Genomic DNA, 50,014 nt, shown 5'->3' on the forward strand with positions numbered 1-50,014 from the left:
ACAGCGGCCAGCCGGAACTGATGTGCCGCCGCGCGCAGGACGTGGATTTCTCGGGCCTGCACTTTGCCGCGCTGGTGGCGGGGCCAGGCCTGGGCGACGACGGCGATACGGTGGAGCTGCTGCAGCGCACGTTCGAGAGCGACAGCCCGCTGCTGCTCGACGCGGACGCGCTGAACCTGATGGCGGCCGAGCCGGAACTGCAATCGGCGCTGGCCGTGCGCACGGGCGCGGGCGCGACAATCTTGACGCCGCATCCGCTGGAAGCGGCACGCCTGCTCGACCTGACGGTGGCAGAGGTGCAGGCCGACCGCCTGGGCGCGGCGCGCCAGCTGGCGGCGCAGCTGGGCGTCATCGTCGTATTGAAAGGGTCGGGCACGGTGATCGCCGCGCAGGATGGCAGCGTGGTGGTCAACAACACGGGCGGCCCCGCGCTGGCGACGGCAGGCACGGGCGACGTGTTGTCAGGCCTGTGCGGCAGCCTGCTGGCGCAGGGCTGGCCCGAGTGGGAAGCGGCGCTCGGTGCCGTCTGGCTGCATGGCGCGGCAGCCGATGCGCTGGTGGCCGCTGGCAGCGGCCCGATCGGCTTGACGGCGGGGGAATTGATCCCGGCGATACGCAGGTTGATCAATGCCTTGTCGGCATAGGCATGCGGTGCGGTGGTGTTGGATTACGCTGCGCTAATCCAACCTACGGCCCGGAGGTCGGGTAGGTCGGATTAGCGCGCAGCGCGTAATCCGACAATTACCACCAGCAATCACACCAGCCTGCCTGCCGCAATCGTGATGGTCCGCCCGCAGCGGGCCGCGATCGAGCTGTCGTGCGTGACCAGCACCAGGGTCGAACCCCGCTCACGGTTCAACTCGAACATCAGCTGGATCACGGCTTCGCCTGTAGCGGCGTCCAGGCTGCCCGTCGGCTCGTCGGCGAACAGCAGCGGCGGTTCCGTCACGAAGGCGCGCGCCAGCGCCACGCGCTGCTGCTCGCCGCCGGACAGGTATTTCGGATAGTGTTTCAGGCGGCTGCCCAGGTTGACCCTGCCCAGCATGGCTTGCGCCTTTTCCTTCGCGTCCGGGTCACCGCGTAATTCCAGCGGCAGCATGACGTTTTCCAGCGCCGTCAGGTGGGCCAGCAGCTGGAACGATTGGAACACGAAACCGAGCTTTTCCTTGCGGAAACCGGCGCGCCCGTCTTCATCGAGGGCGAAGATATCCGTGCCGTCAAGGATGACCTTGCCCCCGCTGGGGGTATCCAGACCGGCCAGCAAGCCCAGCAAGGTGGACTTGCCGGAACCGGAGGCGCCGACGATGGCCAGCGTCTCCGCCGTTTGCACGGTAAAATCGACTTGATGCAGGATGGTCAGCTCACCATCGGCATCGGGTACGCGCTTGGCCAGCTGGACCACTTCGATGGCCGGCCGGGCATTTTGTCTGTTTTGACTATTGAGTGCGGCGGGCCGCTGGGCCGCCGCGTCTGATGGAAGAAAACTGGTGGAAGTCGCTTTAGGGAATTCGGGCATGCTGATCTATCTTAAAAAATTTCGTGAACAAATAAGTATCCAGGGCGACAATCCGTTGCGGCGGCGCACTCTGTCCTTGCTTCCTGCGGCAGCCCTGCTCCTGGTGTCAGGCATGACGAACGCCTATTCTGCACCAAAAACGCTGCTGGTGCTTGGCGATAGTCTGTCGGCCGAGTATGGCCTGGCACGCGGTACTGGCTGGGTGGCGCTGCTGGAACAGCGGCTGGCCGCGCAAAAGAATGACACGCGCATCGTCAACGCCAGCATCAGCGGCGAGACCACCAGCGGCGGCCGCGCGCGCCTGCCCGCCCTGCTGGCCAAACACCAGCCCGATGTCGTGCTGATCGAACTGGGCGCCAACGACGGCTTGCGTGGCTTGCCCGTGGCCGCCGCCGAAGCGAATCTGCGCGCCATGGGGGAAGCGGCCAAAAAAACGGGCGCGCAGGTGGTGCTGGTGGGCATGCGCATGCCGCCCAACTATGGCCGCGCCTATGGCGAGCAGTTTTATGGCTTGTACGGCAAGCTGGCGAAGGAATGGAAGGCGCCGCTGGTGCCCTTCATGTTCGAAGGCATCGCCGACCAGCCGCAGCTATTCCAGGCCGACCGCATGCACCCGAATGCCAAGGCGCATCCGACCATCCTGAAAAACATCTGGCCGCAACTGGCGCCGTTGCTGAAAGCCAAGTAAGACCCCAAATTCTGCAGACAAAAAAATAGCCGCTCGAAAGCGGCTATTTTTATGCATGGAAACTAAATCTTACGGTGCTGGCGCTGGGGCCGCTGGCGCGGTCACCGGCTTGACGATCTTCACCTTGGCCTTGGCTTTCAGGTACTCGACGTAATCGTACATTTCCTGTTGTGCCAGGATGCCGCTGATCTGGTCTTTCTCTTGCTGGCGGCGTGCCGCGTCCACTTGTGCCGGTTGCTGCACCTTGCCGATGCGGTAGATGCCGTAGCCCAGGGCTGGCAGGTCCACGCCCACGTACGCTGGCAGCTTGCTCGTGTCGGCTTTCATGACTTGCGCGATGGCAGCGCGGTTGATGCCGTCGAGCTTGCTGCGCGACACCCATTGCGCGGCGCCGAAACCGGTCGCATCACCCGAAGCCTTCAAGGCGGCCAGCTTGGCTTCGCCCGCTTTCTTGGCCAGCTTTTCCGCTTCTTCCATCGTCACGCGCTGACGGATCATCGCTTCGACTTCGGCCAGCGGACGCTTGCTTGCTGGCTTGAATTCCACCACGCGGCCGGCGATCAGCACGTTCGGTGCGACGGTGACGGCTTCCGTATTGCGCTTGTCTTTCAAGGAATCGTTCGAGAAGATGGCGGTCAGAAACTTGGCGTTGTTGAACGGCGCCTTGCCCAGTGCCGGCGACGGCGTGCGCGACAGGTTGGCGACGCTTTCCACTTTCAGTTTCAGCTTGTCGGCCACCGGTTTCAGGCTGTCCGATTGCTCGTAGACCGTGTTGGTGAACGTTTCCGCCATTTCCGAGTATTTCTTGGCAGCAAATTGCTTGCGCAAGTCGGCCGTGATTTCGCCGCGCACTTCATCGAGTGCCTTGACGTGCTGTGGCTTGAGCGAGGTGACGGTCAGGATGTGGTAACCGAAATCGGAAGCGACGACATCGCTGATTTCGCCTTGCTTGAGCTTGCTTACCGCGCTCAGCAGTGGTGCCGGCAAGCCATCCTTGCCAATCACGCCCAGGTCGCCGCCCTGTTCGGCGGAGGCCGGGTCTTCCGACTTGGCTTTGGCCACGGCGGCAAAGCTGGCAGGCGTTTTGCGCACGTCAGCCAGGATGGCTTCAGCCTTGGCCTTGGCGGCTGCCTTGTCGGCGGCCGAGGCGTCTTTCTTGACGGCGACGAGGATGTGGCTGGCCTGGCGCGCTTCTGGCGTCGTGTAGGCTTTCTGGTTCTTCGCGTAGTAGCCGGTGACGTCGGCTTCGGTGACGTCGACTTGCTCGCCGGCGGCGCTGTCGTCCAGCACGACGTATTCGATCTTCGCTTGTTCCGGGATTTCGAAGAACTTGCTGTTCTTGTCATAGAAAGCCTTGATCATGGCGTCCGTCACTTTGACTTCCGACACGTACTGGGCGATCGGCAGCAGCAGTTCCTGCACTTCACGCTCTTCCGAGGTGATGTCGGACAGGCGCTTGGAGACGGTGCTCGGCGCGAAGGCGGTACCTTGCACGGCGCCGGCCAGTTGCTGCAGGGCCATATCGCTGCGGCGGCGCGCATCGTACATCTGCGGCGTCATGCCTTGCGCGGCCAGCATGGCCTTGTAGCGTTCCAGGTCGAATTTACCGTCCGGCAAGGTCAGGCCTGGGATTTCCAGCACTTCCTTTTGCAGCACGGCATCGCTGATGACCAGGTGGCTACGGCCCACTTCGGCGGCCACGGCGCGCTCGGCGATCAGGTTGTCGAGGATGCTCTGGCGCGCTTCCGGCGTGTCAAACATTTTCTGGTCGAACTGCTCGCCCATCATCTGGCGGTAGCGGTCGATCTGCTGGCGTTGCGCTTCTTCATATTGCTGCTGCGTAACGACCTGGTCGCCGACCTTGGCGATGGTGTTCGCGCCGTCGCCGAAGCTTTGGTAGCCGCTGATACCGACCAGTGCAAAAGACGGGACGATGACCAGCATCAAGAGAAACTGCATCAAGCGTCGATGGGTACGAATAAATTCAAACATGGTCAGCCAATTCGGGATGAGTGGATCACTATAAAAAAAGGCGAACATGCGTTCGCCTTGATTTCTTCGGCGGAATGGACGGGACAGATGTCCACTTCCCCTTTAGATTCAACAACTTGGCGCTGGAACTAAAGCAGGATTCTGACGCCCAAGCCATTATCTCCTGATTCTACAATGCCCATAGCGCTATAGCAAGAGTAAATCAGGGCGCGCGCCCTGCCCTGGCGCCGCGTGGACGGCAAGGCGCCGGGCTCACGCATTTAACCGGACGCAGCTTAAAGCCGATTTAAACGCAGGCTTTTTTATTCAACATGGCAGGACGGGATTTTAAAAACAGGCGCGCCGAGATAATCTGGCGCTGGAAAAGAAAAACCCGCGCTACTTATTCAGCAGCGCGGGCTTCTATATTCTGGCGGAGCGGACGGGACTCGAACCCGCGACCCCCGACGTGACAGGCCGGTATTCTAACCAACTGAACTACCACTCCTTAAGAGCGTATTTTTTTGGCGGAGCGGACGGGACTCGAACCCGCGACCTCCGACGTGACAGGCCGGCATTCTAACCAACTGAACTACCACTCCGAAAAATACACAGTACTGCTTGCATTTGTATTCAAGGTTGCGATTCGCAGAACTTCAACCCTGAAATCGCGGCACCCGAAAGCGCCGCCAAATGTTTCCGGTGATTGTCACCTCACCGAAGTCCGTTAGTTTACAGCATCCTTCAAAGCTTTACCAGCTTTAAATTTTGGAACTTTTGCTGCTTCGATCGTGATCGCTTCTTTGGTACGCGGATTGCGGCCGGTACGCTCAGCGCGTTCGCTGACCGAGAAAGTGCCAAAACCAACCAGCGTCACGCTGTCGTTGTTTTTCAAAGTTTCCGTCACGCCGCCGATAACAGCGTCGAGTGCGCGCGCAGCGGCGGCTTTGGAAATGTCAGCTTTTTCAGCAATGTGGTCGATCAATTCAGTCTTGTTCACTAGCATCCCCAATTACAAAGGTATAAAACGATTACCGTATCGTTGCGGCACTTTTGGCACCACAGCTGTCCGGCGAAAAAATGTGCAGGCGTATTAAACAAGCCACACTGTATATGTGTCAAGCGCTTTGGGGGCGCAATTCACGTTTCAATATAAAACAAGCGCTCTAAAAGCGCTTGTTTGGGGAAAACAGGGGTAAAACGTTAGTGTTTTACCACCTCGCCAGCCGCATCAGGCTTGGCCGCGGCGGCCGTGACAGCCTCCACCGCAGCGACTTCCACCAATGGCTCAGGCATGCGTTCAAGCGCGATTTCCAGCACTTTGTCGATCCAGCGCACGGGCACGATCTCCAGCTTGTTCTTGACGTTGTCCGGAATTTCGGCCAGGTCTTTCACATTCTGCTCTGGAATCAGGACCGTCTTGATGCCGCCGCGATGGGCCGCCAGCAGCTTCTCTTTCAGGCCGCCGATCGGCAACACTTCGCCGCGCAAGGTGATCTCGCCCGTCATCGCCACGTCGGCGCGCACGGGGATGCCCGTGAAGACCGACACCATCGCCACCGTCATGGCCGCGCCAGCCGAAGGACCGTCCTTCGGTGTCGCGCCTTCCGGCACGTGGATGTGGATGTCGCTCTTCTCGAACACGTCCGCCTTGATGCCCAGGCGCTGCGCCCGGCTGCGCACCACCGTGCGGGCGGCCTCGATCGACTCTTTCATGACGTCGCCCAGGGTACCCGTGCGGATGATGCCGCCCTTGCCCGGCATCGACACGGCTTCGATGGTCAGCAGATCGCCGCCCACTTCCGTCCATGCCAGACCGACCACCTGGCCCACCTGGTTTTCTTTCTCTGCGACACCGAAATCATAGCGGCGCACGCCGAGGAATTTATCCAGGTTCTTCGAGTTGACAATGACTTTCTTGTCGGATTTCTTCAGCAGCAGCATCTTCACCACCTTGCGGCAGATCTTCGACACTTCACGCTCGAGCGAACGCACACCGGCTTCCCGCGTGTAGTAGCGGATGATGTCGCGCAAGGCCGACTCGGCCACCGAGATTTCCTCTTCCTTCAAGCCATTGTTCTTGATCTGCTTCGGCAGCAGATAACGCTGCGCGATGCTGGTCTTTTCATCTTCCGTGTAACCGGACAGACGGATCACTTCCATGCGGTCAAGCAAGGCTGGCGGAATATTGTACGAGTTCGACGTGGCCACGAACATCACGTCCGAGAGGTCGAAATCGACTTCGATGTAATGGTCGGAGAACGTGTGGTTCTGTTCCGGGTCTAACACTTCCAGCAGGGCCGACGACGGATCGCCACGGAAATCGGCGCCCATCTTGTCGACTTCATCGAGCAGGAACAGAGGATTGCGCACGCCGACCTTCGACAGCGATTGCAAGATCTTGCCCGGCATCGAGCCGATGTAGGTGCGGCGGTGGCCGCGGATCTCGGCTTCGTCGCGCACGCCGCCCAGGGCCATGCGCACGAACTTGCGGTTCGTGGCGCGGGCGATGGACTGGCCCAGCGAGGTCTTGCCCACGCCCGGAGGACCGACGAAGCACAGGATAGGCGCTTTCAGCTTGTCGACGCGCTGTTGCACCGCGAGGTATTCCAGGATGCGTTCCTTGACCTTGTCGAGGCCGTAGTGGTCGCCCTCGAGCACTTTTTCCGCATTCGCCAGGTCGTTATTGACCTTGGATTTCTTTTTCCAAGGCAAGTTGACCAGCGTATCGATGTAGTTGCGCACGACGGTGGCTTCGGCCGACATCGGCGACATCAGCTTGAGCTTTTTCAGTTCGTTGGTCGCCTTGTCGAGCGCTTCCTTCGGCATTTTTGCCGAAGCGACCTTTTTCTCCAGCTCGTCGAGGTCGGCACCATCTTCGCCCTCGCCCAGTTCTTTCTGGATCGCCTTGACTTGCTCGTTCAGGTAATACTCGCGCTGCGATTTTTCCATCTGGCGCTTGACGCGACCGCGGATGCGCTTTTCCACCTGCAAGATGTCGAGCTCGCCTTCGAGCTGGCCCAGCAGGTGTTCGAGGCGCTTGGCCACGCTGAAAATTTCCAGGATGACTTGTTTTTGCTCCAGCTTCAGCGGCAGATGCGCGGCCACCGTGTCGGCCAGGCGGCCGGCATCGTCGATGCCCGACAGGGATGCCAGGATTTCCGGTGGAATCTTTTTGTTCAGTTTGACGTACTGGTCGAACTGCTGCACGATCGCGCGGCGCATGGCTTCGACTTCCGACTCGTCGCCCGGCTCGGACTCGAGCGGCGTCAGGTCGGCGATGAAGTGCGTCGGCGCATCGCTGATGTGGTTGATACGGGCACGCTGCGCGCCTTCGACCAGCACCTTGACGGTGCCATCGGGCAGCTTCAGCATTTGCAGAATATTGGCGACACAGCCAATTTCATAGATATCCGAAGGGGACGGCTCGTCCTTCGCGGCTGCTTTTTGAGCGGCAAGCATGATGCTCTTGCCCTGCTCCATCGCAGCTTCCAGCGCCTTGATCGACTTTGGACGGCCAACGAACAGCGGTATCACCATATGCGGGAAAACGACGACATCCCGCAACGGCAATAACGGCAGTTGAGTTTGCTCAGTTAATTTGGAAGTTGTCATGGCGTACCTTATAGAAAGCGTGTTTACGATGTTGGCGCTCGCTGCCAAAACACAAGACCGGCGAGAATAAATAATTCTGTGAAACAAACATTTTTTTGTCTATTTCGCAAAACACACCCGCATGACTGTAACAAATGCAGTTTTCACAGTAAAAAAGCCACACGCAGCTAAGCGCCGCGAGTGGCTTTCCGATTGAAGCCTGCACTCATTGATTTAAATTGTACTGCCATGCATTAAGGAATCAAAACCCTTTTTATGCATTTGTCTCGGCAGTAATCAATTTTCTCCGGAGGCCTTGGCAGTCTCTTGATAAATCAACAAAGGTTTGGCGCCACTGGTGATGGTATTTTCGTCGATGACGACCTTCACCACATTTTGTTCGCTCGGCAGTTCGTACATGACGTCCAGCAAAGCATGTTCCAGGATGGAACGCAGGCCACGGGCACCGGTCTTGCGCGCCAACGCCTTCTTGGCGATCGCATGCAGGGCGGCCGGACGAATCTCCAGTTCCGCGCCTTCCATCTCGAGCAGCTTCGAATACTGCTTGATCAGCGCATTCTTCGGCTCGACCAGGATCTGGATCAGCGCCTCTTCCGTCAATTCCGCCAGGGTGGCGATGACGGGCAGACGACCGACCAGTTCCGGGATCAGGCCGAACTTGACCAGATCTTCCGGTTCCGCTTGCAACATCAGTTCGCTGGCCGAGCTTTGCGACTTGCTGCGCACGGTAGCCGAGAAGCCGATGCCGCTCTTTTCGGAACGGTTGGCGATCACTTTCGACAGGCCGTCGAAGGCACCGCCGCAGATGAACATGATGTTGGTCGTGTCGATCTGCACGAAATCCTGGTTCGGGTGCTTGCGGCCGCCTTGTGGCGGCACGGAAGCCATCGTGCCTTCGATGAGTTTCAACAAGGCTTGCTGCACGCCCTCGCCCGACACGTCGCGCGTGATGGACGGATTGTCGGACTTGCGCGAAATCTTGTCGATCTCATCGATGTAGACGATGCCGCGCTGGGCTTTCTCGACGTCATAGTTGCAGCTTTGCAGCAGCTTCTGGATGATGTTTTCCACGTCTTCACCCACGTAACCGGCTTCGGTCAGGGTGGTGGCGTCGGCGATCACGAACGGCACGTTGAGCATGCGCGCCAGGGTCTGTGCCAGCAGGGTCTTGCCCGAGCCGGTAGGACCGACCAGCAAGATGTTGCTCTTGGCCAGTTCGATGTCGTCTTTCTTGCCCAGGTGCTTGAGGCGCTTGTAATGGTTGTACACCGCCACCGACAGGATGCGCTTGGCAGTCTGCTGGCCGATCACGTACTGATCGAGCAAGGCGGCAATTTCTTGCGGCGTCGGCAGGTCGGATTTGGTACCGGTCACCGTCTCGATGCTCGACGTTTCATCACGGATGATGTCGTTGCACAGGTCGATGCACTCGTCGCAAATGAACACGGACGGGCCGGCGATGAGTTTCTTCACCTCGTGCTGGCTTTTGCCGCAGAACGAGCAATACAGTAATTTTTCGCCGCTAGAGGATTTTTTGTCTGACATAAGGCATTTTGGTTGGAACTGCATTAACAATATTGCAAAATCGCAAGCCGGAGTGCGGTAGTTGCCCGCAAAGGCAGCCACCCATGGCGCAAGTCAACAACGTGCACAAGCTCCATGCTACCCGAAATAAAAGCGAAACGCCCGAACGTTTGATCGCCCGGGCGTTTACTTACGTACTTAGCAATACCGGTAGGGGCTCATCAAGCGCGGCTGGTCAACACTTTGTCGATCAAACCATACTCAACGGCCTCGTCGGCGGACATGAAACGGTCGCGGTCGGTATCCTTGGCGATCTGTTCGATCGTCTGGCCCGTGCGCTCGGCCATGATGCCGTTCAAGCGGGTGCGCAGGTAAAGGATTTCCTTCGCCTGGATCTCGATGTCGGACGCCATGCCTTGCGAACCACCGGACGGCTGGTGAATCATGATGCGCGAGTTCGGCAGCGAGAAACGCTTGCCCTTGGCGCCAGCGGCCAGCAGGAAAGCGCCCATCGAGGCAGCCATGCCCGTGCACAGGGTCGAGACGTCCGGCTTGATGAACTGCATGGTGTCGTAGATGGCCATGCCGGCCGAGACCGAACCACCTGGCGAGTTGATGTAGAGCGAGATTTCCTTTTCCGGATTTTCGCTTTCCAGGAACAGCAGCTGGGCGACAACCAGGTTGGCCATCTGGTCATTGACCGGGCCGACCATGAAAATCAAGCGTTCCTTCAGCAGGCGCGAGTAAATATCATACGAGCGCTCGCCGCGACCGCTTTGTTCCACCACCATCGGCACCAGGCCGAGCATCTCTGTGTCCAGCGCCGGATTACGGTTCATACCTGTCATTTCATTTCCTTGTGAAGCAGTTAGAGGGCGCCGCCTCGGCCTTGCGGCCGGGAGCGGCGTCCGGATACCAACTGGTTTACGCTTGTGCGTTGCTTCCCATCAGTTCGTCGAAAGCAACTGCTTTCGTCGTGACTTTCGACAGGCCCAACACGTAAGTGACGACGTTTTCTTCCAATACAAGGGCTTCGATCTCACCCAGACGACGACGGTCGCTGTAGTAGTACTTCAGCACCTCGCGTGGATCTTCGTAGCTTTGGGCGAAATCTTCGATTTGCGCCTTGACTTGCTCAGGCGTAGCCTGCAGGTTGTTGTCGCCCACCAGTTGCGACAGGATCAGGCCCAGGCGTACGCGACGCTCGGCTTTTTCCGCGAACAGTTCTGCTGGGAAAGGCACGTCCTTGACGTTCATGCCGCGCTGCGCCATGTCTTGACGGGTCATTTCGGCCAGACGCTCGGAATCCTGAGCGATCAGGGTTTTTGGCACTTCCAGCTCAGCAACTTTGATCAGCGCGTCCATGACGGCTTCCTTGTTGCGTGCTTTCACGCGGCCAGCGACTTCGCGCTGCAGGTTGACTTTGATGTCTTCGCGCATTTTGGCCAGGTCGCCATCGGCAACGCCCAGCGATTTGGCGAATTCAGCATCGACTTCCGGCAGGTGCGCCCATTCCAGCTTTTGCAGGGTGATGGTGAACGAAGCGGTTTTGCCGGCCACGTCCTTGCCATGGTAGTCCTCAGGGAACGACAATGGGAAAGTCTTGGACTCGCCCACTTTCAGGCCCAGCGTCGCTGCTTCGAATTCTGGCAGCATGCGGCCTTCGCCCAGCACGAAAGCGTAGCCTTCAGCTTTGCCGCCTGGGAATTCAACGCCGTCGATCGAGCCGACGAAGTCGACGGTCACGCGGTCGCCGTTGGCAGCGATCGGCTCACCGCCGTCGCCGTGTTCGCCAGCTTCGCCCTTGGTGTGGAAGTGCACGCGCTGCTTGCGCAGGATATCGATGGTCTTGTCGATTTCGGCTTCCGACACTTCGGCTTGCACGGTTTCGATTTCAACGGCCGTCAGGTCGCCGATGACGACTTCCGGATACACTTCGAACGTTGCATCGAAAGCCAGCTGGCCTTCGGCTGCTTCTTCTTTCGGCACGATGTTCGGGAAACCGGCCACGCGCAGATTGTTTTCGTTGGCGGCGTCGTTGAACGCGCGGCCGACTTTGTCGTTCAGCACTTCGGATTCAATTTGGTAGCCGTATTGTGCTGCGACCATTTTCAACGGCACTTTGCCCGGACGGAAGCCCGGTGCCTTAGCCGTACGGGCTTGCACTTTCAGGCGCTTCTCAACTTCCGTGCGGACGTCCGTCAGCGGGAAGGAGATCGTGATACGACGTTCGAGTTTGCCCAAGGTTTCGACTGCAGTTGCCATGTAAAAAATCGTCCAAAAAATAAACACTGTTGGTGCGAGAAAAGAAGACCCGACCCCTTGCGCCATCGCTGACGGCAAGACATGGGTCCAGCTTCACTCGCTCGCATATTCATCTGTAAAAGTACTGAAAACAGGACGATGGACCTGGTCTACCCGGCTGAGGGAAAAACCCGCACCAGGCACCAAACAATCCGCCGCTTCCAGTACTGCGACAGGGCTCCGAGCGTCCAGCCTTGCTTCCAAGTAAATGCAAGGCAGGCCATCATTCGGTAAAGCGTGGCATTATAACAAAGGACTTCGGGAAAGTGGCTGGCCTTACAGCCCGGCCACAGAGGATGCCAGCGGTGGCGAATGAATCGCCACAGCCTGGGTTGCCCTGTCTTTACTCTTGCCCCGGCATTCCTTATTTCGCCAGAGACAGGCTTTCCAGCCTGCTTCGTTCATTAGTATATGCGAACTGTCGCTCCGTCCGAAACAAAGAAATGCGCTCCTGACGAAGATTTCAGTCAAAAAACCTTTGATTTAGCTCAATTTGGCCATTTTTCAGGCAAACCTAAGCCGCCGCGCGCCTCTCCAAGTGAATTTAATGGAGAAAATATCATGAGCGATAGCGCACCCGGCGGTTCCAGCAACGCCAAAGCCAAGCTGCAAATGGTCCTCAGCCGCCTGCTCGACGGCGTAAGCGATGACGACCTGCAAAAAATCCAGACGGAAGTCGATGAAATGGAATTGCGCATGCAGGGAGACGGTCATCACGACCACGACCACCCCACCGCCGCCTGATCCGGCAATGGCTGCGCTTACTGCGCTTGCCGTGCGTGCCGCGCCACCGGATGCGGACGTGCTGGCCGCCGTGGAAACGGCACTGGTGACCCACCGTGCCTTTGGTGACAGCAACTATATCCGCGACCAGCTGGCCGTCGCCTACCGGCGGCGGCTGCACAAGCTCGGTGGCGCCCTGCCCGAGGCGGAAAGCCTGGCCACGCTGCTGGATGCGGCACCACCCGCGCGCCAGCGCCAGTTGCTGGGCGACACGGTGCTGCGCTGCGCCGTCCAGCACGCCATGCGCCAGTTGCAGCTGGGCGACGAATACGGCTTGCCTTTGCCGCAATGCGCGGCACTGTTCCGGGCGGCGGGCGAGCACTTGCGCGCGGACTTGCCCGGCGGCCCGCTGGCGGCCCATTTGCCGCCCATGGCGCGGCTGCACGACGAAGGCAGCCTGCAGGACCAGGACACGTATATCTGGCATGCCTGGCAGGAAGGCACGCCGTATGCGCGCGCTTTTCTTGCCGTGATGGAAGATAACTACGGCGCGCCGCTGGCCACCCCTACGCCGCAGGAACGAGCCCTGCTGCGCCGGGGCCTTCGGCTGCTGGAAACCCTGCTGCCCCGCCTGACGGCCAGCGCGCTTTCTCATGTACAACTAATCGCCCTGTTTCCCAAGCTGGGCACGTGGCGCGGCAAGGCGTCGAGTTCGCAATTTCGCGTCAATGGCAGCGTGTTCCTGAACCAGGAACTGATCGGCAACCCCTGGTGGCTGGCCGAGCACTTGTTGCACGAGTCGCTGCACCAGAAACTGTACGACTTCCGCCATGGCCACAGCCTGCTGGCGCCCGACTATGCGCGCGACGATGGCGCCAGGGTCTGCTCGCTGTGGAATGCGCCCGATGATGACGGCAATCACTACTGGGATGCCCACCGCACCCTGGCCGCCTTCCACGTGTACGTCCACCTGGCCTTGCTGTGCCTGCTGGCCGAGCAGCAGGAAGCGGCGCTGGCGCCCCAATACGGCCCCATCGGCCAGCACATGAGCGGCAGCGGGCGCGCCATCGACCGCGCCCGCTACCTGGGCGAGCAATTGCACAGCACTACCTGGCCGGAGCTGGGATTGGCGGGGCGGCAGATGACGCACTGGCTGCTCGATGTGCTCGACGCGCTCGACACGCAACGGCGGCCCAGCGGCGCCACCCTGCACCTGCTGCTCGACCTGTACGAGCGCCAGAGCCGCAAGCTCGACACGTATCTGACGCAGCAGCCGCCACCGCGCAGCGACACGCTGGGCTTGCAGGCGCAGCAAGAGTTGGCGATGACGCGGCAGGCACTGCACATGCTGGACAGGGAACTGCCGCCTTCGCCTCCAGCGCAGGAGCACGACTGGCCGCAGGCGCGGCAACGCGTGTTGCAGGCACTCTGGCCGCTGAGCGAGGATGAAACACTGATGGGTAACTCTGGCTACCCGCAGGCGCAGGCGCTGGTTGTGCAGATGGTGCAACTATCGAGCCGGCAACTGGCCGCACTGGGGGCTTTGGGTTGAAAAATACGAATTCAGGGAAAATCTTGATGGTGCTGCACGTCCGGGCTGGAGCAACCCGGATTGGTGCGGATGGGGAGACTCGAACTCCCAAGCCGAAGCACTGGCTTCTAAGACCAGCGTGTCTACCAATTCCACCACATCCGCATTTTGTACTACTTTGTACTACTTGCTCCCCTGATTTTAACAACTCGGGAGCGATCTGGCTACCGTGGACTGATCAAGCAAGCCCTCGGTAAAGCAAAGGCGGCATTCTACTGGATTTCCCAGAGGAATGCCGCCTTTTTTATGCCGACACCTTGATGCCGATTTCTAGCCCTCTTTTGCCGTCGCCGGCTCCGGCTTCTTGACCCGGAACCAAGCCGCATACAGCGCCGGCAGGAACAGTAAAGTTAAAGCCGTCGCCAGGATCAGGCCGCCCATGATGGCCACCGCCATCGGACCCCAGAAAACGGAGCGCGACAGGGGAATCATGGCCAGCGCGGCGGCGGCGGCCGTCAGCACGATGGGGCGGCAGCGGCGCACGGCCGAGTCGATGATGGCGTCCCATGGCGCCGAGCCATCGTTGATGTCTTGCTCGATCTGATCGACCAGGATCACCGAGTTGCGGATGATCATGCCGAACAGCGCGATGATGCCCAGGTTGGCCACAAAACCAAGTGGCCGGCCCAGCGCCAGCAAGGCAAACGCGGCGCCCGCCACGCCCAGCGGCCCCGTCAGGAATACCAGCAAGGAACGCGAGAAACTGTGCAGCTGCAGCATCAGCAAGGTGAAGATGATGAAGATGGCCAGCGGCAAGTTGGTCGCAATCGATGCTTCCGCCTCGCCGCTGTCGGCCGCCACGCCCTTCACGGTGATGCGGTAGCCGTCCGGCATTTTGGCCCGTAAAGCGTCGAGCTGCGGCGCCAGCTGCGTCGAGACCGTCGCGCCCTGGATACCGTCGACCACGTCCGATTGCACGGTAATCGCCCATTCGCGCTTGTCGCGCCAGACCACGCCCGGCTCCCACACGAAATGCACGCGGGCCAGCTGCGAGATGGGCACGGACTTGCCCGTTGCTGTCGGAATATTCGTGTCATTCAGCACGGAAATCGTCGCCCGCTCCTCCAGCGGCTGGCGCACCTGGATATCGATCAGCTTGTTGTCTTCGCGGAACTGGCCGATGACGGTGCCCGACAGTATCGTATTGGCCGCCTGCATCACGGTTTTCGAGGTGACGCCCAGCGCACGCATCTTGTCCTGGTCCAGGTCCAGGCGCAGCACCTTCACCGACTCATTCCAGTTATCGTTGACGCCCAGGGTGTTCGGATTGGCGCGCATGATGTCCTTGACCTGGTCGGCGATGGCGCGCACACCCGCCACTTCCGGCCCCGTGACACGGAATTGCACGGGATACGGCACCGGTGGTCCGTTCGGCAACAGTTTGACCCTGCCCCGCACTTCCGGGAAATCCTTCTTGAAGACATCGATGATCTTCTGGCGCAGGCGCTCGCGGTCCGCCAGGCTCTTCGGCAGGATCACCACTTGCGACACATTGGTCTGCGGGAAGATCTGGTCCAGCGGCAGGTAGAAACGGGGACTGCCCGTGCCCACATAGCTGGTGATGCTGTCCACTCCGTCGAGCTTGCCCACAAAAGCCTCGAATTTCTTCACCTGCTTTTCATTCGCGGCAAAGGTCGTGCCCTCAGGCGACCACAGCTCCACCATCAGTTCCGGGCGACTGGAATCGGGGAAGAATTGCTTTTCGATAAAATTGAAACCATAGATGCCCAGCGCAAAGATGGCCAGGGTGGCGGCGATCGTCGTCTTGCGCCATTCCACGCACCAGGTGACGGCGCGGCGGAAGCGGCGGAAGTTCGGCGTATCGAACAATTCATGGTCGTTGTGCGCGTGCGGTTTCACTTTCAGCAAAACATAGCCGATGTAAGGCGTGAAGACGACGGCCACCACCCACGAAATGATCAGGGCCAGCGCATTGACGGAGAACAGGGAGAACGTGTATTCGCCGGCGGCCGACTTGGCCAGGCCGATGGGCAAAAAGCCCGCCACCGTGATCAATGTCCCCGTCAGCATGGGCATGGCCGTCGACGTGTAGGCGAAGGTGGCCGCGTCAAAGCGCGACATGCCCTCTTCCATCTTGCGCACCATCATTTCGACGGCAATGATGGCGTCATCGACCAGCAAGCCCAGCGCGATGATCAGGGCGCCCAGCGAGATCTTGTGCAAGTCGATGTCGAGCAGACGCATGAACAGGAACGTAACGGCCAGCACCAGCGGGATGGTCAGCGCCACCACCAGGCCGGGCCGCACGTCGATGCGCAGCGGTTTCGTGTGCAAGCCCAGCGCGACAAAGCTGACGGCCAGCACGATCAGAATGGCTTCGATCAGGGTATGCACGAACTCGCCCACGGAGGCGGACACGGCTTCCGGCTGGTTCGACACGCGCTGCAGCTCTATGCCGACCGGCAATTCACTCTTCATGCGCGTCACCGTCGCTTGCAAGGCCTTGCCCATGTCAATGATGTTGCCACCCTTTTCCATCGACACGCCCAGGCCAATCACTTCCTTGCCATTGAAACGCATCTTGTCCTTCGGTGGATCGACGAATTCGCGCTTCACCGTGGCAAAGTCGCCGAGGCGGAAGGTGGTGCCGTTGGCGCGCAGTTCCAGGTTTTCCAGGTCCTTGACGGTGACCATGGCGCCCGTCACGCGCACTTGCAGGTTGTCCGTGGGCGTCACCAGCACGCCCGTGGCGTTGATGCTGTTTTGCTCGGACAATTGCTGCACGATGGCGTCAAAAGGAATGCCCAGCTGGGCAAATTTCTTGTGCGAAAAGATGATATTGATCTTTTCATCTTGCACGCCGAACAGTTCCACCTTCGACACCTGCCCCACGGCCAGCAGTTCCTGGCGCACCTTGTCCGCGTAATCCTTCATTTCCGCGTAGGTAAAACCGTCGCCGGACAGGGCGAAGATGGAACCATACGTGTCGCCGAACTCGTCATTGAAGAACGGGCCCACCACGCCGGCCGGCAAGGTGCCCTTGATGTCGCCGATCTTCTTGCGTACCTGGTACCAGGCGGCCGCCGTTTCCTTGGGCGGCGCCGATTCGCGCAGCTCCAGCAAGATCAGGGTTTCACCGGGTTTCGAATAACTGGTGATTTCATTGATGTACGGTGTTTCCTGCAGCTTCTTTTCCAGCTTGTCCGTCACCTGCTCGGCCATCTGCAGCGCCGTGGCGCCGGGCCAGTATGCCTGCAAGACCATGGCGCGGAAAGTAAACGGGGGATCTTCATCCTGGCCCAGGCTGGCATAGCTGAGCATGCCGCCGATCAGCAGCACGGCCATCAGGTAGCGCGTCAGCGGAATGTGTTCGAGGGCCCAGCGCGACAGATTGAAGCCGCCCTTCATTTGACGGCCCCTACGCTGACGGCGGCCGCGGCGACATCGGGTTTGCTGGCCAGTTCGGCGCCCAGGATCGAGACTTTCTGCCCAGGCTTGAGCAGGTTGACGCCGGCCGTGACCACCGTCTGCCCCGCTTTCACGCCCGAGGTCAGCAGCAATTCATTGCCCGCCACGCCGCCCACCGTCACCGGCACCAGCTTCACGACGCCGTTTTCCACCACCCACACGGAGCTTTGCGACTTTTCATTGAACAGGGCCGTCAGCGGCACCTTGATCTGCGGCGTGGCCGTTTTCGAGGCGAACTGCACCACCGCCGTCATGCCCAGGCGCGCCTGCGGCGCGTCCGGGATGCTGACCTTGGCGATATAGGTGCGCGTGGCGGGATCGGCCACGGGCGACACTTCGCGTATCTTGCCCGACAGCGCCTGCTTCGGGTCGGCCCACAGGCGCACCACCACATCCTTGACGCCGCGCAAGGTCTCGACCTTGTCTTCGGGAATGCCGATCACGACTTCCTTCTCGCCGCTTTTCGCCACTTGCACCACGGGCGCGCCGGGCGCCACCACCTGCCCCACTTCCGCCTCGATGCGCGTGACGACGCCATCGACGTCGGCCAGCAAGCTGGCATAGCCGGACTGATTCGCCTGGCCACGGTACAGGGCTTGCGCCGCTTCCACGTTCGCCTGCGCCGCCTTGTAGGTGGCATTTTTACCATCGAGCACGGCCTGGCTGACGAAATTTTTCTCGCGCAAATCCTGGTAGCGCTTCAATTCGGCGCGCGCCAGGTCGCGGCTCGTTTCCGCGCTGACCAGCGAAGCCTTGGCCTGGGCCTGCGACAGCTGCAAGTCGACGGGGTCGAGCTGCATCAGCACTTGCCCCTTTTTCACGCTGGCGCCCACATCGACCTTGCGCGCGACGATCTTGCCGCCCACGCGGAAACCCAGCTGCGACACGACGCGGGGCACGACCTCGCCCGCCAGCTCGGCACTCACGTCAACATTGCTGCTAGACAACACGATCGCGCGCACGGGGCGCACGTCTTCCACTTTGACGGCGGGCTTGGAACAGGCCGCCAGGGTCAGCGCCAGGGCGGCGGCGGCAATCAGCCGCAGGGCGGGCAGCGCGGGTGCGCCGGTCTCGCGGCGCAGGGTTTTCAGGGCAAACAAGGTATTTTCCTTTACTATGCGGGCTGTTGGATTTTTGCATGAGGAAACTTTTAGCTGGCTAGCCAAACTTTTTCGCACGCGATATCCTTAAATTTGTGACAATATCAGCTGGATCATGACAGGGAGTGACTTCCCCTAATGACTTTCTGGTTATTAATTATAATCGTGCGTAAAAGTTTTTAGTGACTTTTGCGTCATTAATCTTGAGCCGTACAACGTCCGCCACATTCCAGCGTTTCAGGGGTGCCGGACAAACGCAAGACTAGAGAAGCGTGTTCAATGCCTGTAGACCATTACGAAAATTTTCCTGTTGCATCATTTTTACTGCCGCGCCGCCTGGTGCCTGCCGTCGAAGCCATCTATGCCTTCGCCCGCAGCGCCGACGACCTGGCCGATGAAGGCGACGCCACGCCGGCCGAACGCCTGGCCTCGCTGCACGCCTACGAAGAGGCGTTGGGCCGCATCGCCCGCGAAGAAGGCCATGCTGGCGAGCATGCCGCCATGTTCGAACGCCTGGCCGCCGTCATCGCCAAACACCAGCTGCCGCTGAAGCCGTTTTACGATCTGTTGTCGGCCTTCAAGCAGGATGTGCAGACGACGCGCTACGCCAGCTACGACGACGTGCTCGACTACTGCGCCCGCTCCGCCAACCCCGTGGGGCTGCTGATGCTGCACCTGTACGGTGCGGCCGATGAACAGAATGTACGCGATTCCGATGCCATATGTTCAGCTTTGCAACTAATTAATTTCCTGCAAGACGTCGCCATCGACCAGCAAAAGGAACGCATCTACCTGCCGATGGAAGACTTGACCCGCTTTGCCGTCTCCGCCGCCGCCTTCGAGCGGCCCGAGGCGCACGGCAAGTGGAGCGCCCTGATGCGCTTCGAAGTGGCCCGCACGCGCGCCCTGATGCTGTCCGGCGCGCCGCTGGCCCTGCGTTTGCGCGGGCGCATCGGCTGGGAGCTGCGTCTCGTGGTGCAAGGGGGCTTGCGCATCCTCGAAGCCATCGAAGCCGTCAATTACGACGTGTTCCGGCGCCGCCCCAAGCTGGAGAAACGCGACTGGCTGATCATTTTCTGGCGCGCGCTGCGCATGTCGCGCAAAAGCCTGCATCAAGAGACGCAAGTAAAAACGGCTTTTCCCCCGTCGCCCACTCTGTAAGACGATAGAATAGCGGCTTCGATCTGCAACCCTTGCTCTTTTGACTATGTCTCCCGACGAATACTGCCAACAAAAGGCCGCCCAGAGCGGCTCCAGCTTCTACTACAGCTTCCTGTTCCTGCCGGCCGAACGCCGCAAGGCCATCACGGCCCTGTACGCGTTCTGCCGCGAAGTCGATGACACGGTCGATGACTGCACGGACGAAGCCGTGGCACGCACCAAGCTGGTCTGGTGGCGCAAGGAAGTCAAGGCCATGTACGAGGGTCTCCCCACGCATCCCGTGATGCGCGCGCTGGAGCCGCACCTGGCCGTGTATCAACTGGAAGAAAAGCATTTGCAGGCCATCATCGACGGCATGGAAATGGACTTGAACCAGACCCGCTACCTCGATTACCAGGCCATGAGCCGCTATTGCTGGCATGTGGCCAGCGTGGTGGGCATCTTGTCGGCCAGCATCTTCGGCGCGACCCGCCCGGAAACGCTGCTGTACGCGGAAAAACTGGGTCATGCCTTCCAGCTGACCAATATCATCCGCGACGTGGGCGAAGATGCGCGCAAGGGGCGCATCTATTTGCCGATCAGCGAATTGCAGCAGTTCAATGTGACGGCGGCCGACCTGCTGAACGCGCGCCACAGCGAAGCCTTTGAAAACCTCATGCGTTTCCAGGTGGCGCGCGCGCAAAAGGCGTATGACGAAGCGTTCGCCCTGCTGCCGGCCGAAGACCGCCGCGCCCAGCGCCCGGGCCTGATCATGGCCGCCATCTACCGCACGGTGCTCAATGAAGTCGAGCGCGACGGTTATCACGTGTTGAAACAGCGCATCTCGCTCACGCCGATCCGCAAACTGTGGCTGGCCTGGAAGACCTGGATTCGTGGCTGAGAGTAGCGTGAAGCAACGCTACGCCATCATCGGCGCCGGCTGGGCCGGCTGCGCGGCGGCCATGGAACTGGCGCGCGCCGGCCATGGCGTCACCGTCTACGAGGCGGCGCGCACCCTGGGCGGCCGCGCGCGCCGGGTCGAACGGGAAAACACGGTACTCGACAACGGCCAGCACATCTTGCTGGGCGCCTACACGGAAACCTTGCGCCTGATCAAGCTCGCGGGCCAGGACCCTGCCGAACTGATCCTCACCCTGCCCCTGCAGATGCGTTATCCGGCGAACTCCGGTGGCATGGATTTTCTCGCGCCGCGCCTGCCTGCGCCGCTGCACCTGGCCTGGGCCCTGCTGCGCGCCAAGGGTTTATTGCGCGCCGACAAGCTGGCCCTGATGCGCTTTTCCACCGCCATGCGGACGATGGGCTGGCAGTTGTACAACGATTGCTCGCTGACCGAGTTGCTGCAGCGCTTCGACCAGACGGACCGCTTGAACCGGCTGATGTGGCACCCGCTGTGCCTGGCCGCGCTGAACACGCCGCCCGAGCGGGCCTCGGCGCGCGTCTTCCTCAACGTGCTGCGCGACAGCCTGGGGGCGAGCCGCCGACGCGCCTCCGACATGCTGATCCCGAAAGCGAACCTGAGTGCCCTGTTGCCCGAGGCGGCCGCCCGCTACCTGGCGCAGCATGGCGGCGCAGTACGCACGGGCGCCAAGGTGGCTGCCTTGCACGCCTTGCCCGATGGCCGTTGGCAGCTCGATGACGGCGAGCACTATGCTGGCGTGATCGTCGCCACCTCGTCCGTGCAGGCCGCCAGCCTGCTGCAAGACTTGAACGACGCACGCCTGGACGACGTCATCAATCGCATGCAGGCGTTCACGCCGGAAGCCATCAGCACCTGCTACCTGCAATACGACGCCAGCGTGCGCCTGGACTTGCCGTTTTACGCGCTCGTCGATGCGCCAGAACAACAGCACTGGGGTCAGTTCGTCTTCGACCGGGGCCAGCTCGACAGCAAGCAGGCGGGCTTGCTGGCCGTCGTCATCAGCGCCTCCGGTCCTGCCGCCGAGCAAGGCCACGCGCCGCTGGCGCAAGCCATCGCGGCGCAACTGGCGCAAGTATTGCAGCGTCCGGAACTGGCGCAACCGGCCTGGACCCAGTTGATCACGGAAAAGCGCGCCACGTTTGCCTGCACACCGGATTTATTGCGTCCCGGCAACGCCAGCGGCGTGCCGGGCTTGCTGCTGGCCGGCGACTACACGGCCAATGATGACCGGACGCAAGACTATCCGGCCACCATCGAGGCGGCCGTGCGCAGCGGCGTGGCGGCGGCCAGGGCCTTCACCACGGGCAAGGCGGCAAAGTAGACGACGGTGCATCCTCCCCTGGTGTCGCTCGCCCCCGCGAAATTGCATTCTGTCGCACCGCACTGGTGCGCTAGGCCGCGCTTGGGTACAGTCTGATCATCGACAACGGCCATGCCACGGGGAATACCATGCACACCACCTTGCACTTGAAAAACAGCTTGAAAGCCGTGGCGCTGCTCGCTTGTGTGGCGCTGGCCACCGTGATCGTCATTAACGTACAGCAAGTACCGCCGACCCAGCATGCGCCATTAGTGCTGAGCCAGGCAAGCATGCTGCTGCCGGCACTGGGCTAAGCGGCGCGCAGGAACAGGAAGAATATGATGAACAAGCAAGATTATCTCGACTCTCTGCGGCGCGCGCTGGCAGGCTTGCCGCCGGACCTGGTGGCCAAGACCCTCGATTATTACGAACAGACCTTCATCGAAGGCGCGGCGGCCGGCCGCAGCGAGCACGAAATCGCCGAGGACCTGGGCGATCCCAAAAAAATCGCCCTCACCTTGCGCAGCAGCACCCACCGCCAGGCTTTCGAACAAAAGAAAACCCCCGTCAACCTGCTGCGCCTGCTTGTCTCGCTGGTGGGCCTGGCCATCTTCAACCTGTTCATGGTCGTGCCTGCCGCCGTGTACGCGGCCCTGCTGGCCACCCTGTATGCCGTCGGCCTGAGCTTTTACCTGGCCGGCATCGCCATCACGGCCAGCGGCCTGTCCGGCGCCAACGAACTGGTGCTCGATGGCCCGCTGCGCCACGTCTTCATGCATGACGATGACGGCGGCGAAGGGGGCGAGCGGCGCGAAACACGCATCACCATCGGCGACACGGGCATCGAAATCGACCACGTGCCCGGCCCCTTGCAGCGTGAACCGGCCGAACCCCAGGGGCCGGGCGTATCGTCGCGCATGATGGAGCGGGCCGAAGCGCTGGCCGGCGGCGGCATCCGCATCTCCACCGACATGGACCGCGATGCGCGCACCACGCAAACCGTCTTCGGCGTGGGCATGCTGCTCGGCGGTATCGTCATATTCCTGCTCAGTCTGGTGGTCACGCGCTATACCTTGATCGGCATCAAGCGCTACATCGCCATGAATGTCTCCCTGCTCAAAGGTCACTAGAAAGGCTGCCATGAAACGTTTACTCAAAGTCGGCCTGTCCATGCTCTTGTTGGCCATGGTCCTGATCGCCATGTCGTATGCGGCGCTGCGCGCCAAGGGGATCAGCAATCCCAGCAGCGCTGCCGGCCGCGCCGTGCGCAGCGAAACGCGCCCGATTGCCGCCAATATCACCAGCATCGACCTGGCCGGCCCCATCGACCTGGTGCTGCGCCGCGGCGCCACGCCGTCGATGAAGGTGAGCGGCGAACAGCGTTTGCTGTCGAACGTGGACACGACTGCCGATGGCACGACCCTGCATATCGGCCCGAAAGGCATGCTGTTCCACCATCGCCAGCCGCTGCAGGTGGAACTGGTGCTGCCCGCCCTCGTGCGCGTGGAAGTGCACGGCAATGGCGACAGCAAGATCACGGGCTTTTCCGGCGACAGTTTTATACTGGAATTGACGGGATCGGGCGACGTCAGCTTCACGGGACGCTACAAGCAGGTGCAAGCCACCGTCAACGGCAGTGGCGACCTCGACATCAATGGCGGCAACAGCGACAGCGTGGTGCTGGAAATGGTGGGTTCCGGACGCATCGCCGCCAGCGGCAACACGAAGTTCCTGCGCGCCGACCTGAGCGGCTCAGGCGACATCGATGCCGAACACCTGGCGGCCGACAAGGCCAGCGTCAGCCTGCAAGGCTCGGGCCAGAGCACCGTCTTCGTGCGCGACGCCGCCAACCTGACCTTGCGCGGCAGCGGCGATATCCACGTGCACGGCAACCCGCGCCAGCGCGAGACCCAGAAAAGCGGGTCAGGCGACATCATCTGGCATTGATGATGACGCTAACGATCAAATGCTGTTGTAATTTCAAAAATTCCCTTCCAGCCAACTGACCGCCTGCTCACCGGCCGCCTTGCCTTGCGCCAGGCAGGCCGTCAGCAGGTAGCCACCGGTCGGCGCTTCCCAGTCCAGCATTTCACCGGCGACAAACACGCCCGGCATGGCGCGCAGCATGCTGCCGTCGATGCCGTCGAATTGAACGCCGCCGGCGCTGCTGATGGCTTCGTCGATGGGGCGCGCACGCTTGAGCGTGACGGGCAGCAGCTTGATGGCGGCAGCCAGCCTGGCTTCGTCGGCAAAGTCGGCCGCGCTCAGGCATTCGCGCAGCAAGCCCGATTTCACGCCTTTGATGCCCAGCCGGCTTTGCAAATGGCTGGACATGGAACGGGCGCCACGCGGACGCGTCACTTCCTCGAACACGCGCTCATGGCTGTGGTCAGGCGCCAGGTCCAGCCAGATGGTGGTGCTGCCGTCACGCGCGATCTGCTCGCGCAGCGCGGCCGACAGCGCATAAATCAGGCCCCCTTCCACGCCGCCCGCCGTGATGACGCACTGCCCCTGGCGCTTGATCGTCAAGCCATCGATGTCATGCGCCGTGATGGCCAGCGTGGCCAGGTGTTCGCCCGCGTAACGGCTGCTGAAATGCTCGCTCCAGTCCACGTCGAAGCCACAATTGGCCGGCGCCAGTGCCGCCACAGCCACGCCCTGGCCTTGCAGCAGCGGCACCCAGGCGCCGTCCGATCCCAGGCGCGCCCAGCTGCCGCCACCGAGCGCCAGGATCACGGCGTCGAAGGTGAAACGGCGTTCGCCATCCGGCGTGGCAAAGGCCAGCTGGCCATCCTCACCCTGCCAGCCCGTCCAGCGGTGGCGCATGTGAAATTGCACGCCCGCTTCGCGCAAGCGGTGCAGCCAGGCGCGCAGCAGGGGCGCGGCCTTCATATCGGTCGGAAAGACGCGGTTCGAGGAACCGACAAAGGTGTCGACGCCCAGGCCGTGCACCCAGTCGCGCACCTTTTGCGGGCCGAACTGGTCCAGCGCCGGTTTCACGCGGTGCGCCTGTCTGGCGTAGCGCGAGACGAAGGCCTGGTAGCCTTCCGCGTGCGTGATATTCATGCCGCCGCGCCCGGCCAGCAGGAATTTGCGGCCGACGGACGGCATGGCGTCGAACAATTCCACCCTGGCCCCCTGGTCGGCGGCCGCCTGGGCGGCCATCAGGCCGGCGGGGCCGCCGCCGATGACGGCGATGTGGAACGGAGGAAGGCTGGAATGGGTCATGGCAAGCTGGGAAGACGGTGAAAACCCCGGCATTTTAGTCGAGATAAGGCCGGGGAATGGCAAGAATGCTGAAAAATGATGCATACTGCGCAGGCATGCCGCAATGATCGGCACTTTGAATCACGAGACAACGAGACGACAAGAGGAGAAACACATGGACACAGGATTCTGGATTTCCCGCTATTTGCTGGCCAGCTCGATTTTATTCATGATCTTGACGGTGGTCGATTACAGCAAAGGCAACGTGAGCAAGGCCAGCTTGCTGGGCGCCCTGGCCTGGTCGCTGGTGGCCTCGGCCATCTTCATCGGCTCGAAATACTGGCGCCACAAGAAAGCCATCGCCTGCGCCACCTGCAGCGGGGACAAACCAAAAACCAAGTCGCAATAAAAAATGGCCGCTTCAGCGGCCATTTTCTTGCGTGGACATGATCAGCCGCCCGTCACCGGCGGGAAAAACGCCACCTCATCGCCTTCCGCAATCACGGTATCGGCATCGCACATCACCTGATTATGCGCCATGCGCAGCGCGCGGCCCTGCGCCAGCGCATATTCCCAGTTGCCGCCGCGGGCGATCAGCAGGCTTCTCACCTCGCCCACCGTCAGCGGCCCGGCCACCTCCAGCACTTCCTGGCCCGTGCCCACCAGCTCGCGCACGCTGGCGAAAAATCGCAGATTGATCTTCATCGATACTTCCTTAGTACAGCAATTCGTTAAACGGGATAAAGCGCAGCATGTCGCCGCGCGCAATCGACAGCCCCGGCGGGCAATCGATCAAGCCGTCGCCCCACACGGTGGACGTCAGCACGCCCGAACTCTGGTTGGCGAACAGTTCCAGCTCGCCCTCGTCATTGACCTTGGCGCGCAAGAACTCGTTGCGCTTGTCCGCCTTCAGGCGCTCGAACGCGGCCGGCAGCTTGTAGCTGCGCGGCGCCAGATTCCCCGCCACGCCTTGCAGGCGCAAGATGAACGGGCGCACGAACAGCAGGAACGTGACGAAGCTCGACACGGGATTGCCGGGCAAGCCGACAAAAAAAGCGTCCCGCACTTCGCCGAAGGCCAAGGGTTTACCCGGCTTGACGGCGATCTGCCACATGTTCAGCCGTCCTTCCGCTTCCACGGCCGGCTTGATATGGTCTTCCTCACCCACGGACACGCCGCCCGAGGTGATGATCAGGTCATTGCCCTGGGCCGCCTGGCGCAGCACGGCGCGCGTCGCTTCAAGGCTGTCGGGCACGATGCCCAGGTCCGTGATCTCGCAACCCAGATTTTCCAGCAGGCCCCGCAGGGTAAAACGGTTCGAGTTGTAGACGGCGCCCGGCGCCAATGGCTGGCCCGGCATGGCCAGCTCGTCGCCCGTGAAGAACACGGCCACGCGCAGCTTGCGCAGCACGGGGACTTGCGCCAAGCCCACGGAGGCGGCCAGGCCCATTTCCTGGCTGCGCAGGCGTCGTCCCGCACCGAGGATGACGCCACCGGCGCGGATATCCTCGCCCTGGCGGCGCACCCATTCACCCGCATGCGGCACGTGGTTCACCGTCACCACGCCCTCAAGCAAGGTGCACTGCTCCTGCATCACCACGCAGTCGGCGCCGTCCGGCAGCAAGGCACCCGTAAAGATGCGCGCCGCCGTCCCCGGCTGCAATGGCTGGCCCACGTGGCCGGCCGCGATGCGCTGCGACACGGGCAGGCTGGCCGCGCCGCTGGCGCAATCCTGCGCGCGCACGCAATAGCCATCCATCTGCGTGTTGTCGCGCTCGGGCACGTTCAGGGTCGACGTCTGCGCCGTGGCCAGCACGCGGCCGTTGGCGCGCATGGTGTCGACCAGCTCGACTTCGGTCACCGGACGCGCCGCGCCCAGCATGAAGGCTTGCGCCTCGGCCACCGACAGCATCGGTTTGCGTACAGTGCTGGCTTCTGTCATCACAATCCCGTATTGGCGGCGATGTACGCCTTCATTTTTTCCACGTCGGCATCCATCACGACGAACTTTTGCGGCAAGTCTTCGATGTTTTCGAAGCCCTTTGGCCGTTCCGCGTCCACGCCCAGCGCTTCCAGGATGGTTTCGTTGAACTTGGCGGCCAGCGCCGTTTCCAGCACGATCATCGGCACGTTCGGTTCCAGGTGCTCGCGCGCCACCTTGATGCCGTCGGCCGTGTGCGTGTCGATGGTGATGCCGTAGTCGTCGGCCACGTCGCGGATGGTGTCGAGGCGGTCCTGGTGCGTGGACTTGCCCGACTTGAAGCCGTATTTGGCCACCAGTTTGAACTCGTCGCCGTCGCTGCCAGGCTTGCCGGACAAATCGAAGCCGCCATGCGTTTCCACTTTCGTGAACAGGGCGCGTACGCGCTCGCTGTCGCGGCCCACCAGATCGTAGACGAAGCGCTCGAAATTCGACGCCTTCGAGATATCCATCGACGGGCTGCTCGTGTGATACGTTTCGGCCGACTTGCGCACGCGGTAGACGCCCGTGCGGAAGAATTCGTCGAGCACGTCGTTTTCATTCGTCGCCGCCACCAGTTTCGAGATGGGCAAGCCCATCATGCGGGCGATATGGCCGGCGCAGATATTGCCGAAGTTGCCAGACGGCACCGTGAACGACACTTTTTGCTCATTGCTGGTGGTCGCCGCCAGATAGCCGCGGAAGTAGTACACGACCTGCGCCACGACGCGCGCCCAGTTGATGGAATTGACGGTGCCGATCTTCTGTTTCGCCTTGAACGGCAAGTCGTTCGACACGGCCTTGACCATATCCTGGCAATCGTCGAACACGCCTTCGACGGCGATGTTATAGATGTTCGGGTCTTGCAGGCTGAACATCTGCGCCGTCTGGAAGGCGCTCATTTTCTTGTGCGGCGACAGCATGAAGACGCGGATGCCCTTCTTGCCGCGCATCGCGTATTCGGCCGCGCTGCCCGTGTCGCCCGAGGTGGCGCCGAAGATATTGAGTTCGGCGCCCGTCTTGGCCAAGGTGTATTCGAACAGGTTGCCCAGCAGCTGCATGGCCATGTCCTTGAAGGCCAGGGTCGGGCCGTTCGACAGCGCCTGCAGCATCAGGGTGGTCGATCCGCCCTTGACGAGGTTTTCTTCGAGCACGCGCAGCGGCGTGATGTCGGCCGCGTTTTCGCCGGCGCGGGCGTTCTTGTAGACTGCCTTGGTATAGGTTTTCGCCGTCAATGCCTTCAGGTCCGCGGCCGGGATATCGGTGGCGAACTTCTTCAGGATTTCGTAGGCCAGGTCGGCATACGACAATGTGCGCCAGGCGTTGAGCTCGGCACCAGTGACTTGCGGGTAGTGTTCAGGGAGATACAGTCCGCCATCGGGGGCCAGGCCGCCCAGGAGGATGTCGGAGAATTGCTGCGGATTCATTGGCGCTTTATCAGCGCGGGTAGACACGTAGTGCATAAATTTGAAGAGTCCAGTTGAGCTGAGTGCGGTTGATCATGAATGGCAGCGGATATTATAGTGCCAGCCGCCGCCCAAGGCGAATCGCATGCGCACGCAGCCGTCCTGGCCCCTGCCCCTGTTGTCAAACAGCAGCGCCGGGCGGAGGCAAAAGCATTGTATTTTGGAAATTTCTTATGGCGAGATCAACGCCCCGCATAAAGATGGGGCCACGTACTGGCGTATGCGCCTGATTTGCGCCACACTCGTACCTGTCGGCCGCATTGCGGCCATTCATGGAACCGGCCATGTCGCTGAGTAAAAAACCGTATCTGCAAAGCGCCGCGCTGCGCCACGACACCGTCGTCGACCTCGATCACTATCCGTTCACCATCCCCGCCATCCGCGACTTCGTGCACATGGACTTCCATCCCGACGTGACGTTTTTCGTGGGCGAGAACGGCAGCGGCAAGTCGACCATGCTCGAAGCGCTGGCCGTGGGGCTGGGCTTCGGCAAGGATGGCGGCACGCGCAACGTGCGCATCGCGCTGCCGTCGGACGAGGAATCGGGCTTGCATGCGCATCTGCGCCTGAGCAAGAGCTACAAGAAACCGGATGACAGTTATTTTTTGCGCGCCGAGAGCTTTTTCAATGTCGCCACCTATATGGACGACATGCCCGAATACCTGGGCAGCTACGGCGGCAAGTCGCTGCACGCGCAATCGCACGGCGAAGCGTTCATGGCGACCCTGATCAACAAGCTGCGGGGCAAGGGACTGTATCTGCTGGACGAACCCGAGGCGGCCCTGTCGCCCAGCCGCCAGATGGCGGCATTATCGGTGATCCACCAGCTGGTGCAGGACGACTCGCAACTGATCATCGCCACCCACTCGCCGATTCTGCTCGCTTACCCGAACGCGAAAATCCTCATGTTTACGGGCGGCGGCATCCACGAAGTGGCGTATGAAGACACGGAACACTACGCCGTGACGCGCGATTTTTTGAATCACTACCCGCGGAGGCTGGAGCAGCTGTTCGAGGAGGAGTGAGGTGGTGGCTTGCTGCTTTGGTGATGTCGGCTTGCTGCCTTGGTGATGTCGGCTTACGCCCTGCGGGCTAAGCCGACCTACGCCGACCTACGCCGACCCACCCCGACCTACGTTGCTTGCGTCATGGCGTAGGTCGGATTAGCGCTGCGCGCGTAATCCGACAACACCACTGGCGCATCAGCAAGCCGCATGGTTGACGGTAATCACGTGCACGGCCAGGCCACCCAGCGACGTTTCCTTGTACTTGTCCTGCATGTCCGCGCCCGTCTGACGCATGGTTTCGATGACTTCGTCGAGGCTGACGAAGTGCGTGCCGTCGCCCTTCAGCGCCAGCGAGGCGGCCGTGATGGCTTTCACGGCGCCCATGCCATTACGCTCGATGCACGGGATCTGCACCAGGCCGCCGATGGGGTCGCAGGTCATGCCCAGGTGGTGCTCGATGCCGATTTCGGCCGCGTTTTCGATCTGTTCATTGGTGCCGCCCAGGGCCGCCACCAGGCCGGCCGCCGCCATGGCGCAGGCCACGCCCACTTCGCCCTGGCAACCCACTTCGGCGCCCGAGATCGAGGCATTGCGCTTGCACAGCATGCCGATGGCGGCTGCCGTCAGCATGAAGCGGCGCACGCCGCCCACCGGGTCGCTGGGGCGGCAATCCTGCGCGTAATAGCGCAGCACGGCCGGGATGATGCCGGCGGCGCCATTGGTCGGCGCCGTCACCACGCGCCCGCCGGCCGCGTTTTCCTCGTTGACGGCCATCGCGTACAGGCTGACCAGGTGCACGGCGTCATGCGGCAAGTCGTTGGCGCGGTTGTCGGACGCCTTCGCTTCCTGCGCCAACCGCCACAGTTTGGCGGCGCGGCGCTTGACGTTCAGGCCGCCCGGCAGGTTGCCCGTCGTTTCCAGGCCGTGCGCAATGCAGTCGCGCATGACGTGCCAGATGCGGTCCAGGCCCGCATTCAATTCATCGTCGCTGCGCTTGACGCACTCGTTCGCGCGCAGCATTTCCGGGATCGACAGGCCGCTTTCCACGCCATGCGCCAGCAACTGCTCCATGGTATCGAAGGGGAAGACGACTCTTGCGCTGGCCGCCGATTCCACGGCCGCTTCCGCCTGCGCCTCGCCCGCTTCGCGGATAAAACCGCCGCCGATCGAGTAATACACTTTGTCGGCCCGGCTGCCGTCGGCCAGTTTCAGCGTAAAGCGCATGCCGTTCGGATGTTCTGGCAGGGATTCGCTCTTGTGCCAGATCAAGCCCGTGGCAGCCGTAAACGGCACCACGTGCATGCCCAGCAAGGCGATCTCGCCAGCCGCCTCGATGGCGGCCAGCTTGCTGTCGACGGCATCGGGCGCCACGTCTTGCGGCGTTTCGCCCATCAAGCCAAGAATGACGGCCTTGTCCGTGGCATGGCCCACGCCCGTCAGCGCCAGCGAGCCATACAGGGCCGCCTCGACGCCCACTACCTGGTCCAGCGGACCGTATTCGACCAGAAAACGCCGCGCCGCCACCATCGGCCCCACCGTGTGGGAACTCGACGGCCCGATGCCGATTTTAAACAGGTCGAATACGCTCATGTCCATGTAGTGTCTCTTTATATTGGTATGTTTTTATGAATGCTTGTGTGGGACTCAGGCTGCCTTGGCGGCATGGCCCACGTCGACATTGGCCAGCATGTCGGTGACCATCTGCTCGACGCCGATCCGCGCCTTCCAGCCCCAGTCCGCGCTGGCCTTGCTGTCGTCCAGGCTTTGCGGCCAGCTGTCGGCGATGGCCTGGCGGCTGTCCGGCTTGTAGCTGATCTTGAAGTCCGGGATCATGTGCACGATGGCTTTCGCCAGTTGCTCGGGGTTGAACGACACGCCGGCCACATTGTAGGACGAACGGATCCTGACCTGCGACACGGGAGCATCCATCAGTTCGATGGTGGCGCGGATGGCGTCGGGCATGTAAATCATCGGCAAGGTGGTCGTCGCATCGAGGAAGCAGTCATAACGCTCGCCGCGCAAGGCCGCATGGAAGATGGCAATCGCGTAATCGGTGGTGCCGCCGCCCGGAGGCGACTTGTAGCTGATGATGCCCGGGTAGCGGATGCTGCGCACGTCCACGCCATACTTGTTGAAGTAGTACTCGCACAGGCGCTCGCCGGCCAGCTTGCTGATGCCGTACATCGAGGTCGGGTCCATCACCGTCATTTGCGGCGTGTTCACCTGCGGCGTGTTCGGGCCGAAGGCGGCGATCGACGACGGCCAGAAGATGCGCAGCGGTTTGCCCGCCTCGCCCCGCTCGCGCGCCAGTTCCAGGATATTGAGCAAGCCATCCATGTTCAGGCTCCACGCCTTCAATGGCGCCGCTTCGCCCGTGGCCGACAGCATGGCCGCCAGCTGGTACACCTGGGTGATGCCTTCGTCGGCGATGAGCTTCGCCAGGCCGTCCTTGTCCAGCACATTCAACTGCGCGTAGCGTCTGGCCTGGTACAGATTATTCGTGCCGATGTCGCTGGCGATGACGTTGTCCGCGCCGTGCTGCTGCGCCAGCGCGCCCACCAATTCACTACCGATTTGGCCGTTTGCGCCGATGACTAAGATGCGTTCCATGCTATTTTCCTGAATTCTTGTTAGTTGGTAGTGGTGGTGGCGGTCAGCAGACCGAGTTCCTTGCCCGCCTGCTCGAAGGCGGCCAGCACTTGCACCAGCTGTTCGCGCGTATGTGCGGCCGACAGCTGCACGCGCACCCGCGCCTGGCCCATTGGCACGACCGGATAGAAGAAGCCCGTCACCAGCACGCCCAGTTCATACAGGCGGGCGGCAAACTTCTGCGCCACGGGGGCGTCGAACAGCATCACCGGCACGACCGGATGCGTGCCCGGCTTGATGGTAAAACCGATGCGCTCGATTTCGCTGCGGAAGAACGCCGTGTTTTCATGCAGGCGGTCGCGCAGTTCCGTCGACTTGGCCAGGCGCTCGAGCACCGACAGCGAAGCGCCGGCGATCGACGGCGCCAGGGTATTCGAGAACAGGTAGGGACGCGATTTCTGGCGCAGGGTGTCGATGACTTCCTTGCGCGCCGAGGTAAAGCCGCCCATGGCGCCGCCCAGGGCCTTGCCCAGGGTGCCCGTGACGATGTCGATGCGCCCCATCACATTGTGATGTTCGTGCGTGCCGCGGCCCGTCGCGCCCATGAAGCCGGAAGCGTGGCATTCGTCGATCATCACCAGCGCGCCGTACTTGTCGGCCAGGTCGCAGATCTTGTCGAGTTGCGCAATCGTGCCATCCATCGAGAACACGCCGTCCGTGACGATGACTTTATGGCGCTTGCCGGCGGCAATCGCCGCTTGCAGCTGCACTTCCAGGTCGGCCATGTCGTTGTGCGCGTAACGGTAACGGCCAGCCTTGCACAGGCGGATGCCGTCGATGATGGAAGCGTGGTTCAGCGCGTCCGAAATGATGGCGTCGTTTTCATCGAACAGGGGCTCGAACACGCCGCCGTTGGCGTCGAATGCGGCCGCGTACAAAATCGTGTCTTCGGTACCCAGAAAAGCGGAAATCGCCTGTTCCAGTTCTTTATGTACGGTTTGCGTTCCGCAGATAAAGCGCACGGACGACAGGCCGTAGCCGTATTTTTGCGTGGCGGCAATGGACGCTTCCTGCGTCTGCACGTCGCCGGACAGGCCCAGGTAGTTATTCGCACACATATTGATCAGGGTACGGCCATCGTCGCACACCACTTCGGCGCCCTGGCGCGAGGCGATCACGCGCTCGGACTTGTACAAGCCCTGCTGGCGCAATTGATCGAGATTCTGTTGCAGACCGCTGAAAAAGGTGTTCTTCGCTTGCTCGCTCATGATGATCCTTGTGTGTCCCTGTTGTATGCCTGTTGGCTGTATGGGCCGCCGCTTGACCGGCGCGCGCCATATGCTGTACCGTGAAGCGCTGTTTGAAGTCTGCACGTTTCCGTGTCCTTCCTCAAAATCCACTATTTCGAACTGAAATTCAATATAGTGGATATTACCCAAGCCTATTGAACTTTGCAAGCCACCTGCCGATGAAAACCAGCGTTTCGACCAATTCTCCCCCTGAAGTGGGTGCCACCCTGCAACGGCTGCGCCTGGCGCGCGGCCTGACACTGGAGGATTTGTCGCGCATCGCGGGCGTCTCGAAGTCCATGTTGTCGCAAATCGAGCGCGAAAAAGCCAATCCCACCATCGCCATCACGTGGCGCCTGGCCAACGCCCTGGGCGTGCAGATCGGAGAATTGCTCTCCAGCGCGGAGAAAGCCGTGGAAACCATCCGCATCACGGATGCCCACGAAACCCCCACCCTGCCCGGCGACCACGCGGGCTACGTGCTGCGCATCCTGGGACCGATGGAACTGGCGGGCAAATACGAATGGTATGAAGTGACCCTGGCGCCGGGCGGGGAACTGGCGTCGCAGCCGCACGATCCCGGCACCACCGAGCATTTGACGGTGATCCACGGCAACCTGGAACTGGAAGTGGGAACGGCGAAGAAAAAGGTCAAGAACGGCGGCACGGCGCGCTATCCGGCGGACCAGCCGCATACGATACGCAATCTGGGCAAGACGGAAGGCAAGGCATTATTGGTGGTAATCCATAGATAGTTGCTTTTCAGCGGTGTGCAATAAGCTCTTTCGCCCATGCTAAGATTTTGGATTAGACAAGATTTTCACTGTCTTTCATGGAGCCTTAGCAATGACGATTTCCGACAGCACGACCACCTTCCACGACAAGCAAGTCGTCCAGTACGACCCGGACTTGCCCTTCGACGCGTCACCAGGCATCGTCTACCGTTTGTCGCTTGAATACGACGACAAGCGCAAGATGGATGAACTGATCGCCGGCTTCCTCGCCAAGGCCGACAAGAACGCACTCGAAGCGCTGATCATCGGCATGTGGGGCGATCCGTACGAATCGGGCGCCGACGAAGTGATGGCCGCGCTGATCGCCCACGCCGCCGAACTGCCCAACTTGCGCGCCTTGTTCATCGGCGACATGACGTACGAGGAATGCGAAATTTCATGGATCGTGCAAGGCAGCTACAAGCCCCTGCTGGATGCCTTCCCGCTGCTGGAAGAACTGCGCATCCGCGGCGGCAATGAGCTCGTCATCGAGCCGTTCGCCCACCAGCACCTGCGTCGCTTCACCATCGAAGCGGGCGGCCTCGATCAAAAGATCGCCGAGGCGCTGGCGCAATCGAGCATGCCGCAGCTGGAACACCTGGAACTGTGGCTGGGCACGGACGACTATGGATTCTCGGGCGACGTGGACCTGTACCGCAAGGTGCTGGCGCAGCTGACCGTGCCGACCCTGAAATACCTCGGCTTGCGCGACGCGGAAATCGCCGACGACCTGGCCGTCTGGCTGGCGGAAGAACCGCTGGTGGCGCAGCTCGACATCCTGGATCTGTCGCTGGGCACCATCGGCGACCTGGGCGCCGTGGCCGTGCTCAATCACACGCAGCTGGGCAAGTTGAAGCGCCTGGACCTGTCGCACCACTACATCTCGGAAGAAAACCAGGCGAAACTGAAGGCGCTGCCCTTCGAAGTGGTGCTGGACGACCCGCAGGAAGCCGATGAAGACGACGGCGAAAGCTACCGCTACGTGGCTGTCGGCGAATAGGCGGAGTTTTATCCTTTGCTGATGCCTCTCACCCTGCTGGCGACACAGGGCAGCAAGCGCGTGCGCCTGATGCAGGCGGCGCGCGCGCAACTGCGCCTGCCGCCCGCGCAGGTGCTCGAATGGCGCGACTGGCTGGCGCAGCCGGCGCTGCTGCATGAAGCACTACGCCAGCCAGGCATCCTGAAAATCGAACCGCCCGGCGACGATCCTGCCGCCCATTTGCTGTTGCTGCAGGCGGGCTGCAGGCTGCAGGAGCGCCCGCCGGTCGCAGCGCCCGCGCATGGCGAGCTGCTGGCCATGGACGCGTGGTTCGCCGGTTTTACGGCCGCCATGACGGCCCTGGCGGCGCAACTGCTTGACCTGCCGCACACGCGCGTGGTCAATGCACCGGCCGAAATCAGCCGCATGACGGACAAGCTGGCCTGCCAGCGCCACCTGGCCGCGCACGGCGTGCCGATTCCCGCCCTGCTGGGGTCAGTCGAGAGCTATGAGCACCTGCAGGCGCTGCTGCACGAACATGACCTCGACCGAATCTATTTAAAACCGCGCTACGGCTCGTCCGCGTCCGGCGTCGTCGCCTACCGCAGGAACAAGGCCGGGCGCCAGCAAGCCACCACCTCGGCCGCCCTGCAGCATGGGGATGGCGCGGCGCGCTTGTTCAACGTCAAGCGCATGGCGCGCTACGAATCCGAACACGACATCGCCGCCCTCGTCGATGCGCTGGCCGCGCAGGAACTGTACGCGGAAGCGTGGCTGAACAAGCCGCGCTGCGACGACAGCCATTACGACCTGCGCGTCGTGACCGTGGCGGGCCAGCCCGCGCACCGCGTGGCGCGCATCGGACAGCAGATGATGACCAATCTGCACCTCGACAACCGGCGCGGCGACGCGTCCGGCCTCTTGAACGCAGCCGACCTGGCCGCGCTGGAGCAAACCGCCGCCCTGGCCGCGCGCGCCTTCCCCGCCAGCCACGTGACGGGCTACGACCTCGTGGTGCGCCACGGCCAGGCCCACGTGCTGGAAGCGAACGCCTTCGGCGACCTGCTGCCCGGCCTTCTCTGGCAAGGCATCGATACTTACACGGCGCAACTGGCCCATGCATAAAGAAACACCACCCATCCCCGACATGCACGCCATCGTCGGCAGCCACGACATCGTCTTCCTCACGCTCGACACCCTACGCTACGACGTGGCGCAAGCGTTGTACGAGGCGGGCGAACTGCCCGTGCTGGGACGTTTTTTAGCACCGGGCGGCTGGGAACGCCGGCACTCGCCCGCCACGTTCACGTATGCGGCGCACCAGGCCTTCTTCGCGGGTTTTTTGCCCACGCCGGCCACGCCGGGCCGCCACCCGCGCCTGTTCGCTTCCGCCTTTGCGGGCAGCGAAACCACCTCGCCGCACACGTACGCGTTCGAGCAGGCGGACCTGCCCGCCGCGCTGGCCGCGCGCGGCTACCGCACCATCTGCATCGGCGGCGTGGGCTTTTTCAATAAACAGACGGCGCTGGGCTGCGTGCTGCCGTCGCTGTTCCAGGAAAGCCACTGGAGCGCGGGCATGGGCGTGGCCAGCCGCCACTCGACGCAAAAACAGGTGGCGCTGGCCATAGCCCGCCTGGCGGACGGCGCGCAGCGCACCTTTTTATTCATCAACGTGGCCGCCCTGCACACGCCGAACCGCGCCTACCTGCCCGGCTGCCGCGCCGATAACCTGGACAGCCACGCGGCGGCCCTGCGCTATGTCGATGGCGCGCTGGCGCCCTTGTTTGCCGCCTGCGCCGCGCGCGCGCCCACGTTCGCCATCGTCTGCTCGGACCACGGCAGCGCATACGGCGAAGACGGCTACCGGGGCCATAGAGTGGCCCATGACAGCGTGTGGAATGTGCCGTACGCGCACTTTTTCATCGCCCCCGATACACCTTCCAAGGAATCCCCACCGTGAACCCTTCCGAACAGCCTGGCACTTTGGCGCAGCGCATGCGCCACACGCCCTACCAGGCGTATTCCTATTCGTATCCGCACAAGGCGGCTTACCGCGCCTTGCCGCAGGCGGCGCCGCTGGGCCCCCTGTGGGCGCGGCAAGACCGCTCCGCCCTGTTCGCGTATATCCACATCCCGTTCTGCGAGATGCGCTGCGGCTTTTGCAACCTGTTCGCCATGGCACGCCCAAGTACCGACATGGTCGAGCGCTACGTGCGGCAAGTGCTGGTGCAGATGCGCGCAATCAACGGCGCGCTGGGCGAACGGCGCTTCGCCCGCTTCGCGCTGGGCGGCGGCACGCCCACCTATCTCTCGCCCGCGCAGCTGGACACCTTGCTGTGCGGCGCGCGCGACATCCTCGGCATCGACCTGCAACACACGCCGGCCGGCATCGAAGCGTCGCCCGAAACCATCACTGCCGAGCGCCTTGCCGTCTGCCGCGCGCATGGCATCGACCGCGTCAGCCTGGGCATCCAGAGCTTTGCCGCCGGCGAAATGCGCGCGCTGGCACGCCCCCAGCAAAACGCCACTGTGCATCACGCCATCGGCCTGATACGCGCTGCCGGCTTCCCGACGCTGAACCTGGACCTGATCTACGGCATCGCGGGGCAAACCGTCGCCAGCCTGCTGGCCTCCATCGAAAGCGCGCTGGCCTTCCGGCCCGAGGAAATCTATCTGTATCCGCTGTACGTGCGCGAGCAGACGGGTCTTGGAAAAGTGGCGCGCCGCCAGGGCGCGCAATCGCTCAACCCCATCATGCTGGCGCAGGAAGGCGACAGCCGCCTGGCGCTGTACGCGGCCGCGCGCGACCATTTGCGCGCCCAGGGCTATGAGCAGGTGTCGATGCGCATGTTCCGCGCCCCGCATGCGCCCGAGCAGAATGGTCCCTCGTACTGCTGCCAGAATGACGGCATGGTGGGCCTGGGCGCGGGCGCCCGCTCCTACACGACCAAGCTGCACTACTCCAGCGAGTACGCCGTGGCGCGGCTTGACACCATCAACATCATCGACAACTACCTGGCGCTCGATGAAGCGCGCTTCGCGCAGGCCGAACACGGTTACCAGCTCGATGATGCGGAACAGCGCCGGCGCTACGTGATCCAGTCGCTATTGACGCAGCCTGGCCTGGATCGCGATGCCTACGCGGCGCGCTTCGGCAGCCGCTGCGAACAGGACTTGCCGCAACTGGCCGAGCTGCACGCGCTGGAATTAGTGGAAGAAAACGGCCCGCTGCTACGCCTGAATGACCGCGGCTACAGCTACGCCGACACCATCGGCCCGTGGCTGGCCTCCGAGACGGTGCGGGCGCTGATGGCCGAAGGCGGCCAGGCGTGCTGACAGCGCAAGCAGCAACGCTGTCTTTGCTGTACCGGGGCGCACTATCGAGCTGCAATTACGCCTGCGGCTACTGCCCGTTCGCCAAGAAGCGCGACAGCCGCGCCGCACTGGCCCGCGATGCGTGCGAAGTGGCGCGTTTTACCAGCTGGGTGGCGGCACAAAAGCGCGACATCAGCGTGCTGTTTACGCCGTGGGGCGAAGCGCTGGTGCGGCGCCACTACCGCGCGGCCATGCAAACCCTGGCGGCCTTGCCGCACGTGCGCCAGGTGGCCCTGCAGACGAATCTGTCCGGCCCCTTGAGCTGGCTGGAGAACATGGACGGGCTGGACAAGATCGGCCTGTGGTGCACCTACCACCCGGACCAGACGACCTTGTCCCGCTTTCTCGCCCGCTGCGCGCGCCTCGATGCCATGGGCGTGCGCTACTCCGTCGGCGTCGTGGCGATGCACGAGCACCTGGACGCCATCCGCGCCCTGCGCGCGGCCCTGCCGGCGCACATCTACCTGTGGCTGAACGCGTATGACCGGCGCGGCCCCGGTTACTACAGCGAACAAGACCTGGCCTGGCTGGACGCCGCCGACCCGTGGTTCGCGCAAAACCGGCGTCCGTCGCCCTCGCGCGGCAAACCGTGCCTGGCGGGCGAGGCGTCGCTGTCCGTCGATGGCGACGGCGAACTGGCGCGCTGCCATTTCGTGCCCGAGCGGCTAGGAAATCTGTACGTGGATGACTTGGCCCACATGCTGCGGGAACGCAGCTGCCCGCGCTTCAAGTGCGATTGCTATATCGGCTATGCGCAGCGCAAGGATTTGCCGTTTCAGGCCGTGTTTGGGGAGGGGGTATTGGCGAGGATTAAGGAGGCAGGCCAGCGTAGGTCGGATTAGCGGCGGCACGCCGCGTAATCCGACACATTGTTGGCGCTGCCGGTGTCGGATTACGCGCGGCGATGCCGCGCTAATCCGACCTACCGTGTTTTATTGTGCCGCCACCTTGGCCGGCTCCGCCACTACCGGCGTCATCTTCAGCGAACGGCTGAGGAAACCCCAGCGGTCGGCCACTTCTTCGATCTGCTTGGTCGTCGGCTTGCCGGCGCCATGACCGGCCTTGCTGTCGATGCGGATCAGCACGGGTGCCGGGCCGCCTTGCGCTGCCTGGGCGGCGGCGGCAAACTTGAAGCTGTGGGCTGGCACGACGCGGTCGTCATGGTCGGCCGTGGTGATCATGGTGGCCGGATAGCAGCCGCCCGCTTTCAGGTTGTGCAGCGGCGAGTATTTCACCAGCGCCTTGAATTGCTCGGCGTCGTCCGACGAGCCGTAGTCAGGCACCCAGCCCCAGCCCACGGTAAATTTATGGAAACGCAACATGTCGAGCACGCCCACTTGCGGAATCGCCGCCGCAAACAGGTCGGGACGCTGCGTCATGGCCGCGCCGACCAGCAGGCCGCCATTGCTGCCGCCGCCGATCGCCAGCTTCGATGGCGAGGTGACCTTGTTGTCCACCAGCCACTGCGCCGCGCCGATGAAATCGTCAAACACGTTTTGCTTGTTCAGCTTGGTGCCAGCCTGGTGCCAGGCTTCGCCGTATTCTCCGCCGCCGCGCAGGTTGGCCATCACGTAGACGCCGCCCATTTCCACCCAGGCAAGATTTGCCACGGAGAAGCTCGGCGTCAGCGAAATATTGAAGCCGCCATAGCCGTACAGATAGGTCGGATTCGTGCCATCGAGCTTCATGCCTTTTTTCGAGACGATGAACATCGGCACCTTGGTGCCGTCGCGGCTGGTGAAGAATTGCTGGCGCGTTTCAAAGGCGTTCGGGTCGAAATCGACCTTCGGCTGGCGGTACACCGTGCTCTTGCCCGATTTCATGTCGTAGCGGTAGATGGTCGCCGGCGTCGTGAAACTGGTGAACGAGTAGAACGTTTCCGTGTCGCCACGCTTGCCCGCAAAGCCACCGGCCGAACCGATGCCCGGCAAGGCTACTTCGCGCACCAGCTTGCCGTTCAGGTCGACGATCTTGATTTGCGTTTGCGCATCTTTCAAGTAGTCGAGCACCAGCTGGTTGTTGATCAGGTTGACGGCGACCAGGGTTTCCGCGCTTTGCGGCACGATTTCCTTCCAGTCGGCGGGCGCAGGTTTGCGCGTATCGATGGCGATCACGCGCGATTTCGGCGCCTTGTTATCCGTCTTGAAGAAGAACACGGGGCCGTCATTGTCGATGAACGAGTACGATGCGTCGAATTCTTCCAGCAAGCCCACGACCTTGGCATTCTTCTGGCGCAAGTCCTTGTAAAAAACGCGGTTCTTGCGTTCCGTGCCCTGCGTGGCCGTGATGATCAAATAATTGCCATCATCGCTGACGGTGCTGCCGCCGAACGCCCATTCCTTCTGGTCGGGACGGTCGAAGACCAGCACGTCGTCGCTTTGCGGCGTGCCGATCTTGTGGAAATACAATTTCTGGAAGTAATTGATATCGGCCAGCTTGGTGGCTTCGTTCGGCGCGTCATAGCGGCTGTAGAAGAAACCTTTGTTGTCCTTGGTCCACGAAGCGCCCGAGAACTTGGCCCACTTGATATGGTCCGTCAAATCCTTGCCCGATTCGATGTCGCGCACTTTCCATTCGTTCCAGTCGGAACCGGAAGCGGACGTGGCATACGCCAAATACTTGCCGTTCGGGCTGATCGAAGTGCCGGCCAGCGCCACCGTGCCGTCGGTCGACAGGGTGTTCGGGTCCAGCAGCAAACGGGGCTCATCGGACAGTTTTTTCACCGTGTACAGCACGGCCTGGTTCTGCAAGCCGTCATTGCGGCTGTAGAAATAGCGGCCGCCCTGCTTCGTTGGCGTAGTGAAGCGCTCATAGTTCCACAGCTTGGTCAGGCGCTGCTTGATCGCCGCGCGCTCGGGGATGGTGCCCAGGTACGACTGCGTCAGCTTGTTTTGCGCCGCCACCCATTCGCCCGTCTCGGCGCTGTTGGCGTCTTCCAGCCAGCGGTAGGGGTCAGCGATGGTGGTGCCGAAATAGCTGTCTTGCTGGTCGACTTTTTTGCTGACCGGATACGTCACGGGGGCGCCATCGCCGGCCGGGCAGGATTGTGCCAGGGCATTGCCACCGAAAGCGGCCAGCAAGCTGAATATGAGGGTTGCACTACGTAATTGCATGGGTTGTTGTCTCATTGTTGGATGTCGAAGAAAGCAGGCCGTTCAAACTCACGCTGCGGCTGCCCATGTTGACTTTCGCCAAGAGAAATCATAGCGCGGATTGGCACTTTTAAAGCACAGTTATCTGATGAATTTGCCGTCTTTTGTTTGGGTAATTTGCATGAATCACCATGATAAATCGCGTTTTTGGCGAGAATCGGCAAACTGACGGGCAGGCAAGAAACATTATCAAAAGCTAATACGTTTCATCAAGCCGTCATAAATCTTCCTTACCATAGGCAACATGTTCATGGCCCGTCCAGAGGCCGTGCCGCCACATCCTCCTATGCACACTCTCGCCCTCCCTTCCGTCACCGCCGCGCCGCCCGGCGCGATGCCATCGAATGTGGCTTACCTGAAGCCTCCATCTACCCCCATGAACATCGAAGGAACGGATGCCTTGCACGATATCCTGGCCGGCCGCAAGCTCAGCGCCCTGTTCCAGCCCATCATCCACATGCACAGCGGCGACATCATCGGCTACGAAGGCTTGATACGGGGGCCGTCCGACAGCCCCCTGCACGCGCCGATGAATCTGTTCAAGGTGGCACGCGCGCATGACCTGACCCTGGAAGTGGAACACCTGTGCCGGCAAGTGGTGCTCGAACGCTTTGCCGAACTGCAGCTGCCGGGAAAACTGTTTCTCAACGTCAGCCCCGAATGCCTGCTGCTGCGCAATGCGCGGCATGGCGAAACCCTCGAATACATCGAGCACATCGGCATCAATCCGGATCGTGTCATCATCGAGCTGACGGAAAACCAGCCCACCTACGATTACGAGCTGATGCGCGAAGCGGTGCTGCACTATCGCAACATGGGTTTCCAGATCGCCATCGACGACCTGGGCGAAGGCTTTTCCAGCCTGCGCCTGTGGTCGGAATTGCGCCCGGAATACGTGAAAATCGACATGCATTTCATCCAGGGCATCAATCATGACCCCGTGAAACTGCAGTTCGTGCGCTCGATCCAGGAAATCGCGGAAAAATCGGGCACCCTGGTAATCGCCGAAGGCATCGAGGCGCAAACGGAATTGCTGGTCTTGCGCGACCTGGGGGTGGCGTTTGGACAAGGCTATCACCTGGGCCGGCCCAATGCCGTGCCGGCGCGCGCGCTGCCGGCCGAAGTGGTGCAGGCGCTGGGACGCAACGGCGTGGCCGTGTATCCGCAGCGCAGCAGCCTGGAAAAGAACGGCGCCAGCATCCGCAAGCTGCTGCACCGCGTGGCAGCCGTCTCGCCGCAACTCAATAATAACGAGGTGTACGATATCTTCCTGAAGGAACCGAAGCTGATGATCATCCCCGTCGTCGATGACGGCGTGCCGCTGGGCCTGATCAGCCGCTTCGAGATGATCGACCACTTCGCCCGCCCCTACCAGCGTGAACTGTATGGCAAGAAATCGTGCAGCCTGTTCATGGATGCCACGCCCCTGATCGCCGACCACGAGACGAGCTTGCAGGAACTCAGCTACACCATGGTGCAGTCCGACGCCCACCACCTGTTCAACGGCTTCATCATCACCGAGCACGGCCGCTACCTGGGCATGGGCACGGGACACGACCTGATGCGCGAAATCACGCAGATGCAGATCAACGCGGCCCGCTATGCCAACCCGCTGACGCAACTGCCCGGCAACGTGCCCATCAACGAGCATATCGACCGTTTATTGCACAGTGGCAGCCGCTTCTGGGTCTGCTATTGCGACCTCGACCACTTCAAGCCCTTCAACGACGTGTATGGCTACCGCAAGGGCGACGACGTGATCCAGCTGACGGGAGAAATCCTCAGCAGCCATTGCGACCCGAACCGCGACTTCATTGGCCACATCGGCGGCGACGATTTCATGATCCTGTTCCAGAGCGAAGACTGGGAAACGCGCTGCCAGGCCATCCTGGAACGCTTTGCCGCCGCCATCCTCGCCTATTACAGCACGGGCGACTGCGAACGGGGCGGCTACATCAGCGAAGACCGGCAAGGCAAGAAAGTGTTTTATTCGTTGATCAGCCTGTCGCTGGGCGTCATCAAGGTCGAGGCGCACCAGTACTACACGCACCATCAGATTGCCACGCAGGCGGCGGAAGCGAAGAAGCAGGCGAAGAAAATCCACGGTAACAGCCTGTTCCTGGACCGGCGGCAAGGCACGGGCGTGGCGCGCATGGATGCGTAGCTTGGGGCAATAGTCAGAAGCTGGACGGGGACAGGCTACGCTCAATCAAATACGCACGAGGTCGTCAAACGCATTGCTGCCGCGCGTATCGGGCACGAATGCCAGGCTGACGCGTGCCTCATCGCGGCGCGCCTGCAGACGGTAGGTGCCTGCTGGCACGTCCACGAACAGGCCGCCATATGCCGTGTCCGGTTCCAGGCCGCCACCCGTCACGTCTTCCCCCGCGCCGATGAAGACGCGGCCCGAGGCGACGGTCAGATGCACGACTACCTGCGGCTCGGCAAGTTCCGCGTACAACGCGATGTCATACGCGCCGTCGCCACCCACGTTGAAAAATGCCACGTGTCCCGCATTCACGGCCGCCAGTTCCGCACTGGGGAGGCTCCACCAGTCGCAATCATCTTCCAGCCTGTGGCGCAGGAGCGCCGGGTCGAACACGCACACGGTGGCCGTGCCGGTCACAATGCTCGTCATGCCGCCAGCGGCGCAGGTCCCAGCAGGGGCTGGCTCTCCACGTATTGCGCGCTGGCTTGCGCCTGCCAAGGGAAATGGCCATCGCGCGACGGCCAGACGATCTGGTACAAGGTAAAATCATCGCCCTGGTAATACCAGCGCGCATAGCCGACATAGTTGCGGTATTGCTCAACGGGCACGCGCACGAAGGCGCACTGATGGCCTTCCAGCAAGGCGTCCGTGGTGGCCGTGAAATCCGCGATGGCTCCGCTGCGCGCGGCGTCCAGCGCCACGTCGAGTATCTGGTGGGCCATGGCGCGCGGCAAGCCCATGATGAGAAATTCAGGCTGGCCAAAGCTGTGGCAGGCACCTATCGTGAAGGCATAGCCGGGACCGACTTCATCAGCACTGATATGGACGCCATGCCAGCCATGCGTGGCGATGTCGTCGATGACTTTTTGCTCGGATGCATCCTCGCCTGCCTGCCTTACCATGTTCCACCTTTCACTGTGCCAAAAACCGCGCCGCCTTTGCGACATGCCTTTCGGCAATTATCGCATGCAGCGCGCGTCCGTGCGCGCACGCTGCCGGCGCTTCAGTCTGGCGGCGGCAGCGGCGGGGAACGCCCCTGATGCCCCTGATACCACTGCCGCATGCGCTGCTGCGCCTCTTGCAACTGTGCCGGTTCCAGCCTGGCAGCCGCCGCTTCCCTGGCCTTGACCGCCCCGCTATCGCCGCCCTCGGCCGCCAGCGCCAGCCACATGTAGCCGCACAGCACATCCTTCACCACGCCGCGCCCGCTGTTATACATGCCGCCCAGGTTGTACTGCGCCAGCGCATGGCCCTGGCCGGCCGCGCGCGCATACCATTGCACGGCCAAGCCGTCGTCTTGCGACACGCCATGGCCGTTCGCATACATGACGCCCAGATTGTTTTGCGCGCTGGCATCGCCCTGCTCGGCGGCCGTGCGGTACCAGCGCACGGCGCAGACCTCGTCGCGTTCCACGCCCTGGCCATTGGCATACATCACACCCAGGTTGAACTGCGCATTCGACGCGCCCTGGGCCGCCGCCCTGGCATACCAGTCCAGCGCCTGACGCAAGTCGCGGGCGATGCCGCGCCCGCCCGCATACATGCCGCCCAGATTGTATTGCGCCATGCAATGGCCCTGCAGGGCGGCGCGCCGGTACCATGCCACGGCACGCGCCTCGTCCCGGTCCACGCCCTGGCCGCGCGCCAGCATCAGGCCCAGGTTGAACTGGGCGTCGGCGTCATCCTGCTCGGCCGCCCGCTGCAGCCAGGCATAGGCGCGCAGTTGATCGGGCGCCACGCCCAGGCCTTCCGCATACGCCACGCCGAGTTGCCGCTGCGCCACTGCCAAGCCCTGGGCGGCGGCCTGGCGGAACCAGGCCAGCGCCTGCGCATCGCTTTGCACCACGCCCTGCCCCCGCTTGTAGACGAGGCCCAGGTTCAGCTGCGCCTGCGCATCGCCCTGCAAGGCTGCCTTGCGGAACCAGGCCAGCGCCAGCGCATCGTTCTTTTTAGCGCCCAGCCCCTGGGCATACGCTTCGCCCAGCATGGATTGCGCGCTGGCCACGCCCTGTTCGGAGGCGCGGTAAAACCACGCCAGGGCCAGCTCGTCGCTCTGCGGCACGCCCCGTCCCTTGCGGTACATCTGCCCCAGGTTTTGCTGCGCCGAGGCATCGCCCTGGGCGGCGGCGCGGCGAAACCACAGCACGGCGTCCTCGTCGCTCGGTGCCACGCCGCGGCCGTGGTAATACAGGGCGCCCAGGTGGTTCTGCGCGAACGCCAGCCCTTGCAGCGCGGCCAGGCGCAGCCAGACAAAGGCGCGCGCATCGTCCTGCGCCACGCCTTCACCCTTCTTGTACATCAAGCCCAGGTTGAACTGGGCATAGGCATTGCCCTGTTCGGCAGCCGTGCGGAACCAGATATACGCCTGGTGGCTATCTCTGGCAGTATGGTGCTTGTCCATGTGCGCCCCCATCCACATTGCGCTTGCCGGCAGCACGCGCAAAACGGCGGCCCAGGGCGGCGAAATCGTGTGTGTTGCCTAAATTTTAAATTCGATGCAGGGGAAGGACTTGAGCAGGCTCAAACGAAATAACAAAATTATATCGTTTTGATGAGCCCGCCTGTAGGCGATGCGGAGATCAGCGGCGTGATGGGTGTTTTTGCAGGAATTGCGGCACCTTGGCGGCGGCCAGCTTGTTCAGCGACACCAGCAGGTTGGCGTCGACATCGGCGATGCCATAGCTGCTGCGCAAATGGCGGCCGATATGGATCAGCACTTGCGCCGCCACTTCCGCATCGGACTCGGCCCTGTGGGCGGCGCTCTTGAAGGCGATGCCCAGCTGGCTCGACAGCAGCCCCAGCTTGTAGCTGGACAGGCCGGGAAACACGCGGCGCGACAGTTTCAAGGAGCACACGAGCGACTGGTGCGACGGTGTCAAGTTCAGCCTGGCGCTTTCCGCGCGCAGGAATTTTTCATCGAAGCTGGCATTGTGCGCCGACAAGGCATCGCTGCCGATAAAATCCAGCAACTGCGGCACCACCTCGGCCACGGGCGGCGCCTTGTCCACCATCGCCTGCGTGATGCCCGTCAAGCCCGTGATGAACGAGGGAATGCGCGCATTGCAGTTGATCAGGGTCACATAGCGCTCCGTGATCCGCCCGCCCTCGATGCGCAAGGCCGCCACCTCCGTGATGCGGTCGCCCATGTCGGGAGACAAGCCGGTCGTCTCGAAGTCGATCATGACGATCGGTTTGTCAAACACATTCATGGGGCGTTCTTTCGTGGGTGCAACAGTGGGTGTATCGATAAAATGCGCAGGGCAAGGCGCCGCGTCGAAGACAGTACACTAGTACGGCAAGACGCGGCAACGCCGCCATGCACATTTTATCAACCGAATTTGCGTACCGCGTCCAGCGCGAGTCCCGCACCGATACTGCCGAACAAGTCGCCTTCGACCTTGCGCGCGGCCGGCACCAGGGCGGCGATCTTTTCGCGCAACAAGCGCACGCCGGAAGAGCCGCCAGTAAAGAACACGGTATCGACGGCTTCCGGCGCCACGCCAGCGTCGCGCAGCAGCCGCAGCACGGTTTCTTCCACGGAACCGCACAGGTGACCGATGGCGTCGTCGAATTGCGTGCGTTTCAGCAACAGGCTTTGCGCGGGCGACAGACGATCCAGCTCCAGCTGCACTTCGGCCGCGTCGGACAGGGCGATCTTGCCCTCTTCCACCTTCATGGCCAGCCAGTGGCCGGCGCGCTCGTCGATCAGCTTTTGCAAGCGCCCCATCTTGTCTTGCTCACGCGCATCGCGGCAGACGTCAGCCAGCTGCACCCAGATCTTCTTCGTGTACGCCAGGTTGATCGTGTGCCAGGTCGCCAGGTTGAAATAATAGCTGGACGGCACTTCGCTATTGTTGTGCAGCCGGCTGCCATAGCCGAGCAGAGGCATGACGGAAGACAGACTCAGGTATTTATCGAAGTCCGTGCCGCCGATGTGCACGCCGCCCGTGGCGAGGATGTCATCACGCCGCTCAGCCTTCCTGGCCCGCTCGGGCGACAGGCGTACCAGCGAAAAGTCGGAAGTACCGCCACCGATGTCGGCGATCAGCACCAGCTCTTCCCTGGTGATCTGCGACTCGTAGTCGAAGGCGGCGGCAATCGGCTCGAACTGGAAGGCAACATCCTTGAAGCCCACGGAACGGGCCACGTCGGCCAGGGTGTCCTGCGCCAGCTGGTCGGCCTGCGCATTGTCGTCGATAAAGAAGACGGGACGACCGAACACGGCGGACGAAAATTCGCGGCCGGCGGATTGCTCGGCGCGGCGTTTCACTTCGCCAATGAATTGTGCCAGCAACATGCGAAATGGCAAGGCGCGGCCGCCCACTTCCGTCTGGCCATCGATGAGGCTGGTGCCCAGCAAGCTTTTCAGCGAGCGCATCAGACGCCCCTCGTAACCGGCCAGATAGCCGGCCAGCGCCGCGCGGCCGAAACTGACTTCCTCGTCTTCCGCATTGAAGAAGACAACGGACGGTAAGGTCGTCTTGCCATCTTCCAGGCCGAGCATGGTGCTCTGCCCGGGACGTGCCCAGCCTACCGTGGAATTTGACGTGCCGAAATCGACGCCGCAAGCATTGGCCATGTCGACCCTTCCCTGAATAAAGGGGCGTTATCTTATCAGAAGGCACGCCATTGCACCAGAAAAATACTTCCGGTACGGCCAAGACAACAAGCTTGCTTTGCATCAAGCAGCGGCGGCATGCACAAGCTACTCTTGGGAAATTAATGCCGAGCAACTCGGCAAGCTCCCGGAGACCCATCGTGCCCCATGCCCCCCTGCGCCATCTGCCCGCCACTTTGCTGGCTGCCCTCCTCGTTTCCCTGGCCGGCTGCGGCGGCGGGGGCGGTACCGATCCCCAGGCTGGCGCCGGCTGTTCGCTGCACAGCACGGCTGGCTGCGGCGGCAGCCCGCCACCGCCCATTGTGCCGCCTGTCACCCCTCCCATAACGCCCCCCGTGGTTCCGCCCGTCACGCCACCCGAGCCAGCCAGCCTGGCCAGCGCCGTCAACCTGGTGTTTTCCAGCACGGAACTGGCCTCGGCGGGCCTGGCCGGCAGCGAAGTGGCCGTCACGGCCCTCGTCAAGGATGGCGCCAACCTGGCCTTGCCAAACGCAAAAATTTCCTTTGCCGCCGATTCCGGCATCCTCGGCAGCGTCGACGCCGTGACAGACAAGAACGGCCAGGCGCGCGCCCTGCTGGGCACCGGTGGCGCCAACGGCAACCGCAGCATCACCGTGACGGCGAATGTGGGCGCGCGCAGCGGCAAGGGCACGGTGGCCGTCACGGGCAGCAGCGTGGAAGTGCTGGGGCCGGCCGCCTTGATGCTGGGCCAGAGCGCCGACCTCACCGTCACCGTGCGTGACTCGGCAAAGCGGCCCGTGGCCGGCGCCGCCATCGCCTACAGCACGGGCGCCGGCAACGGCGTGCGCGTCAGGGATGGCGGCGCGGCGCTCAGCAATGCGCAAGGCCAGCTCGTGCTGCGCCTGACGGCAGGCAGCCTGGGCAAGGATGCCGTGTCCGTCAGCGCGCTGGGCGCCGCCGCCACGCAAGCGTATGCCGTGACCGGCAGCGACTTGCGCCTGAGTCCGGCCGTGGGCCAGGACGCCAGCGGCGCGGACGTGCTGCCGGAAGTGGCGACCCTGGCGTGCCAGGCCATCGATGTGCGCTACGACAAGGCGGGCGTGGCGCAAACGGGCAGCGCCAGCCTGTCGACCTCGCGCGGCAGCCTGTATGCGGACAGCGATTGCAGCCAGGCCTTGCCCGCCAGCTTGATCTTTAACAATGGCAACTTGCCGCTCAGCTATGTGCAGTCGGCCAACGCGGGCGTGGCCACCATCACGGCGGCCGTGGCGGGCGGCCCTTCGGCGCAGACGCGGCTGGAATTCGTCGCGCCATTGAGCCCTGCCAGCAAGCTGGCCGTGCAGGCGGAGCCGGCCGTGCTGCGCGCGAATACGGGCACTGCGGCGGCCGCAGCCGACAACGCCGGCACCAGTATCAGCACAATCAGCGCCGTGGTGCGCGATGGCGCGGCGAACAACCTGGTCAAGAACGCGCCCGTGCTGTTCAGCATCTTGAGCGACCCCAGCGGCGGCTACCTGCGGCAGGCGGGCCGTGTGCTGACGGGCAGCGACGGCCTGGCGCGCGCCATGTATGTGGCGGGGCCGGCCGA

General features: G+C 62.3%; 41 protein-coding genes, 3 tRNA genes and 1 pseudogene. 20 read left to right on the top strand and 25 right to left on the bottom strand.

The genetic code is table 11. The features are described 5' to 3' along the window. Positions 1-644, top strand: a 644-nt coding sequence (locus tag K0F86_RS27555) for an NAD(P)H-hydrate dehydratase (RefSeq protein WP_257572170.1), incomplete at its 5' end; no start/stop codon positions are given. Between the two features lie 110 nt (positions 645-754). Here K0F86_RS27555 and K0F86_RS15315 read toward each other — a convergent pair. Further along, positions 755-1,516: an ABC transporter ATP-binding protein gene (locus tag K0F86_RS15315; protein WP_374197295.1), complete on the bottom strand. Its 762-nt coding sequence runs from the start codon at positions 1,514-1,516 to the stop codon at positions 755-757. 112 nt (positions 1,517-1,628) lie between these two features. Here K0F86_RS15315 and K0F86_RS15320 point away from each other — a divergent pair, with 112 nt between their 5' ends. Then, the gene (locus tag K0F86_RS15320) at positions 1,629-2,204 is read left to right on the top strand and encodes an arylesterase (protein ID WP_219135217.1); all 576 of its coding nucleotides are present in this window, start codon (positions 1,629-1,631) and stop codon (positions 2,202-2,204) included. A gap of 69 nt (positions 2,205-2,273) precedes the next feature. On the opposite strand, the gene K0F86_RS15325 is transcribed toward K0F86_RS15320, so the two are convergent. From K0F86_RS15325 to tig, 8 genes are all read right to left on the bottom strand, one after another. Further along, positions 2,274-4,196, bottom strand: a complete 1,923-nt coding sequence (locus K0F86_RS15325) for a SurA N-terminal domain-containing protein (RefSeq protein ID WP_219135218.1) — start codon at positions 4,194-4,196, stop codon at positions 2,274-2,276. A gap of 410 nt (positions 4,197-4,606) precedes the next feature. Beyond that, positions 4,607-4,683 (bottom strand) — tRNA-Asp (locus K0F86_RS15330). A gap of 17 nt (positions 4,684-4,700) precedes the next feature. Further along, positions 4,701-4,777 (bottom strand) — tRNA-Asp (locus K0F86_RS15335). A gap of 125 nt (positions 4,778-4,902) precedes the next feature. Beyond that, positions 4,903-5,175: an HU family DNA-binding protein gene (locus K0F86_RS15340; protein ID WP_010398442.1), complete on the bottom strand. Its 273-nt coding sequence runs from the start codon at positions 5,173-5,175 to the stop codon at positions 4,903-4,905. 203 nt (positions 5,176-5,378) lie between these two features. Then, positions 5,379-7,790, bottom strand: a complete 2,412-nt coding sequence (gene lon, locus K0F86_RS15345) for an endopeptidase La (protein WP_219135219.1) — start codon at positions 7,788-7,790, stop codon at positions 5,379-5,381. A gap of 276 nt (positions 7,791-8,066) precedes the next feature. Further along, the gene (clpX, locus tag K0F86_RS15350) at positions 8,067-9,335 is read right to left on the bottom strand and encodes an ATP-dependent Clp protease ATP-binding subunit ClpX (protein WP_010398446.1); all 1,269 of its coding nucleotides are present in this window, start codon (positions 9,333-9,335) and stop codon (positions 8,067-8,069) included. A gap of 200 nt (positions 9,336-9,535) precedes the next feature. Further along, positions 9,536-10,153 (bottom strand): ATP-dependent Clp endopeptidase proteolytic subunit ClpP, encoded by a 618-nt coding sequence (gene clpP / locus K0F86_RS15355; RefSeq protein WP_369811567.1) that lies wholly within the window; start codon positions 10,151-10,153, stop codon positions 9,536-9,538. Between the two features lie 85 nt (positions 10,154-10,238). After that, positions 10,239-11,579 (bottom strand): trigger factor, encoded by a 1,341-nt coding sequence (gene tig, locus K0F86_RS15360; protein ID WP_219135220.1) that lies wholly within the window; start codon positions 11,577-11,579, stop codon positions 10,239-10,241. 600 nt (positions 11,580-12,179) lie between these two features. Here tig and K0F86_RS15365 point away from each other — a divergent pair. Beyond that, positions 12,180-12,362 carry a hypothetical protein gene (locus tag K0F86_RS15365; RefSeq protein WP_099763919.1) on the top strand — a complete coding sequence of 61 codons (183 nt, stop codon included), beginning with the start codon at positions 12,180-12,182 and terminating at the stop codon, positions 12,360-12,362. Positions 12,363-12,369: 7 nt separating this feature from the next. Further along, the gene (locus tag K0F86_RS15370; RefSeq protein WP_219135221.1) at positions 12,370-13,893 is read left to right on the top strand and encodes a hypothetical protein; all 1,524 of its coding nucleotides are present in this window, start codon (positions 12,370-12,372) and stop codon (positions 13,891-13,893) included. Positions 13,894-13,954: 61 nt separating this feature from the next. Here the strand turns inward: K0F86_RS15370 and K0F86_RS15375 are convergent. From K0F86_RS15375 to K0F86_RS15385, 3 genes are all read right to left on the bottom strand, one after another. Further along, positions 13,955-14,037 (bottom strand) — tRNA-Leu (locus K0F86_RS15375). Between the two features lie 165 nt (positions 14,038-14,202). Beyond that, entirely contained in the window at positions 14,203-17,301 is a 3,099-nt protein-coding gene (locus K0F86_RS15380) for an efflux RND transporter permease subunit (protein ID WP_219135222.1), read from the bottom strand. Continuing rightward, a complete protein-coding gene (locus tag K0F86_RS15385; protein ID WP_219135223.1) occupies positions 17,298-18,461 on the bottom strand; it encodes an efflux RND transporter periplasmic adaptor subunit in 1,164 nt (387 codons plus the stop codon). The genes K0F86_RS15380 and K0F86_RS15385 overlap by 4 nt, the downstream gene beginning before the upstream one ends. A gap of 279 nt (positions 18,462-18,740) precedes the next feature. Here K0F86_RS15385 and hpnC point away from each other — a divergent pair, with 279 nt between their 5' ends. The 6 genes from hpnC to K0F86_RS15415 all read left to right on the top strand — a co-directional run bounded on the left by hpnC (position 18,741) and on the right by K0F86_RS15415 (position 23,788). Beyond that, on the top strand, positions 18,741-19,622 hold the full coding sequence (gene hpnC, locus K0F86_RS15390) for a squalene synthase HpnC (protein WP_219135224.1): 882 nt from the start codon (positions 18,741-18,743) through the stop codon (positions 19,620-19,622). A gap of 46 nt (positions 19,623-19,668) precedes the next feature. After that, positions 19,669-20,502 carry a presqualene diphosphate synthase HpnD gene (gene hpnD, locus K0F86_RS15395; protein ID WP_219135352.1) on the top strand — a complete coding sequence of 278 codons (834 nt, stop codon included), beginning with the start codon at positions 19,669-19,671 and terminating at the stop codon, positions 20,500-20,502. A gap of 7 nt (positions 20,503-20,509) precedes the next feature. Then, the gene (gene hpnE / locus K0F86_RS15400) at positions 20,510-21,862 is read left to right on the top strand and encodes a hydroxysqualene dehydroxylase HpnE (protein ID WP_306823203.1); all 1,353 of its coding nucleotides are present in this window, start codon (positions 20,510-20,512) and stop codon (positions 21,860-21,862) included. A 128-nt stretch (positions 21,863-21,990) separates the two neighbouring features. Continuing rightward, positions 21,991-22,155: a hypothetical protein gene (locus K0F86_RS15405; protein ID WP_219135226.1), complete on the top strand. Its 165-nt coding sequence runs from the start codon at positions 21,991-21,993 to the stop codon at positions 22,153-22,155. Between the two features lie 24 nt (positions 22,156-22,179). After that, entirely contained in the window at positions 22,180-22,971 is a 792-nt protein-coding gene (locus K0F86_RS15410; protein ID WP_257572171.1) for a DUF1700 domain-containing protein, read from the top strand. A gap of 10 nt (positions 22,972-22,981) precedes the next feature. After that, complete coding sequence (locus tag K0F86_RS15415) at positions 22,982-23,788, top strand: head GIN domain-containing protein (protein ID WP_219135227.1); 807 nt, start codon at positions 22,982-22,984, stop codon at positions 23,786-23,788. Between the two features lie 33 nt (positions 23,789-23,821). Here K0F86_RS15415 and K0F86_RS15420 read toward each other — a convergent pair whose 3' ends face one another. Then, a complete protein-coding gene (locus tag K0F86_RS15420; RefSeq protein ID WP_219135228.1) occupies positions 23,822-25,069 on the bottom strand; it encodes a TIGR03862 family flavoprotein in 1,248 nt (415 codons plus the stop codon). A 154-nt stretch (positions 25,070-25,223) separates the two neighbouring features. Here K0F86_RS15420 and K0F86_RS15425 point away from each other — a divergent pair, with 154 nt between their 5' ends. Next, the gene (locus K0F86_RS15425; RefSeq protein WP_219135229.1) at positions 25,224-25,457 is read left to right on the top strand and encodes a hypothetical protein; all 234 of its coding nucleotides are present in this window, start codon (positions 25,224-25,226) and stop codon (positions 25,455-25,457) included. Positions 25,458-25,498: 41 nt separating this feature from the next. Here K0F86_RS15425 and moaD read toward each other — a convergent pair whose 3' ends face one another. From moaD to thrC, 3 genes are read right to left on the bottom strand one after another with little or no spacing between them, the layout of a single operon-like run. Further along, positions 25,499-25,753: a molybdopterin converting factor subunit 1 gene (moaD, locus tag K0F86_RS15430; RefSeq protein WP_219135230.1), complete on the bottom strand. Its 255-nt coding sequence runs from the start codon at positions 25,751-25,753 to the stop codon at positions 25,499-25,501. A 10-nt stretch (positions 25,754-25,763) separates the two neighbouring features. Then, a complete protein-coding gene (glp, locus tag K0F86_RS15435) occupies positions 25,764-26,990 on the bottom strand; it encodes a gephyrin-like molybdotransferase Glp (RefSeq protein WP_219135231.1) in 1,227 nt (408 codons plus the stop codon). Next, positions 26,990-28,471, bottom strand: coding sequence for a threonine synthase (gene thrC / locus K0F86_RS15440; RefSeq protein ID WP_219135232.1), 1,482 nt, complete (start codon positions 28,469-28,471; stop codon positions 26,990-26,992). The genes glp and thrC overlap by 1 nt, the downstream gene beginning before the upstream one ends. A 287-nt stretch (positions 28,472-28,758) precedes the next feature. Here thrC and K0F86_RS15445 point away from each other — a divergent pair, with 287 nt between their 5' ends. Then, on the top strand, positions 28,759-29,499 hold the full coding sequence (locus tag K0F86_RS15445) for an AAA family ATPase (protein ID WP_219135233.1): 741 nt from the start codon (positions 28,759-28,761) through the stop codon (positions 29,497-29,499). A 177-nt stretch (positions 29,500-29,676) separates the two neighbouring features. Here the strand turns inward: K0F86_RS15445 and K0F86_RS15450 are convergent, their stop codons facing one another. From K0F86_RS15450 to kbl, 3 genes are read right to left on the bottom strand one after another with little or no spacing between them, the layout of a single operon-like run. Further along, on the bottom strand, positions 29,677-31,077 hold the full coding sequence (locus K0F86_RS15450) for an L-serine ammonia-lyase (RefSeq protein ID WP_219135234.1): 1,401 nt from the start codon (positions 31,075-31,077) through the stop codon (positions 29,677-29,679). A gap of 48 nt (positions 31,078-31,125) precedes the next feature. Continuing rightward, positions 31,126-32,091, bottom strand: coding sequence for an NAD-dependent epimerase/dehydratase family protein (locus K0F86_RS15455; protein ID WP_219135236.1), 966 nt, complete (start codon positions 32,089-32,091; stop codon positions 31,126-31,128). Positions 32,092-32,111: 20 nt separating this feature from the next. Further along, positions 32,112-33,338, bottom strand: a complete 1,227-nt coding sequence (gene kbl / locus K0F86_RS15460) for a glycine C-acetyltransferase (RefSeq protein ID WP_219135237.1) — start codon at positions 33,336-33,338, stop codon at positions 32,112-32,114. Positions 33,339-33,538: 200 nt separating this feature from the next. Here kbl and K0F86_RS15465 point away from each other — a divergent pair, with 200 nt between their 5' ends. From K0F86_RS15465 to K0F86_RS15490, 6 genes are all read left to right on the top strand, one after another. Then, positions 33,539-34,114: a helix-turn-helix domain-containing protein gene (locus K0F86_RS15465; RefSeq protein WP_034751403.1), complete on the top strand. Its 576-nt coding sequence runs from the start codon at positions 33,539-33,541 to the stop codon at positions 34,112-34,114. A 91-nt stretch (positions 34,115-34,205) separates the two neighbouring features. After that, the gene (locus K0F86_RS15470) at positions 34,206-35,132 is read left to right on the top strand and encodes an STM4015 family protein (RefSeq protein ID WP_219135238.1); all 927 of its coding nucleotides are present in this window, start codon (positions 34,206-34,208) and stop codon (positions 35,130-35,132) included. A 21-nt stretch (positions 35,133-35,153) separates the two neighbouring features. Then, positions 35,154-36,236, top strand: a complete 1,083-nt coding sequence (locus tag K0F86_RS15475) for an STM4014 family protein (RefSeq protein ID WP_257572190.1) — start codon at positions 35,154-35,156, stop codon at positions 36,234-36,236. Next, entirely contained in the window at positions 36,229-37,071 is an 843-nt protein-coding gene (locus K0F86_RS15480) for an STM4013/SEN3800 family hydrolase (RefSeq protein ID WP_257572172.1), read from the top strand. The genes K0F86_RS15475 and K0F86_RS15480 overlap by 8 nt, the downstream gene beginning before the upstream one ends. After that, positions 37,068-38,447 carry an STM4012 family radical SAM protein gene (locus K0F86_RS15485; protein ID WP_219135240.1) on the top strand — a complete coding sequence of 460 codons (1,380 nt, stop codon included), beginning with the start codon at positions 37,068-37,070 and terminating at the stop codon, positions 38,445-38,447. Before K0F86_RS15480 ends, K0F86_RS15485 begins: the two co-directional genes overlap by 4 nt. Next, positions 38,441-39,328: an STM4011 family radical SAM protein gene (locus K0F86_RS15490; RefSeq protein WP_219135241.1), complete on the top strand. Its 888-nt coding sequence runs from the start codon at positions 38,441-38,443 to the stop codon at positions 39,326-39,328. Before K0F86_RS15485 ends, K0F86_RS15490 begins: the two co-directional genes overlap by 7 nt. 90 nt (positions 39,329-39,418) lie before the next feature. Here K0F86_RS15490 and K0F86_RS15495 read toward each other — a convergent pair whose 3' ends face one another. Next, complete coding sequence (locus K0F86_RS15495; RefSeq protein ID WP_219135242.1) at positions 39,419-41,599, bottom strand: prolyl oligopeptidase family protein; 2,181 nt, start codon at positions 41,597-41,599, stop codon at positions 39,419-39,421. A 415-nt stretch (positions 41,600-42,014) separates the two neighbouring features. Here K0F86_RS15495 and K0F86_RS15500 point away from each other — a divergent pair, with 415 nt between their 5' ends. Next, positions 42,015-43,802, top strand: coding sequence for a GGDEF domain-containing protein (locus K0F86_RS15500; RefSeq protein WP_219135243.1), 1,788 nt, complete (start codon positions 42,015-42,017; stop codon positions 43,800-43,802). A gap of 45 nt (positions 43,803-43,847) precedes the next feature. Here K0F86_RS15500 and K0F86_RS15505 read toward each other — a convergent pair whose 3' ends face one another. From K0F86_RS15505 to K0F86_RS15525, 5 genes are all read right to left on the bottom strand, one after another. Next, positions 43,848-44,276 carry a DUF6386 family protein gene (locus tag K0F86_RS15505; protein WP_219135244.1) on the bottom strand — a complete coding sequence of 143 codons (429 nt, stop codon included), beginning with the start codon at positions 44,274-44,276 and terminating at the stop codon, positions 43,848-43,850. Next, positions 44,273-44,749: a DUF4262 domain-containing protein gene (locus tag K0F86_RS15510; RefSeq protein ID WP_219135245.1), complete on the bottom strand. Its 477-nt coding sequence runs from the start codon at positions 44,747-44,749 to the stop codon at positions 44,273-44,275. Before K0F86_RS15510 ends, K0F86_RS15505 begins: the two co-directional genes overlap by 4 nt. A gap of 101 nt (positions 44,750-44,850) precedes the next feature. After that, positions 44,851-46,248 (bottom strand): tetratricopeptide repeat protein, encoded by a 1,398-nt coding sequence (locus K0F86_RS15515; protein WP_219135246.1) that lies wholly within the window; start codon positions 46,246-46,248, stop codon positions 44,851-44,853. Between the two features lie 178 nt (positions 46,249-46,426). Continuing rightward, positions 46,427-47,056, bottom strand: coding sequence for a PolC-type DNA polymerase III (locus K0F86_RS15520; RefSeq protein ID WP_219135247.1), 630 nt, complete (start codon positions 47,054-47,056; stop codon positions 46,427-46,429). Between the two features lie 119 nt (positions 47,057-47,175). Continuing rightward, entirely contained in the window at positions 47,176-48,426 is a 1,251-nt protein-coding gene (locus K0F86_RS15525; protein WP_219135248.1) for an Hsp70 family protein, read from the bottom strand. 179 nt (positions 48,427-48,605) lie between these two features. On the opposite strand from K0F86_RS15525, the pseudogene K0F86_RS15530 reads away from it, so the two are divergent. After that, positions 48,606-50,014 (top strand): annotated as a pseudogene (locus K0F86_RS15530) (hypothetical protein); the annotation flags it as partial.

The organism is Janthinobacterium sp. UMAB-60 (genome assembly GCF_900095235.1).
Classification (GTDB): Bacteria; Pseudomonadota; Gammaproteobacteria; order Burkholderiales; family Burkholderiaceae_D; genus Janthinobacterium.

Excerpts from the sequence above, each read along its gene's own strand:
- K0F86_RS15315 (WP_374197295.1), bottom strand. The coding sequence starts at position 1,516 with ATGCCCGAATTCCCTAAAGCGACTTCCACCAGTTTTCTTCCATCAGAC.
- K0F86_RS15320 (WP_219135217.1), top strand. The coding sequence starts at position 1,629 with ATGACGAACGCCTATTCTGCACCAAAAACGCTGCTGGTGCTTGGCGAT.
- K0F86_RS15325 (WP_219135218.1), bottom strand. The coding sequence starts at position 4,196 with ATGTTTGAATTTATTCGTACCCATCGACGCTTGATGCAGTTTCTCTTG.
- lon (WP_219135219.1), bottom strand. The coding sequence starts at position 7,790 with ATGACAACTTCCAAATTAACTGAGCAAACTCAACTGCCGTTATTGCCG.
- clpX (WP_010398446.1), bottom strand. The coding sequence starts at position 9,335 with ATGTCAGACAAAAAATCCTCTAGCGGCGAAAAATTACTGTATTGCTCG.
- clpP (WP_369811567.1), bottom strand. The coding sequence starts at position 10,153 with ATGAACCGTAATCCGGCGCTGGACACAGAGATGCTCGGCCTGGTGCCG.
- tig (WP_219135220.1), bottom strand. The coding sequence starts at position 11,579 with ATGGCAACTGCAGTCGAAACCTTGGGCAAACTCGAACGTCGTATCACG.
- K0F86_RS15365 (WP_099763919.1), top strand. The coding sequence starts at position 12,180 with ATGAGCGATAGCGCACCCGGCGGTTCCAGCAACGCCAAAGCCAAGCTG.
- K0F86_RS15370 (WP_219135221.1), top strand. The coding sequence starts at position 12,370 with ATGGCTGCGCTTACTGCGCTTGCCGTGCGTGCCGCGCCACCGGATGCG.
- K0F86_RS15380 (WP_219135222.1), bottom strand. The coding sequence starts at position 17,301 with ATGAAGGGCGGCTTCAATCTGTCGCGCTGGGCCCTCGAACACATTCCG.
- hpnC (WP_219135224.1), top strand. The coding sequence starts at position 18,741 with ATGCCTGTAGACCATTACGAAAATTTTCCTGTTGCATCATTTTTACTG.
- hpnD (WP_219135352.1), top strand. The coding sequence starts at position 19,669 with ATGTCTCCCGACGAATACTGCCAACAAAAGGCCGCCCAGAGCGGCTCC.
- K0F86_RS15405 (WP_219135226.1), top strand. The coding sequence starts at position 21,991 with ATGCACACCACCTTGCACTTGAAAAACAGCTTGAAAGCCGTGGCGCTG.
- K0F86_RS15410 (WP_257572171.1), top strand. The coding sequence starts at position 22,180 with ATGATGAACAAGCAAGATTATCTCGACTCTCTGCGGCGCGCGCTGGCA.
- K0F86_RS15415 (WP_219135227.1), top strand. The coding sequence starts at position 22,982 with ATGAAACGTTTACTCAAAGTCGGCCTGTCCATGCTCTTGTTGGCCATG.
- K0F86_RS15420 (WP_219135228.1), bottom strand. The coding sequence starts at position 25,069 with ATGACCCATTCCAGCCTTCCTCCGTTCCACATCGCCGTCATCGGCGGC.
- K0F86_RS15425 (WP_219135229.1), top strand. The coding sequence starts at position 25,224 with ATGGACACAGGATTCTGGATTTCCCGCTATTTGCTGGCCAGCTCGATT.
- moaD (WP_219135230.1), bottom strand. The coding sequence starts at position 25,753 with ATGAAGATCAATCTGCGATTTTTCGCCAGCGTGCGCGAGCTGGTGGGC.
- glp (WP_219135231.1), bottom strand. The coding sequence starts at position 26,990 with ATGACAGAAGCCAGCACTGTACGCAAACCGATGCTGTCGGTGGCCGAG.
- thrC (WP_219135232.1), bottom strand. The coding sequence starts at position 28,471 with ATGCACTACGTGTCTACCCGCGCTGATAAAGCGCCAATGAATCCGCAG.
- K0F86_RS15445 (WP_219135233.1), top strand. The coding sequence starts at position 28,759 with ATGTCGCTGAGTAAAAAACCGTATCTGCAAAGCGCCGCGCTGCGCCAC.
- K0F86_RS15450 (WP_219135234.1), bottom strand. The coding sequence starts at position 31,077 with ATGGACATGAGCGTATTCGACCTGTTTAAAATCGGCATCGGGCCGTCG.
- K0F86_RS15455 (WP_219135236.1), bottom strand. The coding sequence starts at position 32,091 with ATGGAACGCATCTTAGTCATCGGCGCAAACGGCCAAATCGGTAGTGAA.
- kbl (WP_219135237.1), bottom strand. The coding sequence starts at position 33,338 with ATGAGCGAGCAAGCGAAGAACACCTTTTTCAGCGGTCTGCAACAGAAT.
- K0F86_RS15465 (WP_034751403.1), top strand. The coding sequence starts at position 33,539 with ATGAAAACCAGCGTTTCGACCAATTCTCCCCCTGAAGTGGGTGCCACC.
- K0F86_RS15470 (WP_219135238.1), top strand. The coding sequence starts at position 34,206 with ATGACGATTTCCGACAGCACGACCACCTTCCACGACAAGCAAGTCGTC.
- K0F86_RS15475 (WP_257572190.1), top strand. The coding sequence starts at position 35,154 with ATGCCTCTCACCCTGCTGGCGACACAGGGCAGCAAGCGCGTGCGCCTG.
- K0F86_RS15480 (WP_257572172.1), top strand. The coding sequence starts at position 36,229 with ATGCATAAAGAAACACCACCCATCCCCGACATGCACGCCATCGTCGGC.
- K0F86_RS15495 (WP_219135242.1), bottom strand. The coding sequence starts at position 41,599 with ATGCAATTACGTAGTGCAACCCTCATATTCAGCTTGCTGGCCGCTTTC.
- K0F86_RS15500 (WP_219135243.1), top strand. The coding sequence starts at position 42,015 with ATGAACATCGAAGGAACGGATGCCTTGCACGATATCCTGGCCGGCCGC.
- K0F86_RS15505 (WP_219135244.1), bottom strand. The coding sequence starts at position 44,276 with ATGACGAGCATTGTGACCGGCACGGCCACCGTGTGCGTGTTCGACCCG.
- K0F86_RS15510 (WP_219135245.1), bottom strand. The coding sequence starts at position 44,749 with ATGGTAAGGCAGGCAGGCGAGGATGCATCCGAGCAAAAAGTCATCGAC.
- K0F86_RS15515 (WP_219135246.1), bottom strand. The coding sequence starts at position 46,248 with ATGGACAAGCACCATACTGCCAGAGATAGCCACCAGGCGTATATCTGG.
- K0F86_RS15520 (WP_219135247.1), bottom strand. The coding sequence starts at position 47,056 with ATGAATGTGTTTGACAAACCGATCGTCATGATCGACTTCGAGACGACC.
- K0F86_RS15525 (WP_219135248.1), bottom strand. The coding sequence starts at position 48,426 with ATGGCCAATGCTTGCGGCGTCGATTTCGGCACGTCAAATTCCACGGTA.